Origin of the sequence: Pseudomonas siliginis, from assembly GCF_019145195.1 — a bacterium.
GTDB lineage: Bacteria > Pseudomonadota > Gammaproteobacteria > Pseudomonadales > Pseudomonadaceae > Aquipseudomonas > Aquipseudomonas siliginis.
The window spans coordinates 287,902-345,572 of the sequence record NZ_JAHSTW010000001.1; the positions used below are offsets into that span (position 1 = coordinate 287,902).

The window sequence follows — 57,671 nt, forward strand, 5'->3', positions numbered from 1 at the left end:
GGCTGCTCCCAGTGCCCGAGGGAGGAGTCCGACGTCGAGAACCCGCCGGTGGAGATCAACGACATTGCGTGGTTGATCGCTTCGAATGGGGTCATTCCTGCGAGCCAGAGCGCCAAAGTGCCGATACCCGTCAGGCCCAGATAGAGCAAAAGGATGTACTTGGCTGCGACATGAGAACGTGGTGTCACTTTCTCCGACCAGTCCGAGGACTCTGTCTGGAAAAGACGCATGCCGCCGACTCGCAAGAGCGGAAGAATCGCGACAGCCATGCCGATAAAACCGATCCCGCCTAGCCAGTGCAGCATGGAACGCCAGATCAACAAGCCGGGAGAGGCGCTATCCAGACCGGTGAGTACCGTCGAGCCAGTGGTTGTGATGCCCGACATCGTTTCAAAGAACGCATCGGTGTAGCTGATATCGCTGATGAAAACCATTGGTAACGCTGCGAAGGCGCACACAACAACCCAGCTCGCGGTAGTCAGCAGGTACATGTCCCTGGGCCGAAGATTGCCAGTCTCCGGACGCCCTCGCACGATCAACAGCAGACCACAGATGAAGGTAATCAGACTCGACCAGAGAAAGGCCGACAGATCGTCGCTGCGCTCATGGACCACCAGCGTGAACATGGGTATAGCCATGCTTACCGCCAGGGTGATCAGAAAAATACCCAAGATGAAGCCGATAAGCCGAATTGCTGCGAGGGACATCACGATAGCGTTCCAAATTAGCGCCGCGCAGTATCGAATGCCCGCAATAAAGACTGCGTAAATTCTCCGTAAAATTTTTACCTGCAATCAGTCAGACTGCGGGAGTCAAAGCGTGGCTATGAGTCAATTACAGGCCTTCGCAACAGGCCAGAATCGGCAGAAGCCGCCAGTGCCAGCCCTCTTCGCATCAAACGAGTCCCGGCCTGACGCTGCATGCTGCGCGTAAAATCTGGCTACAGCATGCAGCGCCGTGCAAACGGGTGTTGATCTGCGCTGATCGCTCATCAGGAGGAAACGAGTTTCTCGTAATCAGAGAAGGGCTTGAGCGCGCAGTACTGCACGTGCAGCAGATTCCCTTTGACGTAAGGCAGCGCCTCGATGTAATCACGCGCCTCTTCGAAGGTGGCGGATTCCAGTTCAAACGCGGCACCGGGACCATCGGCCAGCCCATGAACTGCGCGCACGATACCGCCAGCGAAGCCTTGCCAAACGTGCACTACCTCCGGTTTCGCCAGCCGCTTGAAGTCTTCTGCCGCTCCATCAGCACGGCGAGTCAGAACCACGAAGGTTTTCATGTCACCTCCTCCGTTTTCAGCTGCTTGCGCTGGATTGTTTCACCATAAGCGACGTGCGCCATTATGCCGCTCTGGCCCACGGCTACATGCGGTTTAAGCTCATTGCGGGGAGTGTAGTCCCCACCGTTTTGGGGCCGGAAGGGTATTGGCGCATCTGTGAACAAATCCTCGAGTCGGGTGCGCCAAGCCTCTTTGGCTGCGACGGCATCTGCGGCGGTCAAGTTGCCAGTGCCGTATATGGCGAACGTCGGCAGCACATCGAACCCAGGAAAGTAGAGCGAGCCGTGCGTGATCGGAAACAGCAATTGCTCGAGTGGTCCGTTGATGCCGCGCGGCGAGTAGTCTTCTGCGGGGCCGCCGACAGCCACTGACAACATGGCCCGCTTGCCTTTGAAAGCGCCGTCACCATAGCGGTAGGCGTTGCCAGCGTCCTTGTAGCCGTGGGCGAGTCCGGCTGCCCAGACGCGATCTATCCATCCCTTCATGATGGCTGGCATGCCGTACCACCAAAGCGGAAACTGGAAGATGACAACGTCTGCTGCTAGAACCTTGTCTTGCTCCGCCGCCACGTCAGAGCTTTGGCTGCGATGACGATAGGCGTGGGCGGACTCTGCTCCGAATGACAGCCGCTGAGGGTTGGCACGCTGAGGAAAGTCGTGCTCGTCAAATATCGCTTTCCAGCCCATGGCGTATAGATCGGATTGCAGGACCTCGTGTCCTTGCGCAGTCAAGCATTCAACAGACACATCCACCAGTTGCCGCGTTAGCGACGAAGGCTCGGGATGGGCATAGATGATCAGTACTTTTTTCGACATGAAGGACGGCTCCGCTGTGATTTCGAAGGAGTGTCGCGGGGCTCGGGCCATCTGTGAAATCGCAAAATTTTGCTGCTAACATAAGATCGATGGATACCAGACGCCTTGATCTAAATCTGCTTGTGACGTTGGAGGCCCTTCTCATTGAGCAGAACGTGACCCGGGCTGCCGCCCGTCTGCATTTGAGCCAGCCAGCAGTCAGCGCTCAGTTGAGCCGTCTGCGCGACGTCTTCAACGACCCTCTTCTGATCCCCGCGCAGCGTGGAATGACGCCCACCGTCAAAGCCTTGGAGCTGCTCGTGCCGCTTCGCCAGGCACTTGACCAGGTAAGGGCGACCGTCACTACTCATCTGAATTTCGAGCCCGCGACGGCGAGCCTGACGGTATCAATCGCCTGCACGGATTACGTGCAGGCGGTTTTGATCAAACATCTCGTTGTCGCCATGCGACGCGAAGCGCCGGGTGTCCGCATCGCACTGCGCATCCTGGACGTACCACAGCTGGAGCTGCAGATGACCCGCGGCGAGGTGGACCTGGCCGTGATAAACATGAATGGGGTTCCGCCCGCACTGCACTCGCAACACCTCTATGATGAGAGTTACGTGCTCATCGGGCGTCGTGGGCATCCAAGCCTGCGCGCGGACCTGACCGTGGATGAGTTCGCGCAGCTGGAACATGTCGTGGTGTCACTGCGCGGCGGAGGCTTCTCTACCTCGGTGGATCACGCCTTGGTAGCGCACGGGCTGCGGCGTAACGTCGTTCATTCAGCGTCGTCATTTCTTCCAGTACCGGAGTTGGTCGCGCAGTCGGATTGTGTGGCCCTGGTTCCAAGTCGTCTTGTAGACGGTCGCAGCGAGCAACTGCTGTGCGTAGCCCCTCCCTTGCCGGTGGAAGGTTTTGCGATTGGCTTGTTCTGGCATGAGCGGTCGGATGGGCATGCCGGCTTCAAATGGGCACGTGAGTTCATCACTCTCGTGGCCGATTCTCGTGCATCCGATTATGGCAACCCATGAACTCTGACAACCTCGAAACCCGTCCAGACAAGCTAGCGTGTCGAGTACTCGATAGGTCAAAGGCTCGCTGGTTGGCTCGCTCTCGCAAGCTCGTTGAGGCAATAAACCTACATCCATCTACGTATGGCCGATTATGGTTTTATCGGCATACCTGAATGACTGTTTTTGGCCGGAAGCTGCCTCCCACGCAGCGAACCGTGAATGGTCACTCGTCAAACAAGGTCCAGCCATGGCAAATGCCGGCAAAGTCTTTTGCCGTAAAAAATAATGTCAGTTCCTTTGGGTCAAATTCTTTGTAGAGCCAATGCCCAGGAATGGGGCCTCTCGTTATCACGTATTCCAAGCGGTATTTTTGAACAGGTCCAAAACCGAAGGAGCGTGAATTCAACTCAAACCGGTCACCTCTGTTGAGCGCCCATAGCTTTTCAACAAGGCAGTCATCAAACACCACCTCTCCCGCTACCTCAACGAGATACTTTGAATGAAGTTTCTGTTGAAGCCTAACGCTTCTGGCCATGCATCAACCTACCTCTGAACAGTCCGAGCATCGGCACAATAATACTTGAACATGATGATGACCGCTGTGGGTTGGAAAAAAGTGCGTTGGGCATCCGCTTTTGGTCGATAGCTGCCATCCGCCACCGGCAGCTATCAGCCGAGATGCCCGTACATCTGGCCCAAGCAAGCCACTCACCAAACCTGGCCCCAGGTTTGTCGTGTCTAAACTCCCAAACCCGCACAAAAAAACCACCGATGCGTTGTCAGTTGATCCTTTTCAGCCTATCTTCAATAAAACCTATACAGCCAACCTGTATGCGTACAACCTTTTCGCCCGACAGTATCCCTAACCCGCACCGCCACGAGTAACCCGAATGAGCCCACTACTAGCCAGCCATTACCGTGAAATCCTCGTTGGCGTCGGTGAGAACCCGGAACGCGAGGGTTTGCTGGACACGCCCCAGCGCGCCGCCAAGGCGATGCAATACCTGTGCAACGGTTACGCGATGAGCCTGGAAGACGTCACCAACGGTGCGCTGTTCGAGTCGCAGAGCGATGAGATGGTGATCGTCAGCGACATCGAGCTCTATTCGCTGTGTGAGCACCATATGCTGCCGTTTATCGGCAAGGCGCATGTGGCGTACATCCCCACTGGCCGGGTGCTGGGGCTGTCCAAGGTGGCACGGGTGGTCGACATGTTCGCGCGGCGTCTGCAGATCCAGGAAAACCTTACTCGGCAAATTGCTCAGGCGATCCAGCAGATCACCGATGCCGCCGGTGTCGCGGTGGTCATTGAAGCCAGGCACATGTGCATGATGATGCGCGGCGTCGAGAAGCAGAATTCGATCATGACCTCCTCGGTCATGCTCGGTGCCTTTCGCGATAGCTCGACGACGCGGCAGGAATTTCTCCAGCTCATCGGACGGCGCTAGGCCTATACACAATCTGTTACCTGTACAAGCTCAAGGAGTAGGCACATGACCCGATTTCTGCTGCTGTTAGGACTGGCGCTCAGCATCGCAAGCTGCGGCAGTGTCGATGTTGCTCGTTATGCGGATCAGCAACCGGCATTGAGTTTGGAGCAGTTCTTCAGCCAGCCCGTCAAAGCCTGGGGGATGTTTCAGAAACGCAACGGCGAAGTGGTCAAGCGTTTCGAGGTCGATATCGCCAGCCGTCGTGAAGGTGAAAACCTGATCCTCGACGAGCGCTTCCGTTACAGCGACGGCACCCGTGAGCGTCGGGTCTGGACACTCACTCCTGGCGGCAATGGTCAGTGGAGCGGTCGCGCGCATGATGTGGTCGGTGTCGCACAGGGCCAGATTGCTGGTAACACCTTCCACTGGCGTTATCGCCTGAACCTGCCAGTTGATGATTCGACCTATGAGATGAGCATGGACGACTGGATGTACCTGGTCGACGAAGACACGTTGATCAACCGCACCCGTATGTCCAAGTGGGGTTTCGAAGTCGGTCAGGTGACGGTGTTCTTCCGTCGTCAGAGCGCTGGAGCGAACCCATGAGCAGTGGGTTGACCCTGGCCTCGTTCGGCGACGGTTATCGCGCCTTGGTGATCGGTGCCAGTGGCGCCCTCGGCACGGCGTTCTGCCAACATTTGAACCAGGATCCACGCTGCGCCAGCGTCCGTGCGCTGGGACGCAAAACTGTGCCGAAGCTCGACCTCGAGCAGCCCGAAACGATCGCCAGCGCGGCCGCCGAACTGGCAGGCGAAGCGCCCTATCACCTGATCATTCACGCGGCCGGCCTCCTCCATCGCGACCAAGTCAAGCCGGAAAAAAGCTACAGCGCAATCGAAGCCGAGTCGCTGCAGGCCGTGTTTCAAGTCAACACGCTGGGGCCTGCATTGCTGCTGCGCGACTTTCTGCCATTGCTTGCGCCTCAAGGCGCGATGGCGATGCTGTCGGCGAAAGTCGGCAGCATCGGCGACAACCGTTTGGGCGGCTGGTACGCCTATCGCGCCTCCAAGGCTGCGCTGAACATGCTGATCAAGACCGCCGCCATCGAGCTTTCGCGCACTCGACCGCAGAGTCGTTTGCTCAGTCTGCACCCAGGCACGGTGGTCTCGCCGTTGTCGCAACCTTTTCGCGGAGCCTCGAGCGCCCGCCCGGCAGACATTGCCGCCGGGCAATTACTGAGTCTGATTGACACGCTGACGCCGGCCGACAGCGGCCATTTCTTCGCCTACGATGGAGAACGCCTGCCCTGGTAGGCAAGGAGTGAAGCATGAATCTGCAAACCCTCACCGAACGTGCGGCCAACAGTGAAGTTCGCGAACTCGAGCTGCTGTCACTCGAAGGTGGTTTTTATCTGGCGAGGATTCGCGTGGATCAGGGCCAGTTCACCTTGCTCGATGACGCGGCCAAGCCAATGCACCTGCGTTCGATCACCCACCTGCGCGACTTGCTGCAGACCGTGCCAGCGTTTCCCTGCGTGCTGGTGCAGCAATGCGTGCACGACGAAATGTGCGGTCGGGATTCAGGGCCGGTTGAAGAGCTGCGCATTCCATTTTCGCTGACCACGCCTTTATGAGGCTCAAGCGCGGCGAGCACTGAATGGCAGGCTGATAAGGCGCGCGTCGCCCGCGGGCGACGCATTTATCGAACCCCTGCCCCGTCCACGGGTCTGCTTCACATCGATTCCCTGGAAGTAAACCCCATGTCCACTCAACACACGCTTGTCCTGCTTGCCCGAGGCGGATACGCCGCGCGCGGCGTTCTGTATCTGATTATCGGCATCTTCGCGCTGCTGGCGGCGCACGACTCCACCAAACCGAAAGACAGTCACAAAAGCCTTGAAGCATTGCTCAGCCAGTCGTTCGGCTACGTGCTGATCGGTGTTGTGGTCGCCGGCCTGCTGGCCTTCGCCGCCTGGCGTGCGCTGCAAGCGATCCGCGATGTCGACCACCACGGCAGCGAGTTCAAAGGCCTGGTCATTCGCGCAGGTCTGCTCGCCGGCGGTCTGGTCAACGCGGCGCTGGCCTTCTTTGCCTTGGGTCTGTTGGTGAGTGGTCTCAGGAGTTCGGGCGGCTCCGGCGATGGCAAGACCAAGGATCTGCTCGCGCAGCTGTTGTCATTCGAGCATTCGAACCTGTTGATCTACCTGATTGCGCTGATTCCGCTGGGTGTCGGTATCGCCCACATCATCAAAGGCTGGAAGGCCACGTTCGAGAAATACTTCGAAGCGGATGACGAAGTGATGCGCTACGTGCGCCCGGTGTCGCGCTTTGGCTTGATCGCCCGCGGCGTGGTGTTTATCGAGATTGCAGTGTTGATGGCGGTCAGCGGCTCGGTTTACCAGGCAACCAATCCACCCGGCATGAAGGAAGCGCTGGACGCTTTGCAGAATCTGCCGGCAGGCGGCGTGCTGTTGATGCTGATGGCCTTGGGGCTGATCGCATTTTCGGTGTACAGCTTTTCCGAAGCCGCCTGGCGCAGAATCGAAATGGATGTGCCGTTGTAAGCGGCGAATCGAGGGGGCGTGTGCCCCCTCGACTTTTCGTCATCAAGTAAACAGATCAACGCCCAACTGGAACGCTACCCATAGCGCCAGACCTGTAGCAAACATCAGCGCGATGTTTTCAAACAGGTTGTTGCGGTATTGCTTGTCCAGCAGCGATTTCTGGTTGGACATGATCAGCAGGCCCAGGGAAATCACCGGTAAACCAATGATGTTCAATGCGCTGACACCAATGGTCAGAGTCACGAAATCCGGCATGCCCGGCATCGACCAGATCAGCGGCGTGACCAGGATGAACAGCATGAACCACTTGTGCATCGGGTCATGATGGAACTCTTTGCCGTACTTCTCGCGACGCTCAGGACGAACATGCTGGAAGGCATCGGTGATCAGCATCGGAAACGCTGTGGTCTTGCCTGAAATACTGGCGAACAGTGTCGCGAACACGCCGATGAAGAACACGTACCAGCCGATCGGGCCGAAGAAGATTTCCAGCGCTTTGCCCAGATCGCCCAAGGTTTTCACCTCGATGCCGTTGGGGCGGAGGATTTCCGCACCGACGATCCAGATCGCCAGGTTGATGATGATCCCGACGAACACCGCAAACAGCAGGTCGTTACGCTGAATGCGCTTGTGCTGCGGCCCGGTCCAGCCTTTCTGGCGCATGACATACGGGTGCACGAAGTTGGCAATCGAGCCGGCGACCGCGCCGATTACCGAGACCGCCACCAGCAACGCGCCATGCACGCCTTCGTCCGGTGGAATGCTGAAGCCGATGGTGCCTTTGATGATGCCTGTGACATCCGGGCCGGACATCACCGCCAGGGCGATGAACGCCAGGGTCATGATCGCCAGCAGCAGCTTCATCACGCCTTCGATCATCGTGTAGATGTTGCGCCCGACCAGCATCCAGACCGCCAGCACCACCGCCACCGAGCACAGCAATGGCTGATCGATCTTGAACAGCATCGCCAGCGACTCCCCTGCCCCCTTGATCATGTAGGCGTTCATCAAGTGCCCCATCAACAAGGCATAAACCAGCATGAACCAGGCAAACACCGGGTTGAGCTGGGCGTAGCCCTGCAGAATGGTCATGCCCTGGTTATTGCACAGCTGGAACCGGGCAATGATGTTGACGATCAAGTATCTCAACAGCAAAGAGACCGCCAGCACCCACATCATCGCGTAGCCGTAGTTCGCACCGGCCACTGAAGACGTGATGAGATCGCCCGCACCGAGCCACGACAGCACGGCGATAATGCCGGGGCCGAGCAGTTTCAGCGTACGCAGGAAAAGGTTTTGCGGTTTCGCAGCGGCCTGATGATCGAGTGGAGCCATGCTCGTCATAGGGGTATCTCCGTTATTGTTTTTGTGAGAGTTGTTGCACTGCGCACATTAGGTAGGATGTCGTACAACAACGCTAACAGGAGAGTATGTAAAAATGTTTCACAGCTCGCTGATTACCGTCCTGCTCGATCATTTCTGCTGATCAACATCCTCTAGTACGCGCCTATAAACTGGGCTAGGTGACGTTCCAGCTCCATGAAATAGACATTGAAGCCTTGGCCAATCACTCATAGGATGACTGATCACAACAACAATAAGGCCGGAAATGATGAAAAGAACCATCGCAATCGCTGCGCTCGCTTCAACCCTGAGCGTGACGGCCAATGCCGCCACCTATGCTTACATCTCAAGCCCCGGCGACGGTCTGATCTCGCAGTATCGCCTTGATCAGAGCAACGGCGCGCTTACCCTGGTCGAACAGATCCGGGCCGGTGATCAGGTCAATCCCATGGCGCTCACCCCGGATGGCGCTGTTTGCAGCCTTGCGCGTCAAACCCTTTCAGGTGCTGGGTTACCGGATCGATCGCCAAGGCGGTCACCTGACAAAGTTCACCCAAGCGCCTCTGGCAGAGAGCATGGCCTACCTGTCGACCGATCGACAAGGTCGCTACCTGCTCGCCGCGTCCTACGGCGCCGACACCCTTAGCGTTCAGAAGATCGGCAAGGATCAGCAACCTTCCGCCGATATCGTTCGCTACAAGACCGGCCTGCATGCCCATTCAATTCGCACCGAGCCGAGCAATCGCTTTGCCTACGCTGGCAACCTGGGCACCGACAAGGTGCTGCAATATCGCCTGGATGCCGAGACTGGCGAGCTCAGCCCGATCGGCAACGGCTCGGTCAGCGTCCCGGACAACACCGGCCCCCGGCACCTGGCGTTCTCGCCCAACGGCAAATTCCTTTACGTGGTCGGTGAAATGAGCGGCACCGTGACGGCGTTTTCAATCGACGACGCCAGCGGCGCGTTAACGCAAATCGCTGTGGCCAACGGCATTCCCGAACGCTTGCAACTGGCCCAAGGCGAAGTCCGTGATGCGCGCAACAACGACCTCAAAGACGACCCGACCCCGCGCATCTGGGCTGCCGACCTGCGCATGTCGCCGGATGGAAACCTGCTGCTGATGAGTGAGCGCACCAGCAGCAGCGTTTCGGCATTTGCCGTGGATCCGGCATCAGGAGCACTCAAGTTCCTCGATAACTACCCGGTGCAAGAACAGCAACCGCGAAATATCGCCTTCTCCCCCGATGGCCACTGGCTGCTGGTGACGGGCGAGAAAAGCGCCAAGGTCGGTACGTACGCGGTCAGCAAGGATGGCGCGCTGAAGCGTGTCGGTGAAGCGGCCTCCGGCAAAGGCGCGTTATGGATCGAAGTACTGCAAACGCCTGACGCATGAATATCTGCGGAGCAGCAAATGCTCCGCCGTCCTGCAACTAATCCCCCGCCGCTTCGGTCATTAAGTTTGCCGAGGTTGATACATTTACGCAGACCTCACTTTCAAGAGACTGCCCAACGTGATCAGCCATCTCGATCGCCGCAACAACCGCTCGCTGGACAGTCTGAATTTCTTTCTCGCCGATGTCCGCGACGGCCTCGGGCCGTACCTCGCCATCTACTTGCTCGCCGTGCACCACTGGGACCCGGCCAGCATCGGTGTAGTCATGACCCTCGCCGGTATCGCCGCGCTGGTCACGCAGACACCGGCCGGTGCGCTGGTTGACAACAGTCGGGCGAAACGGGCGCTGGTCATCATCGCCGCGCTGTTGGTCACGGTGAGTTGTCTGCTGCTGCCGTTCATTTCGTCATTCAGTCTGGTGGCGTTGACTCAAGCCTTGAGCGCGGCGGCAGCATCTATTTTTGCCCCGGCCATTTCCGCGATCACCCTGGGGATCACCGGCCCACGAGCATTCACCCGGCGTACAGGTCGCAACGAGACGTTCAACCATGCCGGCAACGCGTGCGCAGCGTTATTGGCCGGTTTGTTTGCCTATCTGTTTGGTCCGGTGGCGGTGTTTTATTTGATGGCGGTCATGGCGCTGGCCAGCGTGATTGCCGTGCTGTTCGTCTCGGCCGAGGCGATTGATCATGACGTCGCACGCGGGTTGCAGCCTGGCGATCAAAGCCATCAGCCGTCCGGGTTCAAGGTACTGCTGAGCAATCGCCCGTTGCTGATGTTTGCCCTGTGCTGCGCGCTGTTCCACTTGGCCAACGCGGCGATGCTGCCGCTGGTGAGCCAGAAACTCGCCCAAGCCAACTTGCACATGGCCACGCCGCTGACGTCGGCGTGTATCGTCGCTGCGCAACTGGTGATGGTGCCGATGGCGCTGCTGGCCGGCGCGAAAGCCGATGTCTGGGGGCGCAAACCGTTATTGCTGGCGGGTTTTCTGATCCTGCCGCTGCGCGGGTTGCTCTACACCTTCTCGGATGATCCGTACTGGCTGGTCGCGGTGCAGTTGCTCGACGGCGTCGGCGCTGGTTTGTTCGGCGCGCTGTTCCCGGTGATGGTCAAGGATCTGACCCTCGGCTCCGGGCATTTCAATGTCAGCCTCGGCGCGCTGACCACAGCGTTTGGCCTGGGCGCGGCGCTGAGCAATGGGCTGGCCGGTTTTGTCGTTGAGGCCGCCGGTTACAGCGCGGCATTCCTGACCCTTGCCGGGGTTGCAGCGGCAGCGTTCCTGCTGCTGTTAATCGCTGTTCCGGAAACGCTGCAGCGGACTGAGAAAATTGAGTCCGCTGCGGTTATGGGCCAAACCTGAGCTAATCGCCACCGCAGCCATTGCCGAGCACGTTGTAAGTGGCGACATGCCGCTGACCGTGGCTGTCTTCATAGACGACCTCCACCGGAACAATTCCGCAGGCGGCGCTGGTGTCGGTGATGCTGATGGTTTTGGCGATATCCAGTGGCACGCCGGTTTGTGCAGGTTCGGTGGCGGCGAACACGTTGCCGGCGAGGATGGTCAGGGTCAAAGCAATAAACGTTTTCATCGTGTGATCTCTCTATAAAGGATGAGGAATTCAGGCCTGACGTTCAGTCAGCAATTGGCGCGCGGAATCGGCCATGATCGGCAGCGCTCCGGCGAGCATCAGGACGTCTTTGAGCACCAGTCGTCCGGCACCGGACAGATAGGGAAAGCCGTGCTGACCATCACCCAGCGCAGCGACCCAGGCTTCAGGTGTGGTGATCAGAAAGCTCAGGGTCACCAGCGGCGTGGCGAACGCCAAGGCACCGCCGAGCAAGCCGGTACGGCGGGAAAGCGGGTTGGACAGGACCAGCAGACCGATGAGGATTTCCACCACGCCAAGCCCGGTGGAAAAGCCGTAGGTGTTGTTCGCGGTCTGCCAGGCGCGCTTGTCGGCGTTCAGCTCGCCCTCATGGGTCAGGTGCGCCTTGTAGTCCTGCGGGTGTTCGTAGAAGAACGACATCACCGGGCTGTTGGCGACGAAGGGCGTGATGCTGTCGGCTTCGTACGGGACGAATTTCAGCGCGCCGATCCACAGGAAGACGATGGCGATGGCCACGCGCATCAGCGGGATGCCGAGGCGATCGAGTTTGCCAAGCTGTTGTAGTCCGGCATTGATTGAGGTGAACATGCGACTTCTCCAGATCAATGAAAGTGAGTGGAGTCAGTCTGCGGTGCTACCGAATCGCGCTTTTGTCGGTCATGCTCAACGTCTTGCTCGATCGTCTCAACTTTGCGGATTCCTTCGTGATGGGTGCCAATGAACTCGCTCGATAAGCTCATCAGCCTGGCCAACGTGCGCGGCAGCCTCGATCTGCGTTGCCAGTTCCAAGGTGATTGGGCACGTGATCACCCACAGGAAGCCTTGGGCAAGGCGCCCTATCACATCGTGCTCAAAGGTGAATGCCGGGTAGAACTGGCCAGCGGGCAACGCCTGGCGATGCGCGCTGGCGATATTCTTTTGTTGCCACGGGGCAAGCCGCATGTGCTGCACAGCGGCGGTAAAGATGTAGCGCCAATGCTGCCAACGCTGATTCCAGGCGGGGTGTTGCCGATCTATCGGCTGGGTGGCGCGAGCGCCGATCTGGACATGCTCTGCGGTGGCTTTCATTACAACCGCGCGTCGATGCTGTTCGCCGCCCTCCCCGATTACCTGTTGATTGCCAACGATGGCTTGCCGATTGATGCGCCACTGACCGCCCTGATTGCGCTGTTGCGCAGCGAAGCCGACAGCGAACAGCCGGGCGCGCGGTTCCTCCTCGATTCACTGTCCCAAGCCTTGTTCACCTTGATTCTGCGTGCGCACCTGGCCCGTGCGGAGCAGGACAAGAGCACCCTGGCGCTGCTCGGCGACCAGCGCCTCGGCCGCACCTGTCAGGCGATACTGGCCGACCCGGCGCACGAGTGGACCATCGAAGCCATGGCCGACACCGCGAACATGTCTCGTGCAACGTTCATGCGCACCTTCGCCCGGGTCGCTGGCGTGTCGCCGTGGGTGCTGCTGACCCACCTGCGCATGGAGCTGGCGTTCAGCCTGCTCAGCCATTCGCATCTGGGCCTGAATGACATTGCCGTGCAGGTCGGCTACCAGTCGCAAGCTGCATTCAGCAAGAAATTCAAGGAAATCTACGGCGAGGCCCCGGGCAAGATCCGCCGCGCGATCTGAGCGGATGGGTCGCTTTGTATCAGCGTGTAGCATTTGCCGACACAGATACATACGCATGCGAAGTTCGGCCGTGCGCACACACAACTGACACATTTAGCGCGCTAAATACCACTGTCGCTTCAATTCCTACCTTAACCAATCGACAGGACATCACCATGAACAAAGTCTTCGCTACCCTCGCCCTTACCGCCGCCATGTTTGGTGCCACCGCCGCCTTCGCCGCCCCCGTTAAACCGACCGTGGTACTGGTGCACGGCGCCTTTGCCGATTCGAGCAGCTGGAACGGCGTCGTCAAGATTCTCGAGAAGGATGGCTACCCGGTGATCGCCGCTGCCAACCCGCTGCGCTCGGTCAAGGGTGATGCGCAATCGGTGGCGGATGTGCTGGCCAGTGTGAAAACTCCGGTGGTGCTGGTCGGGCACTCTTACGGTGGCCCGGTGATCAGCGAAGCCGCTTACGGCAATGCCAATGTCAAAGCGCTGGTGTACGTCGCCGCGTTCGCCCCGGAAAAGGGTGAAACCGCAGCCGAATTGTCCGGCCGCTTCCCTGGCAGCACCCTTGGCCCGACCCTGTCGGCCCCGGTTGAGCTGGCCGATGGTGGCAAGGATTTGTACATCCAGCAGGACAAATTCCATGAGCAGTTCGCAGCCGATGTTTCCCGGGCAGATGCGAAGTTGATGGCCGCGACTCAGCGCCCGGTGACCGTCGCCGCGCTCAACGAAGCCGCCACCGAGCCTGCATGGAAAACCGTGCCGTCGTACTTCGTCTACGGTGACCAGGACAAGAACATCCCGGCGCAAGCCCTGGCGTTCATGGCCGAGCGCGCGCACTCCAAGCAGACCGTCGTGGTCAAAGGCGCGTCGCACGTGGTGATGGTGTCCAACCCGAAAGCCGTTGCCAGCCTGATCGAAACCGCTGCGGCCGCGAAGTGATTCATCGCTGAATTGAAACTTGAAGCCTTAGACGTGAACCCTGTTCACGGCTTTCAGCGCTGGATGATGTTGTAGACGTTCGCTGAGGAAATCGACAAACGTGCGCACCTTCGCCGGTACGCGCGGATGTTTCAGATAGACCAGTTGCACCGGTAACGCCGGCGGCTCAAAGGCCTGCAACACCAATTCCAGTTCACCGGCCGCAACCTGGCTGGCGACTTGATAAGACAGCACCCGGGTAATGCCCCAACCGGAACTGGCGATGTTGATTGCCGCCTGATTCGCGGTGACCACCAGGCGCGGTTCGAAGCGAAAGCTCAACGGGCCGTCGGCATGGGCGAATTGCCAATCGCTGAGCAAATGACTGGCGGACGACATGACGATATTGGCGCGGCTCAGCTCGTTCGGATGTTGCGGTCGGCCATAGCGGGCGAAGTAATCGGGGGTGCCGCAGATCACCTGACGGACCTCGCCGACCTTGATTGCATGCTGATTGTTCTCGTGCAAATGGCCGATGCGCACGGCGACATCGATACCCTCTTCCGCCATGTTCACCACGCGATCAACCAGCAAAGCCTTCAGATGCACCGAAGGAAACGCATCGACGTATTGCGCCAGCAACGGCGCGATGAACAACTCGCCAAACAACACCGACGCGGTCACGCTCAAGTGCCCGCACGGCACCCGATAACTGCCGGCAGCGGCCTCTTCGGCTTCGTCGACGTCGCACAGAATTCTTCGGCAATCGTCCAGATAACGATGCCCGGCTTCGGTCAGGTGCAGGCTGCGCGTGGTGCGCGACAACAGACGCGTGCCGATGCGTTGTTCCAGCGCAGCAATGGCGCGGGTGACGCTGGGTGGCGAGGTGTTCAAACGCCGGGCCGCCGCCGCAAAGCCACCCTCCTCGGCCACGGCCAGGAACATGCGCATTTCCTGAAAACGATCCATAGACGGGAACCTGTAAAAAACTTCGAAAACACAGTGAAATCATGTGGGAGCGAGCCTGCTCGCGAAGGCATTCTGTCAGTCAACATCACCGTTGCATGACACACCGCTTTCGCGAGCAGGCTCGCTCCCACAGGATATGTGCATCGTTGTGAATCAAGCGCTTTGCAGGCCCACCGCTGTGCGCTGCATGCCGACGAATTTCGGCAGCGCCTCGACCCGCGCTAGCCACGACCGCACATTCGGATATTCATCCAGCGAGACATTGCCTTCCGGCGCGTGGGCGACGTAAGTGTAGGCGGCCACATCGGCAACGGTTGCCTTGTCGCCGGCAAGGAATGCGCTGTTGGCCAACTCGTCTTCCATCACCTGCAACAACGCATGGGAACGCTTGATCGCGTCAGCTGCGTCGTAACCGGCGCCGAACACTGTGATCAAACGCGCTGTGGCCGGGCCGGAGCTGATCTGCCCGGCGGCCACCGATAACCAGCGTTGCACCTTGGCTTGCTCGACCGGATCGCTCGGCAGCCACTGGCCGTTGCCGTATTTGCTCGCCAGATAAACAAGAATGCCGTTGGAATCAGCGAGCACCGTACCGTTGTCGTCAATCACCGGCACTTGGCCGAAACGGTTGAGGGCGAGGAATTCAGGCGTTTTGTGTGCGCCCTTCATCAGGTCGACGAACACCAGTTCGGTCGGAACGTCCAGCAGGGACAGCATCAACTCGACACGATGCGAGTGGCCGGACAACGGATGGCGATACAGTTTGACGGCTGACTGGGACATGACGTGCTCCTGGATTATTTGAGGTCGACCCGCTGATCGTGTCGATGGGGCTCATCCTGCTCCCCTGCCGCAAATCGCGGAATCCTCAGCCAATACAATCGAGCATTTCAGCCAGTGAAATAATCACCCGCCTCCTTAGGCGCGCGCAGGGATCATTTCACCGAGTGAAACAGTGGATTGCAGTTTCTGGCCATTCCCTCGCAACCGGCCGAGGGCGAACATGAGCCCACTTGAGCTTCAGCCCCTGGCGGCTCACCGGCCCGTTTGCACCCGAGGAGAATCGAAATGGACACAGCGTCGAAACCGCAGCCCTCGCCCTGGCATGAAGGTGAGCTGACCCTGCAACGTGCCGTCGGCGCGGTGGAGATGATGGTCGGTGTCGGCCAGCGGCAACTGGCCCGCGACTGGATGCCGGACCAGCACCGCGAGTTCTATGCGCAACTGCCCTTCGTCGTGCTCGGCGCCGTCGACAGCCAGGGCGATCCGTGGGCGACGCTGCGCACCGGTCAACCGGGGTTCATGGATTCGCCGTCACCAGACGTTCTGAAGATCAAACTCGACGCGCAGCCCAACGACCCGGCCAATCAAGGCCTGCAACCCGGCGATGCGATCGGCATGCTCGGCATCGAGCTGCACACCCGTCGGCGCAATCGCATGAACGGCAATATCAGCCGCCGCGAGGACGACAGCCTCGAGATCAGCGTGACCCAGGCTTACGGCAACTGCCCGCGCTACATCAATCTGCGCCACTACGCGTTCGTCGATGAGACCACCGACAACGCGCTCGACTTGCCGGTCAGCGAACCCTTGGTACGCGACATGATCACTGCCGCCGACTCGTTCTACGTGGCCACTTACGTGGTGCGCGACGGCGAGCGCCAAGTCGATGTGTCCCATCGCGGTGGCAAATCCGGCTTCGTGCACATGGACGAGGACGAGGACGGCACCCTGACCATCCCGGATTTCTCCGGCAATCTGTTCTTCAACACCTTGGGCAACATCCTGCTCAACCCGCGCGCCGGGCTGACTTTCATCGATTTCGAAAGCGGCGATCTGTTGCAGATGACCGGCAGCGCAGAAGTGCTGCTCGACGATCCGCAAATCGCCGCGTTCCAGGGCGCCGAGCGCCTGTGGCGCTTCAAGCCGCAGCGCATCGTTTACCGTCAGGCCGCATTGCCACTGCGCTGGGCCGAGCAGCCGGAAGGCGATTCGCCCAATTCGCAAATGACCGGCAGCTGGGAGCAGACCCGCGAGCGTCTGCAGGCCGAGGCGCTGCGCAACCAATGGCGCGCGCTGCACGTCACGCGGGTGGTCGATGAGAGTCCGCAGATCCGTTCGTTTTATCTGCAAGCCAACGATGGCTTCGGCCTGCCGCGCTTCGAACCGGGCCAGCACTTGCCGATCAAGGTCTTGCTCGACGGCCAAGATGCCGCGTCGATCCGCACCTACAGCGTGTCCAGCGCGCCGTCGGACGAGTTTCTGCGTATCAGCGTCAAACGCGACGGCTCGGTGTCTTCGCATCTGCATGATCGGGTCCAGGCATTGGACTTGATCGAAGCCCGCGCGCCGCAAGGCGACTTCACCGTCGACGCCACCGAACGCCGGCCACTGGTGCTGTTGGCCGCCGGGGTTGGGGTGACGCCGCTGCTGTCGATGCTGCGCGAAGTGGTCTATCAGGGCAAACGCATCAGTCGCATGCGCCCGACCTGGGTGGTGCAAAGCAGTCGCACCGTCGAGGATCTGGCCTTTCGCGATGAAATCGACGCCTTGGCTGCGCGTGCAGGTGACAAGGTCAAGGTGCTGCGCGTGGTCAGCCAGCCGCCGCTGGAAGCAACAGCGCAGGGTTACGATCATGCCGGGCGCATCGACATCGCCTTGCTGAAAAGCCTGCTGCCGCTGGATGACTACGATTTCTACCTGTGCGGCCCGGGCAGTTTTACCCAGGCGCTGTACGACGGCTTGCGCAAAATGCGCATTCCCGATGATCGCATCCACGCCGAAACCTTCGGCCCGTCGACGCTGATCCGCGATGTCGAAATCAGCACCCCGGCGCCGCCGCAAGTGCCGGTCGCTGAAGAACCGGTCAAGGTGTTGTTCGCCACTTCCGGCAAGGAAGCACGCTGGGAACCGGGCAGCGGCACCTTGCTGGAACTGGCCGAGGCACGTGGCTTGAACCCGGAGTTCAGCTGTCGCGGCGGCTCGTGCGGCACCTGCAAAACCCGCCTTACCAGCGGCCAGGTGCATTACCTCACCCCGCCGGCCATGCGCCTGGCGGACGACGAAGTGCTGATCTGCTGCGCCGCCCCGGCGCAGGGCAGCGAAACCCTGGTGCTGGACGTTTGAATTGAGGAGGTGCGCCATGAAGCCGTATGCAGAAACCAACGTCGTTTGGCCGCAAGAGAAAACCGGACTGTCCGCCAGTGAATGCGAACGCAGCTTTTTGCTGCCGCAACTGATGGGCTCGCTCGCCGGTGAAACCTGCGCGTTGACGGGCTCATTCAATCAACGTGAGCATCTGCCTTCGAGCCCGAACGGCTGGTTTTCCCGCGGGCTCAAGGCGTTGTTTGCTTAGGCTTTGCTCACCGCAACCACCCTGCCCTCCGGCCCATGCTGGCGGCTGGTGACCAGGCCAATGAACGAGATCAGCAGCGCCAGGCCAATGGTCGAAGTCACTTCCAGGCGATGTTCAGGGGTGATCATCATCACTGCCAACGCCGCGCAGATAAAGGCGATGACCAGCCAGGTGAGCCAGGGAAACAGCCACATGCGCAGGGTCATTTCGACCTTTTCCCGTTCCAGTCGGCGGCGCATGCGCAACTGCGAAATGGCGATCACCAGATACACCAGCAAGGCGATTGCGCCGGAGCTGGCGAGCAGGAACTGGAACAGCCCGGCCGGCATGAAATAGCTGAGCAAGGTCACGCCTGCGCCAATCACCGTGCTGGCAATGACCGCCGCACGTGGCACGCCGGCCGCCGAAGTCACCTTCAATGCCGGCGGCGCATCGCCGCGTCGGCCCAGCGAATAGAGCATGCGCGAGGAAATGTAGATCGACGAGTTCATGCAACTGGCCACCGCGATCAATACGACCACGTCGACGAGGAATTTGGCGTTGGGGATGTTCATCAGTTCCAGTGCGCGCTGGTAGGAACCGACCGAGGCGAGTTGCGGGTCATTCCACGGCACCACGGAAATCACCACGAAGATCGACAGCAGATAGAAAATGCCGATGCGCCAGATCACCGAACGCGTGGCCTTGGCGATGTTCTGCGCCGGATTGTTCGACTCCGCAGCGGCGATGGTCACCGCTTCGGTGCCGATGAAACTGAACATGATGGTGATGAACGCGCCGACCACCGCCGACATGCCGTTGGGCGCAAAGCCGCCGTGCTCGGCCATCAGCGTGCTCAAGCCACTGGCTTCACGCTCGGGAATCCAGCCCATCAGCACCGCAAAGCCCAAGCCGATGAAACCGATGATTGCGATGACCTTGGCCATGGCGAACCAGAATTCGAACTCGCCGTATTTCGACACGCTGAACAGGTTGGTGATCACCAGCAGCACGATCGACAGCAAGGCGAACAACCACGCATCGACCTGGGGAAACCACTGATTGAGCACGTGCCCGGCGGCCAGTGCTTCGATGGGAATCACCAGCACCCAGAACCACCAGTAGAGCCAGCCGATGGTGAAGCCGGCCCAGCGGCCAATGGCTTGATCGGCGTAGGTGGAAAACGAGCCGGTGTCGGGGTGCGCCACGGCCATTTCGCCGAGCATGCGCATGACCAGCACGACCAAGAGACCGGAGAACAGATAAGCGAGCAGCACCGCAGGTCCTGCGGCGGCGATGGCGTGGCCTGAGCCGACGAAAAGTCCTGCGCCGATGATGCCGGCAATGGAAAGCATGGTGACGTGACGCGGTTTGAAACCTTGCGCCAACTGACCGTTGGAGTCCTTGGGGTTCAGGCTAGTCATGGGTTCTTATTGTTCTCATGATCGACGTTTGGGCCACTGACTGAGCGTCAGGCGATCATCATTTCCGGTGTCGGCATCAGGCGAAAGCTGCGACGCAGACGCTTTGCCGACGAAATGATGCTTCACCTTACGTGGCCCGGCCGCCGCGCAACTAGCCTGAGTGCGGCATGCCGATGTCTGATTTCGACATGCCACTCTCAGGCCAGCATGGGGCTGCGGCAACCGCTGCGGCGATTTACAGCGTGTAGGAAATCCCCACCTGCACGGTTCGCGGCGCGCCCGGGTAGGCGTAAACGTTGCCGAAGGCGCCTTCTTCGTAGTCGCGATCGAAGATGTTTTTCACATCGAGATTGAGCCGCACCTTGTCGTTGATCTTGTAGAAGCTCAGCAGGTCGACCACGGTGTAACTGCCCATGGAAAACGCGGTGTTGGACGTCTGCCCGGCGCGCTCGTCGACGTATTTCAGGCCAGTGCCAAGGCCAAGGCCTTTGAGCGTGCCGTCCTGGAATTCGTACATATTGAGCAGGCTGAAGCTGTTCTTCGGGATGTTCAGCAGGCGCGTGCCGGAGCGCAGCGTGTTGTCCTTGGTCACCTCGGCGTCGACGTAAGCGTAACCGCCGACCACTCGCCACTCCGGGGTGAGGTTGCCGGTGACGTTGACGTCGAAACCACGGCTGCGTACTTCACCAGCGGCGACGCTGAAGGTCGAATCCTCCGGGTCGGTGGTCAGCACGTTGCGTTTTTCGATCTGGTAGATCGCCGCGTCGACGCTCAACTGCTGATCCAGCGCTTCCCACTTGACGCCCATCTCGTACGACTTGCCTTTCTCTGGAGCGAAGCCGCCGCCTTCGCGACTGGCGCCGGTGTTGGGCTTGAACGAGCGCGCGGTGTTGGCGTAGATCGCCAGGGTATCGGTCAAATCGTAGGTCACGCCGATACGCGGGGTGACGGCGTTGTCGCTGGCCTGCCAGCTCTTGCCGCCGGGCACGTAGGTTTCGTAATCGTGCTCGAAGCGCTCGAAACGTGCGCCGGCCAGCACTTTCAGCTTGTCGGTGAGGGCTACCTGATCCTGCACGAATGCCGCGTAGGTCTTGAGGTTCTCTTTGTCGTGGGTCGGCGTGCGGGTCAGGGCCGGGCGTGGCTGGCCGTAAACCGGATTGAAGATGTCGATCGGGTAGGCACTGACCGCGCCGCTGGAGCGCTGGATGATCGACTTGTAATCGTAATCTTCGTACTCGATGCCGGTGAGCAAGGTGTGCTGCAGACCGCCAGTATCAAAATGCCCGGTGAGGTTAAGCTGGGTGTCCTTGTCGGTCCATTCCAGCTTGCGGTAGTTGAAGTTGCGCCCCAGCGTGCGGCCGTCAGCGGCAATGCCGTTGGCCTCGATCGCATTACCCTTGAGCGAGCCGTCGAGCCACTGGAAACCGCCGCCTAGGGTCCAGTCGTCGTTGAGCATGTGCTCGAAACGCAGTTGCGCCATGTTGTTGTCGTTGTGCAGTTTGCCGACGTCTTTCTCGCCGAAGAAGGTATCGCGCGAGGCGGTGCCGATCTGCGCCGGGTAGCGCGTCACGCCACGATCGAGCGGCGCGTTGTTGCGCATGAAATCGCCTTCGAAAATCAGCTTGGTCGCGTCGGTGGCCTGCCAGGTCAGCACCGGCGTGATGCCGTAGCGCTCGGTCTCGACATGATCGCGGAAGGTGTCACCGCCCTCGCCCACCACATTCAAGCGATAGGCCAGACGCCCTTCTTCATCCAGCGGCCCGGATGCGTCGAGGGTGCCGCGCTTCATGCCTTGGTCGTTCAATTGGCTGCCTAACGTAACGGTGCGCTCGGGCAACGGCTGTTTCGACACCACGTTGAAGGTACCGCCGGGATCGCCACGGCCATAGAGCATGGTCGCCGGACCGCGCAGCACTTCCAGACGCTCGATGGTATTGGCGTCGGGCATGTTCGGGTAGCCACGGTTGATCGGGAAACCGTTGCGGTAGAACTCACCGGTGGTGAAGCCGCGCACGGTGAAGGTGGTCAGGCCCTGCCCGCCGAAATTGTTCGCGCGACCGACGCCGCCAGCGTAATCCAGCGCATCCTGCAAACGCGTGGCGCCGAGGTCTTCGACGGCGTCCTTGGTCACCACGCTAATTGACTGCGGGGTTTCATGAATCGAAGTGTCGGTGCGCGTGGCGCTGGCGGAACGCGTCGCGCGGTAGCCTTGAACCGGGCCGTCTGCCCGTTCGTAATCCGCTGTGCCGACCACATCGGTGGCTTCCAGCTCAAGCGTTGAAGAAGTCGGTTCGGCTGACTCAGCCCACGAGGAAGAAGACAACGCCTGCAGCACACAAATGGAAAGCAGAGTTCGACGCATGAGGTGAAAACCTTTACGAATAGGCCAGAACGAAGGGCAAAACCGCCAGTGAAAACGTCGCGCATGGTATACGGTCGCATTAGTAATTGAAACGTATTCCTATTTGTCATGTTGATCAGGATTGGTGAGCGAGATTCATCACTCCATCCTGAAACCGCGCATTATCAGTGGCGCGTCGATGGCCTAGGCTCGTAGAGATCCGACGTCAATCGATGGCTGCGCCGCGCTACGTGGGCGTCGCTAGCCTGTCTGAAAGGAATTTGCAGATGAAATTCGACACCCCGGCCTCCTCCAATCCGATCGACCAGCTGAACGTCATCGGCCAACCTGCCGACCGCATCGACGGCAAGCTGAAAACCACCGGCACCGCTCCCTACGCCTACGAGCAAAACGCAGCGGTGCCGGACGCCGCCTATGGCTATATCGTCGGCACCGGGATCGGCAAGGGGCGCATTGCCTCGATCGATTCGACGCAAGCGCGTGAAGCGTCCGGGGTGATTGCCATCGTCACTTACGAAAACGCCGGGCCATTGGCCAAAGGCGAGTTTTATGTAGCCAGGGCGTTGGCCGGGCCGCAGGTCGATCACTATCACCAGGCCGTGGCGATTGTCGTCGCGGACACCTTCGAACAGGCCCGCGCGGCCGCCGGCTTGCTCGACATCCGCTACGTGGCCGAACCAGGTTCCTTCGATCTGGAGGCGGCGAAAGACTCCGCAACCCCACCGCCACCGGCCGGTTTCGGCCCGCCGCCGCAGACCAGCGCCGGTGACTTTGAAGGCGCCTTCAACGCTGCGCCCGTGCAAATCGATCAGCACTACAGCACGCCTGACCAGGCCCACGCGATGATGGAACCGCACGCAACCATTGCCCGCTGGAGCGGCACGCAGTTGACCTTGTGGACATCGATCCAACAGATCAACTGGGGCGTGCGCGATCTGGCGAAAACCCTCGGCATCGCCAAGGAAGATGTGCGCCTGATCTCGCCGTATATCGGCGGTGGTTTCGGCGGTAAGGGCACGATTCTTTGCGACGCAGTGTTGGCATCCCTGGCCGCTCGACATGCCGGGCGACCGGTGAAAGTCGCGCTGCCGCGGCCGCTGATGTTCAACAACCTGACCCATCGTCCGGCGACGCTTCAGCGCCTGCGCATCGGTGCCAACCGTGACGGCGTGATCACGGCGATCGGCCACGAGAGCTGGTCGGGCAATCTGCGCGGCGGACGCGCCGAAGCGGCTACCGCGTCAACCCGATTGCTTTACGCCGGTGCCAATCGCATGACCCGTTTGAATCTCGCCGTGCTTGATCTCGCCGAGGGTTCGGCGATGCGCGCGCCGGGCGAGGCACCGGGGATGATGGCGCTGGAAATCGCCATGGATGAACTGGCCGAAAAGCTGCAGATGGATCCGCTGCAGCTGCGCATCCTCAACGACTCGCAGGTCGATCCGGAGCAACCGGCGCGGCCGTTCTCCAAACGGCAGTTGGTGGAATGCCTGAACACTGGCGCCGAACGCTTTGGCTGGCGTCAGCGCAACCCTCAACCCGCTCAGCGCCGTGAGGGCGGTTGGCTGATCGGCATCGGGCTGGCCTCGGCGATTCGCGGCGCACCGACGACCGCTTCGGCGGCGCGGGTGCGACTCGATCGTCAAGGCGTCATCACCGTGGAAACCGACATGACCGACATCGGCACCGGCAGTTACACCATCATCGCCCAGACCGCTGCCGAAATGATGGGCGTGCCGCTGGACCGTGTCGTGGTGCACTTGGGCGATTCGCGGTTTCCGGAATCGTCGGGCTCCGGCGGCCAGTGGGGCGCAGCCTCCTCCACTGCCGGCGTGTATGCCGCGTGCATGAAACTGCGTGAAGCCGCTGCTCGCGCCGTCGGGTTTGGCCCGCAGCAAGCCGAGTTTGTCGACGGGCAAATTCGCGCAGGCTCGCAGCAGGTTGCCTTGGCTCAGGCCGCAGCCAATGGCGAGCTGACGGGCGAGGACCGCATGGAATACGGCGATCTGGCCGAGCGTTTTGCCCAGCAGACTTTCGGCGCGCATTTCGCCGAGGTCGCGGTCAATGCGGCGACCGGCGAAATTCGCCTGCGTCGGCAACTGGCCGTGTGCGCCGCCGGGCGCATCCTCAACCCGAAAACCGCGCGCAGCCAGATCATCGGCGGCATGACCATGGGCGCCGGCGCGGCATTGATGGAAGAGCTGGCGGTGGATCATCGAATCGGCTTTTTCGTCAATCACGATCTGGCCGGATACGAGGTGCCGGTGCACGCCGACATTCCCCATCAGGAAGTAATCTTTCTCGATGAAGTCGACCCGTATGCCACCCCGTTGAAAGCCAAAGGCGTTGGCGAGTTGGGTATCAGCGGCGCGGCGGCGGCGATCGCCAATGCGATCTATAACGCTTGCGGCGTGCGGGTGCGCGATTATCCGATTACGCTGGATAAACTCATCGGCGAGTTGTCCTACCCGGTCTGAGACTGGATCACGCGGGATATCGCCCATGTACCCCACCACCCCCGATGGCCGCTATTTTGTGGTCAAGCAACAGCTATGGCGTTGCAGCAATCCAGCGCTGCCAGCCGCCGAGCGTGAGGCGTTTGTAGCCGAACTCATGTCAGCGCGGCGTGCGGTCAGAGAGGCGAAGCGTGGCGACGATGCACAGGCGTTGAAGTCAGCGAGAGCTCGCGTCAACGACGCCAAAGTCGCGCTGGGTGAGCGCGGGCCGGTGTGGTGGGATGACGGCAGCCCGGATTACAACCGATTCAAAGTGAGCAATACGCCGTACGCGCAGTGGTTTGCCCAACTGCCTGAAGAGGACAGCAGTTCTGCCTGAGTTTTGAATGGCCTGCTGATCTCCAATTCCACCAATCAACACAGATCTCCTGTGGGAGCGAGCCTGCTCGCGAATGCATTGGGTCAGTTAAAGAAGATGTTGGATGTGCCGCCGTCTTCGCGAGCAGGCTCACTCCCGCAGGATTGGGGATTGAATGAAGATCGATGGTTCAGCACGAAACAGTGTAGGAGTGAGCCTGCTCGCGATTGCGTTGGATCAGGCAATGAAGATGTTGAATGTGCCGCCGTCTTCGCGAGCAGGCTCGCTCCCACAGGATTGGGGATTGAATAAAGATCGATGGTTCGGCCCATAACAGTGTGGGAGCGAGCCTGCTCGCGAATGCATTGGGTCAGTTAAAGAAGATGTTGGATGTGCCGCCGTCTTCGCGAGCAGGCTCACTCCTACAAGGGATCTGCGGCGAGGCTCAGACTCGCAGCAACTGCCGGGTCATCGCCATCGAAGTTTCCAGCGACTGTCCGGTGCGCTGCAATTTGTTCAGCAGGCTGGCACCGAGCCAGAGCTGATACAGCGTCTCCGCCAACTTGCGCGCATCGCCCTCCGGCAGGCTTTTGTCGGTCTGGCCTTGTTCGATGCATTCGGTGATGCGCGCGACGATGCGTTCGGCACCGTCGCGCAAGGTCAGGCGCATTGATTCGGACAGGTCGGCGACTTCGGCGCTGAGTTTCACCACCAGGCATTCATCGCCGTGGCCTTCGAGGGTGCAGCGGTTCTGCCAGCCCTGCCAGTAATCCATCAAACGCTCGAAGGCAGTCAGCCCAGGCGATGTCAGGCGGCGCTCCATATCGGCAAGGTAGTCGACAAAGTAATCCTCGAGCAGCGCCTGGCCGTACAACTCCTTGGATTTGAAGTAGTGATAGAACGAGCCCTTCGGCACGCCGGCGGTCTGCAGGATCTCGTTGAGGCCGACGCTGGTGAAGCCCTTCTCGGCCATCATCCGGTGGCCGGTGTCGAGCAAGTGTTGGCGGGTGTCGTCAAAGGTCGGCTTCATGGTGCGCAAAATTCCAGACAATAGACCAGTCGTATAGTTTTCAGGACCGGGAGTTTGCCATAACCGACGGGCAAAAACATTTTCTGAAAAAATTACTAGACGACTGGTCTAATTGGAAACTATGCTGCGCCCCGACACACAAATTCATGCGGCACCGACATCAAGCGAATCCCTCGCCTCTTGCCGATGCCAGACCAACCCAAGGGTGCTCTATGAAAATCTTGATGGTTCTGACTTCCCACGATCAGCTCGGCAACACTGGCAAGAAAACCGGTTTCTGGCTGGAAGAGTTCGCCGCGCCCTACTACGCCTTCAAGGACGCCGGCGCCGACGTCACCCTGGTATCGCCTGCCGGCGGCCAGCCGCCGCTCGATCCGAAAAGCGATGAGCCAAGCGCGCAGACTGCCGAAACCGATCGCTTCCGCGCTGATCCGGCCGCACAACAGGCACTCGCCACCACCGGCCGTTTGGCTGACGTGAAGGCTGAGGATTTCGACGCAGTGTTCTACCCAGGTGGCCACGGCCCGCTGTGGGATCTGGCCGAAGACAAGGCCTCGATCGCGCTGATCGAAGCCTTCGACCGCGCCAACAAACCTCACGGTTTTGTCTGCCACGCACCCGGCGTATTGCGTCATGTGGTGCGCGCTGACGGCCAGCCGATCGTCAAAGATCGCGACGTCACCGGTTTCACCAACGCCGAAGAAGCTGCTGTTGGTCTGACTGACGTGGTGCCGTTCCTCATCGAAGACGAGTTCCAGCGTCTGGGCGGGCGTTACTCGAAAGTCGCCGACTGGCAGGTGCATGTGGTCGCTGACGGTCAACTGGTCACCGGCCAGAACCCGGCCAGCTCCTCCGCCGTTGCCGAAAAGCTGTTGAAAATGCTCGGCTGAATCCATTGCTCCAACCCGATCAACGCCGCGTGCGTACAGCCCGGCGTTGTTTTTTTGCCCAGTCACTAGTCGACTGGTCTAATCAGATTCAAGGCTTACTCCATGAATAATGCTTTCTTCACGCCTGCCAAATTGGGCGCCCACACCCTGAAAAACCGCATCGTCCTGCCGCCCCTCACCCGCCAGCGCAGTACGCAACCGGGCAATGTCGCCAACGAATTGATGGCCGAGTATTACCAGCAGCGCGCCGGTGCCGGTTTGCTCGTCACCGAAGGCACGCAGATCGAACCGCGCGGCCAAGGTTATGCGTGGACGCCGGGCATTCACACGCCGGAACAGATCGCCGGTTGGCGCAAAGTCACCGAGGCGGTGCACGCGGTGGATGGGGTGATCTTCGCCCAGCTCTGGCATGTCGGTCGGGTCTCGCACACGGCGTTGCAGCCCAACGGCGATGCGCCGGTGTCGGCCTCTGCGGTCGCCACGGACCGCGTCAGCGTGTTCATCGAAACCGCGCCAGGTGTCGGTGAACTGGTGCCGCCGTCCGCTCCGCGCGCGTTGAGCACCGATGAAGTGCAGGAACTGATTCAGCTGTACATCCAGGCCGCGCGCAACGCGATGGATGCGGGTTTCGATGGCATCGAACTGCACTGCGCCAACGGTTATCTGGTCAACCAGTTCATCTCCGCCCACAGCAACCTGCGCACCGACCAATACGGCGGCTCACTGGATAATCGCTTGCGCTTTTTGCGCGAAGTGGTGGCCGGCGTCGCCGAATGCATCGGCAAGGACAAGGTCGGTGTGCGTTTCGCGCCGTTGTTCACTACCACCGATGAAGCGCGGACGTATCTGGGCCTGGTCGAGGAAGATCCGCACACAACTTACATTGCCGCGATCAAGATTCTTGAAGACGTCGGCATCGCCTACCTGTCGATCGCCGAAGCCGACTGGGACAACGCGCCAGCGATGCCGCAGACCTTTCGCCAGGCCGTGCGCGACACGTTCAGCGGCGCGATCATTTATGCCGGGCGCTACACCGCCAAAACCGGCGCGCAATTGCTTGAGTCGGGGCTGGCCGATCTCGTTGCGTTTGGCCGACCGTTTATGGCCAACCCGGACCTGCCGGCGCGGATTGCCAATGACTGGCCGTTGAATCAGTTGAATCCGGCGACGGTGTATGGCGGCGGTGCCGAGGGTTATATCGACTATCCGACCTACCCCGCCTAAGAACCCCAAACAAGTTCCTGTGGGAGCGAGCCTGCTTGCGAAGGCGGTGGGTCAGTCAGCACTTGTATTGACTGACAGGACGCTTTCGCGAGCAGGCTCGCTCCCACAATAGGATGTCAGTGGCCGCTAAAACCTATACATATCAAACAATCTGTATAACTATTGGAGTTCGAATCGTTCACCGGACTTCGCTCCATGCCCCCTGCCCACCGTTTGCTCCTGATCCTCGGCGACCAGCTGTCTTTCGACCTGGCCTCCCTGCAGCCACTCGATCCCCAGCAAGACCTGCTGCTGATGGTCGAGGTCATGGAGGAAGCGACCCACGTCGCCCATCATCCGCAAAAGATCGCCCTGATCTTCAGCTCCATGCGCCACTTTGCCGAGGCGTTGCGCGATAAAGGCTACCGCGTCCAATACGTCCGCCTCGACGACCCGGATAACAGCGGCTCCATCCCCGGCGAATTGCAGCGCTGGCAAACCCTCACCGGCGCAGAAGAGATTCATATCACCGAATGCGGCGACTGGCGCCTTGAGCAGTCAATCAAAGATTCGGGCTTGCCCGTGCACTGGCATTCAGACAGCCGCTTCCTCTGCTCCCGCGAAGAGTTCTCCAATTGGGCCAGCGGCAAGAAACAGCTGCGCATGGAGTTCTTCTACCGCGAGATGCGGCGCAAGAGTCGGCTGCTGCTTAATGGTGACGGCACGCCGGTCGGCGGTGCGTGGAATTTCGATGCGGAGAATCGCAAGGCGCTGCCCAAACACGCCAAACCGCCCTACCCGGCGCGTTTCGCCAATGACGCAATCACCCAAGAGGTGCTGGCGTTGGTCGGCGAGCGCTTCGCCAGCCATTACGGCACGCTGGATGACTTCAATTACCCGGTGACCCACGCCGATGCTCAGGCCCTGTGGCAATACTTTCTCGACTACGCGCTGGCCGGCTTCGGTGATTACCAGGACGCCATGGCCAGCGACGAACCGTTCCTGTTTCACGCGCGGATCAGCGCGGCGCTGAACATCGGCCTGCTCGATTTGCGCCAGCTGTGCAGCGATGTCGAGGCGGCGTACTGGTCGGGGAGCATTGGCCTCAACGCTGCCGAAGGCTTCATTCGGCAACTGATCGGCTGGCGTGAATACGTGCGCGGCGTGTACTGGCTGAAGATGCCGGACTACGCCGAGGGCAACGTGTTTGGCAACTCGCGTCCGCTGCCGGAGTTCTACTGGACCGGGCAGACACAGATGAACTGCATGCGCCAGGCCATCGGCCAAAGCCTGCAACATGCCTACGCCCACCACATTCAGCGCCTGATGGTCACCGGTAACTTTGCCTTGCTCGCCGGGATTGCGCCGAAGGAAATCTGTGAGTGGTATCTGGCGATCTACATGGACGCTTTCGACTGGGTCGAACTGCCCAACACCCTCGGCATGGTCATGCACGCCGACGGCGGTTATCTCGGCTCCAAGCCTTACTGCGCCAGCGGCCAGTACATCAATCGAATGTCGGATTACTGCGGCGACTGCGCCTACAAGGTCAAGGAAAGCAGCGCGGACGATGCCTGCCCGTTCAATGCGCTGTACTGGCATTTCCTCATGCGCCACGGCGACATCCTGCGCGGCAATCAGCGCATGGGCATGATGTACAAGAACCTCGACCGCATGCCGCTGGCCAAGCAGGATGCGCTGTGGCAACGCGGGCAGACGCTGTTGGCCAAACTGGATAAGGGCGAAGCTTTCTAGCGCGCCTCAGGCCTGCCCGGCTATCCCGTTGCGCCCCGCCGCTTTGGCGCGGTACAGCGCCTGATCGGCGGTATGGATCAACGCCGGCAGCGAATCCAGTTGAGCGCCCGTTCCCACCGCCATGCCAATACTCACCGTAATCCGAGCAAACGGACTGCCCGGGTGGGCGATGTTCGCCTGCTGCAAACGTTCGAGCATCAACTGCGCCACCACCGTCGCACCGGCGCTGTCGGTGGCCGGCATGATCACCGCCATTTCCTCGCCACCGTAGCGCGCGACCAGATCCGAGGGGCGTCGCACGCAGCCTTCAAGAATCTTGCTGACCGCTTGCAGGCAGGCATCGCCGGCGACGTGGCCCAAGGCATCGTTGAACAATTTGAAGTGGTCGATATCGATCATCAGCAAGGCCAGCGAAGTCCCGTCACGCTGCGCGCGCCGCGCTTCCACCGTCAGGGTTTCATCGAAACAGCGGCGGTTGGCCAGGCCGGTCAGCGCATCCTTCAGCGCCAGTAATTCCAGCTGCCGATTGGACGCGAGCAATTGCTGTTGGGCATCGCGCAACGCCTCTTCAGCCTCAGTGCGGCGGCGGATATCGAGAATCAGGAACCAGCCGATCAATCCGGTCAGCCCCAGCAGCCCGATCACTACCACCCCCGACAACGCCGCTTCGATGCGCCACGCCGCTAGCGCTTCATCCTTGCCCAGGGCCACGGTGGTGATCAGCGGCAGCGTTTCGCTTTTGCGGAACGCGTACAGCCGCTCGACACCGTCGAGGCTGGAGGTGTAGGAGGCAGTGCCGACCGAGCGGTCAACGAGGTATTTGGCGTAGATCGGCGATTTGGAGAAGTTGCGGCCCATGTCCTGCTCGCGGAACGGGTAGCGCACCAGCAGCGTGCCATCGGTGTACGACAGACCGATCGCGCCGTCCTGGCCAACGTCGAGCTTGCCGAACACGCGCAGAAAGTTTTCCACCCCCAGCGTCACTGCTACAACGCCAGCGAACTGGCCACCGGCGTCATTGAAGCGCCGACTGATGGTCACCACCCATTCGTGATTGGCACGGCTCTGGATCGGCGGGCCAATGAACGGCTCGCGGCTCCGGTTTTCACGGTGGTGAATGAAATAGGCGCGGTCGCTGCTGTTGGCGCCCTCCGGAATCGGTCGGTTGGAGGACATCAGCCAATGCCCGTTCCGGTCATAGATGATGATGCCGCTGAGCTGTGGCATCAGCGGCTGCTGGCGGTCGATCAGGCTCTGGATGCGCTGAATCTGCGCCGGGCCGTTGCCCTCGGTTTCCAGACGTTCGACCAGCCCGAGCAAGAGCAGCGAGCTTTGCCGGACGATGCCTTCGGTGTAGGTGTTGAGCGCCTGGGTCAGGTTCAAGCCATGCACATCGACTTCCGCCAGCGCACGCTCGCGCGAAGACCAGACTTTCCAGATCGTCAGCGAAGTCAGGGAACAGCCGATCACCAGCAGCAGGAGCATTACAAGGCGAGTATCACGCTTCACGTCAGTACCTTAAGGAAGTCCGGTATCCATTCCAGCCATCATTCGAACGTCGGCACTCACGGCGGCCACGTGTTCCGGGGCGCAAGCATACAAGCAGTGTGCAGCGGCTGCAGCAACAGAGTGTGCAGCACTAAGCGGCGGGTTTGAGGATTTCCACGAGAAAATCGATGAACACGTTGATCCGGCTCGATCCACGGTGGTTGGGCAGGTACAGCGCGTTGATGCAACTGCTGGCGCTGCCGGGATTGACCTCGTAGTGCTCAAGCAAGCGCGTCAGGCGTCCGGCGGCGACGTCGTCGCGCACCAGCCAGTCGGCCAGCAGCGCCACCCCGCCACCGCCAATCGCCGCTTCGCGCAGGATGTCGGCATTATTGCTTTGCAGGCGGCCCTGGACGTTGAGCTGAATCGGCTCTTCGTCGCCCTGAAAGGTCCAGTGATGATGGCTGCCGCCGTAGTCGAAGCGCAGGCATTGGTGCTCAAGCAGATCCCGCGGATGTTCGAGCACGCCGCTGCGCGCCAGATAATCCGGGCTGGCGACAATCCAACGTTGAAAGTGGCCGACGCGTTTGCTGACGATGTCCTCGCTGACCACCGTCGAGCCGAGCCGCACTGAAACGTCGATCTGCTCGCTGAGCAAATCGCTGACCTGATCGCTCAGCGACAGGCTGATCTCCAGCCCGGGATGGCGTTCAAGCAAGCGGCTCAGGTGCGGCGCGATCAGCCGGCGGCCAAACTCCACCGGCACGCTGATGCGCAAGCGACCCTGGGCATCACTGCCACGATCGGCGACCACCGCATCGGCTTCGTCGATGGCATCGAGAATCGCCACGGCTTTCTCGAAATAGGTTTGACCGGCGACGGTCACGCTGGTATTGCGCGTGGTGCGATTGAGCAGGCTGGCGCCCAACTCGTTCTCCAGCCCCGCCACTTGCCGTGTCACCGAAGACGTCGAAATCCCAAGCTTGCGCGCCGCCGAGGAATAGCCCCCGCAGCGCACGGTTTCAACAAACATCTTCAAGGCCAGCAACTTGTCCATAAGCGGGATCCGGTGGTGAGGGAACGCCGCTGATTGTGCATCAGCGCTCGCCACACGTCTTGTATCGTCGTGCTTGCCGGGCCTCATCGCGACCTCAGACATCAGCCTTGCGACTCAGGAACAATGCCAGCGCTAACGCCGGCAACACCGCCACGGCGACGGCCGAGAGGTTCCAGCCGAAGTGTTCGTACAGCGGGCTGGCGACCAGTGAGCCGAGGGCGCCGCCAACGAAAATGCTGGTCATGTACACCGCATTCAGGCGGGCGCGGCTGTGCGGGTCGAGGGCGTAGACCTCACGCTGGCCGAGGACCATGTTCAGCTGCACGGCAAAGTCCAGCAGCACCGCACACACCACCAGCCACACGTAACCACTGCCCGGCAGCGCGGCGATCAACAGTGACAGCGGCGCCAGCAGTAACGCCACCAAGGTACCGCGACGACCGTGCCCGGCATCGGCCAGACGCCCGGCAATCGGCGCGGCAATTGCACCCACCGCACCGACCAGGGCGAAAATCGCGACTTGCGCCTGGCTGAAGCCGTGATGACGCATCAGCTCAATTGGCGCCAGGGTCCAGAACAGGCTGAAACTGGCGAACAGCAAACCCTGATACAGCGAACGCTGGCGCAACACAGGAAAGCGCCGGGCCAAGGCAAACACCGAACCGATCAACGCGACATAGGTGGCTTTGTGCGTCGGCACCCGGCGCGGCAATGCCACAGCGGTGATCAACGCGATCACCGCCATCAGTGCCGCCGCGCTGTAAAACACCCCGCGCCAGCCGAACACTTCGACCAACAGGCTCGACAGCGGCCGCGACAGCAGAATCCCCAGGAGCAGGCCGCTCATGATATTGCCGACGACGCGCCCCCGGCTGGCTTCCGGCGCCAAATGCGCAGCCAACGGCACGAGAATCTGCACCGCTACCGAGGTCAGGCCGATCAGCAAAGAGAGCAGCAGAAACAGCGACGGCGAATGGGTCAGGCCAGCGCACAGCAACGTCACGCTGGCGGCGAGGGTGAAACCGACTACCAGACGGCGGTTTTCCATGAGGTCAGCCAGCGGCACCAGCAGCAACAAACCCAGCGCGTAACCGAACTGCGTCAGCGACACGATCAGGCTGGCATTGGCGCTGGACAGGCCGATCTGCGGCGCGATCAGTTCGACGATGGGTTGTGCGTAATACAGGTTGGCGACGACCGCGCCGCAGCAGAAGGCCAGAAACGCGACCATCAGGCCGGAGAGTGAAGCAGGCTGTTCGGCCGGGGCCGCAACGGCAGGGTTGCCCGTAAGCATGGTGACACCTCGTTGAGTTCGGGAAAGTTGTGCCAAGGCTACGGTCAGCCGGCGGGGGCGAGAATCCGTGCCACTGGCAACGCACTGATGCGTGGCGCGCAACGTTGCTTGTGGCGCAACGCGCTGTTGCGCGGGCCGGTGATTCTCCGCTGCAAGGGTCTTCTCTACGCTTTGGCCCTGGCGCTGACGTCCGCATCGGCGCCCTTCCCGGCTGCTACAAGGAGCGTTTCCATGACCCGCACTGCACTCGTCCTGCCACTGTCCGCCGCGTTTTTCTGCCGACCATGAACAGCCATTTGCTCAAATCCAGAACCCTGTGGATCAGCGTCGGCGTGCTCGCGGTGCTCGGCCTGATCGCCGCCGTCGCGCTGATGTGGCGCCCGGCGATCGCGCCAATCAAACGCCCCATGTCATTCGATACTGCGCAATTGCAACGCGGTGCACGGGTGGTCGAGGCCGGCGACTGCGCGGTGTGTCACACCCGCCCCGGCGGCGAATACCTGGCTGGCGGGCTGCCGCTGGTGACGCCGTTCGGCACGCTATACAGCACCAACATCACCCCGGATGCGCAGACCGGCATCGGCGAGTGGTCATTGCCGGCCTTCGAGCGGGCGATGCGCGAAGGCATTGCCCGCGACGGCCACTTTCTCTACCCGGCCTTTCCTTACGTGCACTACCGGCGCATGAGCTCCGAAGACATCGCCGACGCCTATGCCTACTTGATGAGCGGCCCCGCCGTACACGCCCCGGCGCGGCAGAACCAGATGAATTTCCCGATGAACATCCGCCCGCTGGTGTCGTTCTGGAACCTGCTGTTTCTGCATGGCGAGCCACTGACGCCGCTGGCCGAACACAGCGCGGCATGGAATCGCGGACGCTATCTGGTCGACGGCCCGGGCCACTGCGCCGGCTGCCATTCGCCGCTGAACCTGATTGGCGCGGAGAAATCCTCGCAATACCTTCAGGGCGGCAGCGTCGATGGCTGGGAAGCGCCGGCACTGGTCGGCCTCGGTCAACGCGCCAATCCATGGAATCGCGAGCAATTGGTCGGCTACCTGCGCGCTGACGTGGTCGATGGTCACGGCACACCCGCCGGCCCGATGCGCCCGGTCAGCCTGAGTCTGGCGCGCTTGCCGGCCAGTGAAGCCGAAGCGATTGCCGACTACCTGCTGAGCCTGAAAAGCCCGCACGCGGTGACCGAAATCACCGCGCAAAAGCCGCCAAGCAGTCCAGCGGATCACAGCAGCGGCGCCCTGCTCTTCAGCAGCGCCTGCGCCGGATGTCACGCACCCGCCGCGCCGATGCGCGAAATCGACGGCCGCCCAGGCCTGCAAAGCACTTCGGCGCTGCAAGCGGCCAGCCCGCGCAACTTTCTCAAGACCGTACTCGAAGGCGTGCCCGCCATTCCCGGCGCGCCCGGCCCGGTGATGCCGCCGTTCGCCGCCAGCCTCGACAACGCCCAGCTCGGCGCACTTGCGGCGTACTTGCGCGAGCAAGCCAGACCCGATCAGCAATGGACCGACCTTTCTTCCACTATTGAAGCGTTACGTCAGGAGACGAAATGAGCCAGATCACTCTCAACGTCAATGGAGCCGCCCAACCGTTGGAGCTGGAGCCGGACATGCCGCTGCTGTACGCGCTGCGCAATCACTTGAACCTCAACGGCGCCAAGTACGGCTGCGGCCTGGGCCAGTGCGGCGCGTGCACGGTGATCGTCGACGACCAGCCGGTGTTCGCCTGCCTGACGCCTTGCGCCGGCCTTGAAGGGAAAAAAATCCGCACCGTGGAAAGCCTCGGCAGCGCAGAGAAACCCGGCCCGTTGCAGGCGGCATTTATCGACAAGCAGGCCGCGCAATGCGGTTACTGCATCGCCGGCATGCTGATGCGCGCGCAAACGTTACTCGAACGTGACCCGCACCCGGACGAACAAACCATCCGCGAACACATGGCCGGCAATCTGTGCCGTTGCGGCACCCATTTGCGCATCATCGAGGCGATCAAGCAGGTGGCCGGGCACAACGGGAGCCGGACATGAGCGAAGCAAACGGCTTGAACCCCAGCCGCCGGGCCTTCCTGCGTGGCGGCGCGCTGCTGATGGCCTTCACCCTGATGCCGGTAGCGCGGCGTGTCTTGGCCGACACCGAAGTCGACACCCTCGGCACCGTGGTCCTGGCCCCCGATCTGCCCGGCAGCCTGCGCACCAACCCTTACCTCGACGCGTGGATCCGCATCGGCGCCGACGGCATCACCGTGTACACCGGCAAAGTCGAACTGGGCACTGGAGTGAAAACCGCGTTGGTGCAAATCGCCGCCGAGCGTTTGCAGGTGCCGGCCAGCGCCGTCAATTTGCTCACCGCCGACACCGCGCTGACGCCCAACGAAGGCTACACCGCCGGCAGCCACAGCATTTTCGACAGCGGCACCGCGCTGTACAACGCTGCCGCCCAGGTGCGGGAAATGCTCGTCGATGCCGCCGCGCGCAGCTGGCAAATCGACGCTGCGCAACTGAGCACTCGCGACGGCATCATCGAAGGGCCGACCGGCCAGCGCATGGCTTATGCCGACGCGGTCAAGCATGTCGATGTGCACCAATACGCCAAGGCGCAATCACCGACGATGGCGGCGGCCGATTTCAAACTGATCGGCCACAACCTGCCGCGCCTGGACATTCCGGCCAAGGTCAGCGGCGGCGCGGCGTTCGTCCAGGACATGCGCCTGCCGGGCATGCTGCATGCGCGGGTGATTCGCCCGCCGCGTCCCGGCTGCACGCTTCAGGCGTTCGATGCCGCATCCATCGAGGCGTTGAACGGCGTGGTCAAAGTGATTCGCGACGGCAACTATCTGGCCGTGGTCGCCGGTGATGAGTGGCAAGCGATCAAGGCCATGCGCGCCGGCATGGAAAGTGCCAAGTGGAGCGGCGGCGAGGCGATTCCCGAAGCCGCCGGGATTCACGATTTGCTCAAGCAGCTGCCGTCTAAGCGCTATCCGATCAGTAATAACGGCAATGCCGGCGGCGCGACCGAGACTCGATTCAAAGCGCGGGTGACCAAGCAGTATCTGATGCATGGTTCGATCGGCCCGTCCTGTGCGGTGGCCTGGTTTAACGATGGCGTGCTCACGGTGTGGACCCACACCCAGGGTGTCTATCCATTGCGCGCTGGTATCGCCGAGATGCTGGGTCTGCCGCCGGAACGTGTGCGCTGCATTCATACCGAAGGCTCGGGTTGCTACGGCCACAACGGCGCCGATGATGCCGCCGCCGATGCTGCGCTGATCGCGATGCGCCTGCCGGGCACGCCGGTGCGCGTGCAATGGATGCGCGAGCAGGAAAATCTCTGGGAGCCGTACAGTTCGGCGATGGTCACCGAAGTCGATGCCGGCCTCAGTCAGGGCCGTTTGCAGGACTGGAACTACGAGCTGTGGACCACGCCGCACAACGAACGCATCGTCAATGCCGGGCGTTTGCTGCCGGCACGTCTATTGGCCAGACCCTTCGCCTCGGCGCCGTCGGTGCCAATCGCTCAGCCCGAAGGTGACGGTGATCGCAACGCGGTGCCGCTGTATGAACTGGGCGCGACGCGGATCAACATGAATTTCGTCACCACCATGCCGTTCCGCACTTCGGCCATGCGCTCGCTCGGTGCGCACATCAACATCTTTGCGATCGAGGCGGGTATTGATGAGTTGGCGATCAAGGGAGGGCTCGATCCGGTAGCGTTGCGCCTGGCGCATCTGCGCGATCCGCGTGCCCGCGCCGTGATCGAGCGCGTGCGTGATGAAATCGGCTGGCCACACAAGAGCAACGAGCCCGGCGCGGGGATCGGTTTCGCCTTCGCCCGCTACAAAAACATCATGGGTTACTGCGCCCTCGCGGTGAAACTGCGGGTGCATCCGCAGACCGGCGAAATTCGCGTCGATCATGTGGTCACGGCGGTCGACGTCGGCCAGATCGTCAGCCCCGATGGCCTGCGCAATCAGGTCGAGGGCGGCATTGTCCAGTCGGCCAGCTGGACGCTCTACGAACAAGTCGCCTACGACGCGGGCGGCATTCGCAGCTACGACTGGAGCGGTTATCCGATTCTGCGTTTCACCCAATTGCCAAAAAAAGTCGACGTGCATTTGCTCGATCAACCGGGCGAACCCTTCCTCGGTGCTGCCGAAATCGTCCAAGGGCCGATGGCTGCTGCCCTCGGCAACGCGGTCAGCAATGCCACCGGCCGGCGCTGGCTGAATCTGCCGCTGACTCGCTCGCCCCAACCCGCCTGAACCACGCCCGCGTTCATCAGCGATGAGCGCGGGTGCCGTTGCGTTGCGCGCAAAACTGCGTAGCGCCGGCCACGGATTATCAGCCCCGCCGCCCCCGGTTAAGTTACCTGCACGGCGCGCGGCACCTGGCTGCCGCGCTTGAACCCTACTCATCGACATCCGGAGCTACCCATGACCCGTCGCCTGTTCCAACCGATCGCCCTTGGCCCTTACACCCTTGCCCATCGCGTGGCGATGGCGCCCTTGACTCGCTCGCGCGCTGGCCAGCCGGGCGACGTGCCGACTGCAATGAACGCCGAGTACTACCGCCAACGCGCCAGTGCTGCGCTGATCATCACCGAGGCCACGCAGATCTCCCAACAGGGCCAGGGCTATGCGTGGACGCCGGGGATCTACACCGATGCGCAAGTGCAGGCCTGGCGCGAAGTCAGCACCGCGGTGCACGCGGCCAACGGTCTGATCTTCATGCAGCTGTGGCACGTCGGCCGGGTTTCCCACCCGAGTTTCCAGCCTGACGCCGGTTTGCCGGTGGCGCCGAGCGCCCTGCCTGTGCCGGGCAAGACTTTTATCATCGATGAACAAGGCAATGGCGTGTGGGGTGATGTGCCAGTGCCGCGCGCCCTCGAAACGGCGGAGATCGCCGACATCGTCGACGACTATCGCCGCGCCGCGCGCAACGCGTTGAACGCTGGAATGGACGGCGTGGAGATCCATGCTGGCAACGGTTATCTGCTCGACCAGTTTCTCAACAGCAACAGCAACCAGCGTGATGACGCCTATGGCGGCAGCGTGGAAAACCGCGCGCGTTTTTTGCTCGAAGTGGTCGCCGCCGTTGCTGATGAAGTCGGCGCCGAGCGCGTCGGCGTGCGCCTGACGCCGATGGGGCGCTTCATGGGCATGGGCGATGACACGCCTGAAGCGACCTTCGGTTATCTGGTCGAAGCGCTCAACCAGTGGAATCTGGCCTACCTGCACCTGGTCGAGCCGGCCATGGTCGGCACGGTCAAGGACGAAAACTTCGACCCGCGCTGGGACGCGATCATTGCCCAACTGCGCCAGACCTGGAACGGCGTGCTGATCCTCGCGGGCGGTTACGACGCCGAGTCCGCTGAACAGGCGTTGAAAGCCAATCGCGCCGACATCATTGCCTTTGGCCGGCCATTCCTGGCCAACCCGGATCTGCCGCGTCGGCTGCACGATGGGCTTGAGCTGAACACGCCGGATCCGAGCAGTTTCTTCGGCGGCGATCAGCGTGGTTACGTCGATTATCCGTTTCACGCCTGAGGCTTGGGCTTCATAACTTTTAAGGTTTGTTTAAGGACTTTAAATAAAGCCTGCGGCCAGACTTTGCCCATCGATCAGGAGAGCCGCCATGAACCCGCAATCGGTGAAGTCAGACCCTTCCTGCCACTTGGCTCGCCCACTGGGCGCACTGTCCGGCTGGCAGGAACGCCGCGCCAAGGCCTACATGCTGCACGATCTGAGCCGCAGCCTGCGCGTCAGCGAGATTGCCGAACATTGCAATCTGTCACGCAGCCACTTTTCCCGGGCGTTCAAGATCGTCACCGGCTGCTCGCCTCAGGAATGGATGCTGAAGATGAAGATCGACAAGGCCAAAGGGCTTTTGCTGACCTCGATGGCGATTACCGAGATTGTTTATGAATGCGGATTTTCCGATCACTCGCACTTCACCCGTACGTTCGGGCGCATGGTGGGCATGCCGCCGAAGGTCTGGCGCCAACTGATGTGCGGAGCGCGGGTGGCGCTGGTGGATGCGGATGTCTGGCGGCTCAGCGATGGGTTGCTGAATTCGACGATGGGCCAGCGCTTGACGGAACTGCGGCCCTGAGTCGGATTTCAAAGGGTTTTGTTCACTCCTCCCTTTTGGCCGCGATTTTTCGCGGCTTTTTTTTGCGGTAGAGCGCTGTTGGTCGGCGTTGGTACGGCGGTGAACTCCCCCCTCACCCCAGCCCTCTCCCTAGGTAGAGGGCGCCGATTTGTGGGCTTTCCAAAACCGGAGTTCGGCTAGATATCCCAGGTCGGCATAGCTCGACCAAACACCTCGGTCAGTCCCCTCTCCCTCCGGGAGAGGGTTAGGGTGAGGGGCTTTTGATCCTGGCGTCCGGCGCAAGCGGCAGCCTGAAGCAGATCCGCGCGCCCTCTTCGCTGTCTTCCACGCGCAACGTCCCGCCATGGGCGCCTATTACCGTTCGGCAAATCGCCAGGCCCATGCCCATGCCGCTGCCCTTGGTGGTGAAGAACGCATCGAAAATTTCTTCACGCTGATGCTCGGCGATCCCCGGCCCGTTGTCTTGAAAAGCCACGCAGACCTGCCCATCGGACAGCGTCGACTCAATCACCAGGCGCCCGTCAGTCACGCCCTGCCCAGCCATTGCTTCCAGCGCGTTGACGATCAGGTTGTAGATCACCTGCTGGATCTGCACCCGATCCCCCAGTACCGGGTCAGCAGCGTTGAGTTGCGTGTGCAAGCTCACCCCGCGATTGTGCACATCGCTGGCCGTCAGCTGCACGACCTCACCGATCAACGCGTCAATCGACACCGGCAATCGTTGCAACGGCGCCTGCCGGGCCAGGGCGCGCAAAGCCTGGACGATCTCGGTGGCACGGGCGCTGTCGGAGCGGATGTCTTCCAGTCCCTGAATAGCCTCGCCGAGATCAGGCGTGTCGCGCTTGAGCCAGCGCAGACTGGCCGAGGCGTTCGATGAAATGCCCAGCAGCGGCTGGCTGATTTCGTGGGCGATCGAGGCCGACAGTTCGCCCATCATTTTCAGGTGCGAGTTGCGCGCCAGTTCCGCCCGCGAGCTGCGCAAATCGGCTTCCATCTGCGCGCGCAAGCGGTTGTCTTCGACCAGCTGCGCGTAGAGCCGTGCGGTCTGCAGCGACACCGCTGCCTGCGAGGCGAGAATTTCCAGCATGGTCAGGCGTTCGGCGCTGAACAGTTTCGGTACCAGGCTGTTTTCCAGATACACCAGACCGATCAGCGCGCCTTGCTTGAGCAACGGCAGGCACATCAGCGAGCGCGTCTGCCGCTCGCGCAAGTCGGCGCTGTAGGCTTGCGGGCAGTCGGCGCGGGCATCGTCGAGCACCAGCGGCGTGCGCGTGCGCATGGTCGAATTGAGCACTGAAACCGGCGCGATCTGCTCCAGCGAGCGATCGTTGTCCTGACTGACCCGCACGTTGCCCGCCTCGATATGCGCGGCAGCGGCCAATTGCAACTCACCCTCGGCGACCAACAGCAGCGCGCCGCGGTCGGCACCGGCCTGAATCATCAAGTGATTCATCAAGGTCTCCACCAGCCGATCGAGCAACACCTCTTGCGAGACTGCGCGTGCCGCTTCAATGCCGACTTCCAGGTCAAGGCGCCCCCGCGTCACCGGCGTTCCCGCTTCCAGGGAATGCTCGTGGGCGAGAAACGGATACTGCGCTTCGAGCTGGCGCGCCTTGGCTTCAGCGCCCCACAGCACATAGCAGTCGCGCGCAACACGCAGGTGATGATGCGTGCCGGAGACCAGGCCGTTGGCCAGGCAGACCTCGGCCAGTTGTTCATGTGCCAGTGCTTGCTCATGGATAAACCCGGCAGCGGCCGCCGCGATTTGCGCTTGGTCGAAGCAGCGAATGGCGGCCAGCCCTTCGCCGCGCACGCGGGCCATCGCGCCTTCGATCAGCAGCAGTTTGTTGCTGAAGGTCGAAGGATTGAGCTCGACCCATGGCAGAAAACGCTGCCGTTGCTGCTCCAGTTTCTGCAGTTTTTCGGCAACAGAGCCCGGCGCCTCGGGACTGGCCAGTGCCAAGCTGTAGAACAGGTAGTAATGCGCCAGATCAATGTGCGCCGGCAGCGACCAGGTCAACGCCTCGGCGTCTTCGAAACGGCGCAACGCGTAACGCACTTCACCGAAATAGAACGCCGACATGCCCGAATACAACCACATCCACAACAGCGTCGGCTGTGAAACGCGGTCGCGATGCAGCGGGCCGAAGCGGTCATGTTCCAGAGCCTCCAGCATTGCGATCGAACGAGGCTCAGGCCCATTGCGCAAATCGCTGGCAAACGCCTGTTGCGCCAGCAGAATGCGCTCGATGTCGATGTAGTGAAACTGCCGCACCCAACTCAGGCCGACGTCCAGCTCGTTCAACACGTTTGGCAGCGGCTCGCCCATGAACAGCAGATCGGAGCCGATGTGGTTGCAGGCGTAACACGACATGCCCAGATCGCCGCCGGCCTGACCGCACTCAAACGCGGCGAAAGCCTTCTGCCGCGCGTAAGCCATCGGCCGGGTCCACGCGCTGACCTGATCCAGCGCCACCAGCGTGCCGGTGCGCCCCGCCTCATAGCCGTGCAGATCAGTCAGTTCCAGCGCCAGTTCGGCGAAAGCAACACCGTCCAGATATTCGCCATAACGGTCGGCGATCATCACGCCGTACCAGGCGAAACCGTAGCCGCTGCTCGGCGAGGTGCCATGGAGCAAAGTCAGTTCGACCATCTTCGCCAAGTGCAGAAAAGCAATGTCGTCCTGCACGAAGAACGAGGCGATCAGCGTGCTCAGCAGCTCCATGGCCACTTCGATTCGCGGCTCGTTGGCTTTGGGCAACGCCGTCAACTCAGCGATCAATCGCGCACCGACCAATTGCCGAACCCGCTCAAACGCCTCGCCGAGTTGCGCCCTCGATGGGTGTCGCTGCAGGTCGATGTCGAGCAACGCAAGACCGGCCAGCGCTTCGCCGATCGCGCCGTGGTAATCGGAATGCAAGGTGCGCAGGCTGGCGCGCAGGCGGTAGGTTTTCGCCCGGTCCAGCACGGTGGCAGCGTGTTCCAGACAGTCGTCGAGACGCTGTTGCGCGCCGGGCAGATCCGCCAGCAACATCGCGCAGTCGGCTGCCAGCCAGCGCGCCGCGAAGGCTTGCGGGTAGAGCTGCGTCCAGCCGTTGTCGCCGAGTAACACCTCGGCGCTGCGCAGATAATCCACGGCCTGCTCGACAGCGGCGCTATCGCGGGCGCGCTCGGCAGCTTCGAGCAATAACTGGATGAATTCAGCGCGTCGAGGCGCTTGCAGCGCATTGCCGGCGCTGCGCTGAATCTGACTGGCGATGTCGAAGACCCACGCCTGCCGCTGCTCGCCGCATTGATCGAGCATGGCGGCTGCGATGCGCGCATGCTCAGCCGAACGCCCGGCCGGCGCGGTCAGCGCAGCGGCGGCTTCCAACACTCGATCGTGGGGAAACACCAGTTGGCCAGGCTCGCGCAGGAGAAATCCGGCGCTGACCAGGTAATCCACGTCACGCAGCAATTGCGCCGGATCGTCCCCCAGCAAATCGCCCAACAGCGTTTCGTCACAGCGGCCACCGACGTAACCCGCGGTGCGCAACACTTCACGGGCACTGGCCGGCAGACGCTGCAAGCGTTGCACCATCAATTCGGCCACGTTGTCGGCGTAGCGATAGCCGTTCACTTCGGAGTGATTCCACACCCAGCGCCGCGTCGTCGCGTCGAAACGCAGCAGACGCTCGTCCACTAGAGCACGCGCGACCTGGCTGACGAACAACGGATTGCCGGCGGTTTTGAAGTGCACGACACGGGCCAGCGCCTCAAGGTTGTCGACGTCAGCATCGAGTTCGACCGCCATCAGTTGCGCAACGGCCTGCACCGACAGCGGCCCTAGTCGAAGGTCACTGACTGGCAGCGCGGGTGCTCTGCGCATCTCATCGAGCCAGCCGCCCGGATGCTCCGTCAACTCGCCCTCGCGATACGCCAGAACCAGCAGCAGATGCCGCGTCGGTCGGGGGATAAAGGCTTTGAGAAACGCCTGCGTCGAGTCGTCAGCCCACTGCAAGTCGTCGATAAACAGCAGCAGCGGATGCCCCGGTTGCGCAAAGACTTCGAGCACATCGAGCAGCGCCCGATTGACCCGGTCGAGGGCGTGGCGCGCCGGCATGTTCGGCAGTTCGGCGGTCGCGCCAATCAGCAGTTCGGCTTCCGGCGCCAGGTCCAGCAGCAAGCGGCCACGGCCCTTGAGGGTTTCGCGCAGTTGCTCGGCCAAGGCCTGCAAGGCCAGCGTGGGCTTGGTCAACACTTGGCTGATCAGAGACTGAAAAATCTGCGCCAGCGGCGCGAAGGGCCGGTCATTGTTCAGCAGTTCGATCTTGCCGCTGGCCCAATAACCGGGTGCCTGGCTACGCAGGACTTGCTGGATCAGCGTCGACTTCCCCGCTCCCGGTGCGCCGGCAACCAGCAGCACGCGAGCGATGCCGTCGCTGCGCACGCGCTGGATCTGTTCAAGCAGTTGCTGACGTTCGTTATCACGACCAAACAGCACATCGCCGCGCGTGGCCGTTGCGCGAGCATCGAATGCACCGAGGCGGAACGCTTCGATCTGGCCTTTTTTCTGCCATTGGCGCAGGCACCAGGTCAGATCGGCGGCCAGCGATTCAATGCTTTGATAGCGCGCGTCCGGCTCCTTGGCCAGGCCTTTGAGCAGCACATGGCAAATGCCTTGCGGCAGGTCGGGTTGGTATTGCCCTGGCGACACAGGCTGGACGGCGGCGTGCACATGCAACCATTGCGAGGCGTCGCGAGCGATCAGCGGCGGGCGCCCGGTCAGCGCCTCGTAGATGATTGCCGACAGCGCATAGACGTCGCTGCGCTCCTCGGAATCGACGCCGTCGTGCTGCAGCTGTTCCGGCGCCAGATAAGGCCAGTGTTCCAAGCTCGGCAGTTCAGTCGCCGGCGTTTCCTGCGCGTGGGTGTGGAAGCCCATCAGCCTGACGCTGTCGTCAGCATCGACCAGCAGATGCCAAGGCAATAAAGAACACTGTGGGAGCGAGCCTGCTCGCGAAAGCGGTGGGTCAGTCAAGGGTGATGTCGGCTGGAATGACGCTTTCGCGAGCAGGCTCGCTCCCACAGGGTTTTGCGGTGTTTCCGGATGGCGAGAGTGGACCAGCGCATTGGCAGCGGCGACGGCGATATTCAGCACCCGTCCGAGTGGTAAGCCGGCGGCGTCGATCAGTCCAGCCAGCGGCGCGCCCCATTGCGGGTAGACCAACACCGGCCCGTCCGCCGAGCGAATCAGCGCGAGCGGGTTGAGCGCCCACTGCGAAGGCAACTGCAAATGGAAATCGCGCTCCAGCCGCTGGCACAGCGCCGGACGCTGGATCGGCGCACGCACGGCGAAACAGCTCTGGCCCGAGTGGCTGTCTTGAAGGCTGAACCAGGTCAGTTCATGGTCACGGCGCAGCAGACTGAACCGACAGTTCTCCAGCCATGCTTCATCGAGCATCGGCGCATCGGCCGCGCGGGAAATTGCAGATGAAGATGGCTGGCCGGGCATACGCATTCACCGCTGGAAATGGGATTCAGGCTGGTGGCGAAGTATACCCAGCGTTTTTTTGCCAGAGGGCCAGCCGCTGCGCTGATGTCCGTCTGCAGCCTCAAGATGGCCGTCCAGAGCCTTGCGCGGCTGTTTCTTGCGCTATAGAAGCCCACGTCTTATCCCTCGGGATAATTGCTTTATGCCAGGCCGTCCCCTAGCGTACGAACCTGATAACCCGGCGCCCGCTCCCTGTCCTTCTCACCGCAACGCAGAGGCCCGCATGATCCGACTCGGCCAAGCCACGATTTCTTTGGAACGGCGCGAAGCCTTTCTCGATGGCCGGCCCTTGCGCATGGGCGGGCGGGCGTTCGAAATACTTTCGGTACTGATGCAGGCCGATGGGCGCATCGTCAGCAAGGACGAGCTGATCAATCAGGTGTGGCCGGACATCGTCGTCGAAGAGAACAATCTGCAAGTGCAGATTTCCTCGCTGCGCAAACTGCTCGGGGAAAAAGAAATCATCCAGACGGTTGCCCGTCGAGGTTACCGATTATTGAAAGACCGCGAACCCAAACTGCCCGTGTTCAACGCGCTGGCCTCGGCGCCGATGGTGGCGCAGCCGCCGTTGGTCGATATGCAATCGGTGCCGGTGTTCATCGTTGACGATGAGGCCTGCGTGCGCAGCGCATTGAGCCGCTTGTTGCGCGCCGAAGGCATCGAGCACCGGATTTTCCAGTCCGCCGAAGAACTGCTCGAGGCCGACATCGCCAATGGCCCGGCGTGCCTGTTGCTCGACGTCAGCCTGCCCGAAACCACAGGCCTGCAATTGCAGGCGGCGCTGAACGAGCGCGGCTTGCCGTGGCCGGTGATCTTCATGACCGGCCACGGCACGATTCCGATGTCGGTGCAGGCGATGAAGGCCGGCGCGGTGGAGTTTCTGACCAAGCCATTCAATGACGATGAACTGCTCGGCATTCTGCGCAGCACCCGTCAACACGCCGCGACTGCGTTCAATCAATGGCAACGGGTTCAGCACGTGCGGCAATTGGCGGCGCAGCTGACACCGCGTGAGCGCGAGGTGCTGCCGCTGATTGTCGGCGGTCTGTCGAACAAGCAGATCGCCAACCAATTGGGCACCAGTGAAGTGACCGCCAAGGTTCATCGCAAACACATCATGGCGAAGATGCAGACCCGCTCGCTGGTCAACCTCGTCGAACTCTACGGACTGATCAGCGCTGCGCCTTCGCCTGGCCCATCGAGCCTGTCGTGAGCGCCCCGGCGGGTCGTCCGACGGCGATCGAGAACCCCCGACCGACGATTGTCTGCATCGTCGATGACGACGCGTCGGTGCGCAAAAGCCTGTCGAATCTGCTGCGTTCGGTCGGTTATCGCGCGCAGGTTTATGCCAGTGGCGAAGCGTTTCTCGCCGAAGCCGACTTCGCCGAAATCGCCTGCCTGCTGCTGGATCTGCGCATGCCCGGCCTGTCCGGCATCGACGTGATGCGCCAGCTGTCGCGACAGTTTCCGGTGATCTGCATGTCCGCCCATTGGGACGAGGCGGCGCTGGCTGAGTCCGGGCATTACCAGGCGTTTGAATGCCTGTGCAAACCCTTCGAAGAAGAGGTTTTGCTGGCGGCACTCGACAAGGCCCTGCACCGCCAGCACTGATCGCTTCAGCTGTCCTGCGTGTCTTCTTCCGCAGTTTCGATCGCGGGCAGCGACTCAGTCATCGAAGCGTGACACACCGCCAGAATCTCATCGGCCAGCGCCGAATCATCCGGGCAGGCGCGCGACAGCATGATCGCCCCGACCGCCCGGGCCAGCAGGTCGATCATCCGGGTTCGGCCCTCACCTTGCGGTGCATCCGCTGCGGTCGGGTATTTCTCGCCGAGCGTCTGCAACGTGCGCTCGATACCTTCAGCGAACGCCGCTTTCACGTCCCCGGACTGCCGCGCCGCATCGCCGCACAGCGCTGCCATGGTGCAACCGGTGGAGCGGCCGTCGCGATGGTCTCGCGACACGTACACGTCGATGAAATCCTGCACGCTTATGCTTTCGGCGGCGGCCGTGGACTGCGCCAGGCTGTTGGCCGAGGCTTCGGCCATCAGGTCGGCCTTGGAGCCGAAGTGTTTGTAGAAACCGCCGTGAGTAAAACCGGCGGCCGCCATCAGGTCAGCCACGCCGACCCCGTCATAACCGCGTTCGCGGAACATCACTGATGCCGTTTCGACAATGTGCTCGCGATTGGCCTGAGCCTGAGCCTTGGATACGCGCATGTTGAATACCTCCAGCGCTGAAAATTCATCGGCCGATGATACATAGATGTTGGCCATAATCAAAACCGTTGACAGTTTAGATTTGGATCATCATCATAAAGGCCCGCAATCAGTCTTCAACTGACAAAGAGCCCACACCATGACTACTCGCCCTACTGTTCTGATTACTGGCGCCTCCACCGGCATCGGCGCGGTCTACGCCGCACGTTTCGCCCAACGCGGGCACGATCTGGTGCTGGTCGCCCGTGACCAGTCGCGCCTGGACGCCCTTGCTGCCGGTTTGCGCGCTGAACACAACGTCAATGTCGAAGTGCTGCAAGCCGATCTGACCCGACTCAGCGATCTGCAAACCGTCGAGGCGCGTCTGCGTGACGACGCGCGCATCGGTATCCTCGTCAACAATGCCGGCGCCGCGCAGTCCGGTACCTTCATCGAGCAGAGCACCGACAGCGTGGCGCAACTGGTCGCGCTGAACACCACGGCGCTGGTGCGTCTGGCCAGTGCTATCGCCCCGCGTCTGGCCAAGGCTGGCGACGGCGCGATCATCAACATTGGCTCGGTGGTGGGCCTGGCGCCGGAGTTCGGCATGTCGGTGTATGGCGCGACCAAGGCGTTCGTACTGTTCCTCTCCCAGGGCCTGAGCCTGGAACTGTCGCCACAAGGCGTGTACGTGCAAGCCGTGCTGCCTGCCGCCACCCGCACGGAAATCTGGGACCGCGCCGGTATCGACATCAACACCCTCACCGACATCATGGAAGTCGGCGACATGGTCGACGCCGCGCTGGTCGGCTTCGACCGTCGCGAAGTCGTGACCATCCCGCCGCTGCACGAAGGCGAGCGCTGGGATGCCCTGCAAGCCGCGCGGCAAGGCCTGTTGGGGCAGATCCGCCAGTCGGCGGTGGCGCAACGTTATCTGACTCAGGCCTGACCTCATCCAGACCCGCCGCCATGCCGGCGGGTTTCTACCGACAAGAGCATCCGCAATGAAGGCATTTTTCATCGAGCGCTACGGCAAGCACAACGGCCGGATTGGCAACCTGCCCGAACCGCTGGTTGGCGCTCACGACGTGCTGATCGAAGTGCGCGCGAGTAGCGTTAACCCGCTGGATCTGAAGATTCGCAGCGGCGAATTCAAGATGATCCTGCCCTATCAAATGCCTTTGATATTGGGCAACGATGTCGCCGGTGTGGTGCTCAGCACCGGTGCGGCGGTCAAGCGTTTCAAGCCGGGCGATGAGGTTTATGCGCGGGCGCCTGAAAACAGGATTGGCACGTTTGCCGAACGCATCGCTGTCGACGAACAAGCGGTCGCGTTGAAACCCGCCAATCTCGTTATGACCGAGGCGGCTTGCATGCCGCTGGTGGCGTTGACGGCGTGGCAGGCCCTGGTCGAAGTCGCCAACGTGCAAAAAGGCCAGAAGGTGCTGATTCATGCCGGCTCCGGTGGCGTTGGCACGGTCGCCATTCAACTGGCCAAACACCTCGGCGCTTTTGTTGCAACTACGACCAGCACGGCGAATGTCGCGTGGGTCAAGGCGCTGGGCGCTGATGTGGTGATCGATTACAAGCAGCAGGATTTCGCCACTGAGCTGCGCGACTACGACGTGGTGCTCAACAGCCTCGGCGGCGATGTGCTGGAGAAATCGTTGCAGGTGTTGAAACCGGGCGGGCAACTGATTTCTCTGTCAGGGCCGCCGACTGCGCAGTTCGCTCGGGAGCAGGGTTTGTCGTGGCTGCTGGGGCTGGTCATGCGTCTGCTCAGCAGTGGTATTCGGCGCAAGGCGCGCAAGCGTGGGGTGGGTTATTCGTTTCTGTTCATGCGTGCCGATGGCGTTCAGTTGCAAAAAATCACTGCGTTGATTGAGGCAGGAGTGATCAAACCGGTGGTTGATCGTACTTTTCCGTTCGATCAGATAGCTGACGCCTTGCACTACGTAGAAAAAGGTCGGGCCAAGGGCAAGGTTGCCATCACTGTTGATCAGGCTTCGCAATAAATGCCAGAGGACGATCAACAGTTGCCCCCGGAACCTGAATCCGATCCACCGCTTTTGGAAGAACCTCAGCCGCTGAAACCACCCCTGATCGAATGGCGACCGCTGCTGCTCGAACTTTGAGAAAGCCGTCTCGCCTTGCATTTTGCCCATCCTGCACCACGCTAGATTCACAGAAGTGCACGTTTTCATGGCAAAACTGCGGTTAACTGAATGGTTAGTTACCGCTATAATCCCGCGCTTCATTCAAACGGGACTTTCAATGTGAACCACAGTCAACGCGTCTCAGGCGTTTCAACGTTCATTCTGGTCGGCCTTGGCGTGATCATCGCCCTGCTCGGTCTGGCGCTCGCGGTCGGCGGTGTGAAGCTGGTCAGCCTGGGCGGCTCCTGGTACTTCCTGGTCGGCGGTCTGGCGATGATCGTTTCCGGGGTGCTGATCGCACTGAAGAAAACTGCAGGCGCCTGGCTGTTCGCCGCATTTCTCGTGGCGACTGCGATCTGGGCCGTGGCTGACGCCGGGCTGGTGTTCTGGCCGGTGTTCTCGCGGCTGTTCATGTTCAGCGCCATCGGCATGGTCGTCGCGCTGGTTTACCCGCTGCTGGCGCGCGCCAATGGCCGCGCTGCCGGTCGTGGCGCGTATGCCGTGGCCGCTGTGCTCACCGTGGGTGTAGCGGTTGCCGCCGGTAACATGTTCGTTGCCCACCCTACGGTTGCCGCCACTGGCACTGGCCCGGGCCTGACTCCGGTTGAGCCGGCCAAGGCGCAGAAAGACTGGGCGCACTACGGCAACACCGAAGGTGGCAGCCGCTTCGCCGCGCTCGACCAGATCAACCGCAACAACGTCGACAAATTGAAAGTTGCGTGGACCTACCACACCGGGGACGTCGCCGAGAGCGATGGCAACGGCGCCGAAGACCAGCTCACCCCGCTGCAGGTCGGCAACAAAGTCTTCATCTGCACCCCACACAACAACCTGATCGCCCTCGATGCCGACACCGGTAAAGAGCTGTGGAAGAACGCGATCAACGCGCAATCGAAAGTCTGGCAGCGCTGCCGTGGCATGGCCTATTTCGACGCCACCGCCACCATCGCTCAGCCGAGCAACTCTTCGATCATCGAAGCCAAACCGGCGCCGGCTGCCAACTGCCAGCGTCGTCTGCTGACCAATACCATCGATGCCCGCCTGATCGCGGTCGACGCTGACACTGGCGAGTTCTGCCAGGGTTTCGGCAACAACGGCCAGGTCGATCTGAAGGCCGGTCTGGGTGATGTTCCGGACAGCTACTATCAGTTGTCGTCCGCGCCATTGATGGCTGGCACCACCGTAGTGGTTGGCGGTCGTGTTGCCGACAACGTGCAGAGCGACATGCCCGGCGGTGTGATTCGCGGTTTTGACGTGATCACCGGCGCCATGCGCTGGGCGTTCGACCCGGGCAACCCGCAGGACCGCAACGCACCGGCCGACGGCAGCACCTATGTGCGCAGCACGCCGAACAGCTGGGCACCGATGTCCTATGACGCGGCGACCAACACGGTGTTCCTGCCGATGGGCAGCTCGTCCACCGACATCTATGGTGTCGAGCGCAGCGAACTGGATCACAAGTACGGCGCCTCGATTCTCGCGCTGGACGCCAGCACCGGTGAAGAACGCTGGGTGTTCCAGACCGTGCACAACGATCTGTGGGACTTCGACCTGCCGATGCAGCCGAGCCTGATCGACTTCGACAAGGACGGCCAAAGCGTTCCGGCGCTGGTCATCGGCACCAAGGCCGGGCAGATCTATGTGCTCGACCGCGCCACCGGCAAGCCGCTGACCGAGGTCAAGGAAGTACCGGTGAAAGCCGCGAACATCCCTAACGAGCCGTACTCGCCAACTCAGCCGAAATCCGTGGGCATGCCGCAGATCGGCGCGCAGCACCTGACCGAATCGGACATGTGGGGCGCCACGCCGTACGACCAGTTGCTCTGCCGCATCGACTTCAAGAGCATGCGCTACGACGGCCTGTACACAGCGCCGGGTACCGACAAATCGCTGAGCTTCCCGGGTTCGCTGGGTGGCATGAACTGGGGCAGCATCTCCACTGACCCGGTGCACGGTTTCATCTTCGTCAACGACATGCGCCTGGGTCTGTGGATCCAGATGATCCCGTCGCAGAACAAAGGCCAGGCCGCTGGCGGTGGCGAAGCGCTGAACACCGGCATGGGCGCTGTTCCGCTCAAAGGCACGCCGTACGCGGTGAACAAGAACCGCTTCCTGTCGGTGGCCGGCATTCCGTGCCAGGCGCCGCCGTTCGGCACTTTGACCGCGATCGACATGAAGACCCAGAAAGTCGCGTGGCAAGTTCCGGTCGGCACCGTTGAAGACACCGGTCCCCTGGGCATCCGCATGCACTTGCCGATCAAGATCGGTCTGCCAACCCTCGGCGGCACCCTGTCGACCCAGGGCGGCCTGATCTTCATTGCCGGCACCCAGGACTTCTACCTGCGCGCCTTCAACAGCGGCAACGGCGAAGAAGTCTGGAAAGCCCGTCTGCCGGTCGGCAGCCAGGGCGGCCCGATGACCTACGTTTCGCCGAAGACCGGCAAGCAGTACATCGTTGTCACCGCTGGCGGCGCACGCCAGTCGACTGATCGTGGCGATTACGTGATGGCTTACGCCCTGCCGTAACTCGCTGCCGCACAACCAACCTCCCCCAAGCGCGCGGTGCCCCAAAGCACCGCGTCGCTGTTTTATTGCGTCAAAGATTTCAGCAGGAAGGATTCACATGTCATCGGCTGTTCGCTTTTCTCGTACCAAGCTTTCCACTGGCCTGCTGCTGGGCCTGAGCTGCACCACTGCCCTCCCCGCGCTGGCCGCCAGCGATTCCGGTCTGCTGACCCGCAGCACCTTGACCGGTGACTGGGGCGGCTTGCGTCATCAACTCGATGAAGATGGCGTCAAGTTCACTGGCGATTACAGCGGCGAAACTGCTTACAACGCCGACGGCGGCCTGCACCGCTCGGCGCGCTACTCGCAGAACATCAAGCTCGGCGTGCAGTTTGATCTGAGCAAACTCTACGGCGTCGACAACGCTGGCAAAGTGCAACTGACCATCAACGACCGGCGCGGCAACAGCGCGTCGGAAGATCTGGTCGGCAACCGGCTGCCGATTCAGGAGAACTACGGCGGCCTGTACACGCGCCTGACTGAACTGAGTTATGAGCGCAGCCTGTTCACCCCGGCGCTGAACGTGAAGCTCGGCTACATGGCCATGGGCAACGACCTCGGCGGCCTCGACAGCGGCATTCTGTGCAACTTCATGAACGCCGGTTTCTGCGGTCACCCGCTGAACATGTCCGGCGGCAGCGGCTGGACCAACTACCCCAACGCGCGTCTGGGCGTGCGGGTCAAATACGACCTGTCGCCGTCCTGGCAGCTGCGTGTGGCGGCGTTCAACGTCGACCCCGAGAGCAACGGCAATTCCAGCCGCGCCTGGCATCTGGGGCCGAAGCACACCACCGGCACCGTCGTGCCGATCGAGCTGGTGTACAAGCACGCCGGCGAGCTGCCGGGTGAGTACAAGCTCGGCTATTACTACGACAGCTCCGACGTCAAACGCATCGGCAGCGACGATGAAGTGTCCGGTCGTGGCGGACATTATTTGTTGATCGATCAGGCCGTATGGCGCTCGTCGACCTCCGAGGGCCGCAGCCTGCATGCGTTCGGTCAGTATTCGGCGGCCAGCGAAGCCGCCTCGCCGTTCAGCAAGTGGTACGGCACCGGCGTGGTTTTGTACAAACCGTTCGAAGGCCGCCCGCGTGACACCGTGGCGCTGGGCTATGGCCGCGCCGTGCCGAACCCGCGCAGCCGCGATGTGCAACAGGATGCCGCGCTGGCCAATGGTGCTGCGTTTCCGAACCTCGATAGCGCCGAGCAGTTGATCGAGTTGGGCTACGGCTACCAGGCCACCCCGTGGCTGACCCTGCGCCCGAACCTGCAATACATCATCGAACCGGGCGCGTTCTCCGGGCAGGACATCGATAATGCGCCGGTGGTGGGTTTGCAGGTGAAGGCAGCTCTCTAAGCCCCTGCGAAACACAAAACCACTGTGGGAGCGAGCCTGCTCGCGAAAGCGCCGGGCCAGGCGACTGCGATGTTGAATGTATAGCCGCCTTCGCGAGCAGGCTCGCTCCCACAGGGGATTTGTGTTGGATCAGGGAATTGTGATTCGCCGCGCAATATTGTAGGAGTGAGCCTGCTCTCGATGGCATGCGCTCAGGCAACAACTATCTTGAATGCTCCAACCAAGCCCTTCAGAGCACCGACCACCCGCCCCACCTGTCGAAATTAATTCCAGCCCATCGGTGAATTATTTCGTGTCCGCATGTATCTGAGCCAGAAGAGCCGGCGCCATCATGGAGATGGCATCGCAGCGGTAATCTGGATCAGCGAGCGGGAACAGCGCAATGAAATCACGCAAGAACACCGTCAAACCGATCGGTTTGAAAGACATCACCATTGTCGACGACGCCAAGATGCGCAAGGCGATCACCGCCGCCGCACTGGGCAACGCCATGGAGTGGTTCGACTTTGGCGTCTACGGCTTTGTCGCCTATGTGCTCGGCAAGGTCTTCTTCCCCGGCGCCGATCCCGGCGTGCAAATGATCGCCGCGCTGGCGACCTTCTCCGTACCCTTCCTCATCCGTCCGCTTGGCGGTTTGTTCTTCGGTGCGCTTGGCGACAAATACGGACGACAGAAAGTCCTCGCCGCGACCATCGTCATCATGTCCCTGAGCACTTTTGCCATCGGCCTGATTCCGTCCTATGCCTCGATCGGCATCTGGGCGCCGATCCTGCTGTTGCTGGCGAAAATGGCCCAAGGCTTCTCGGTCGGTGGCGAATACACCGGCGCCTCGATCTTCGTCGCTGAATACGCGCCGGACCGCAAACGCGGCTTCCTCGGCAGCTGGCTGGATTTCGGCTCGATCGCCGGTTTCGTTTTCGGCGCCGGCGTGGTGGTGCTGATTTCAACCATCCTCGGTGAACAGCGCTTCGAAGAATGGGGCTGGCGGATTCCGTTCTTCCTCGCCCTGCCGCTGGGCATGATCGGCCTGTATCTGCGCCACGCCCTGGAAGAAACCCCGGCGTTCCAGCAGCACGTGGAAAAACTCGAACAAGGCGATCGCGAAGGCCTAGCCGGCGGCCCGAAGGTGTCGTTCAAAGAAGTCGCAACCAAACACTGGCGCAGCCTGATGACCTGCATCGGCGTGGTAGCGGCGACCAACGTCACCTATTACATGCTGCTCACCTACATGCCGAGTTACCTGACGCACAACCTGCACTACAGCGAAAACCACGGTGTGCTGATCATCATCGCGATCATGGTCGGCATGCTCTTCGTGCAGCCGCTGATCGGTTTCATCAGCGACAAGATCGGCCGCAAGCCCTTCATCGTCGTCGGCAGCATTGGCCTGTTCATCTTCGCCATTCCGGCGTTCATGCTGATCAACAGCGGCAGCATCGCCCTGATCTTCTCCGGCCTGCTGATCCTTGCGGTGCTGCTCAATTTCTTTATCGGTGTGATGGCCTCGACCCTGCCGGCGATGTTCCCCACGCACATCCGCTACAGCGCGCTGGCCAGTGCCTTCAACGTTTCGGTGCTGATCGCCGGTCTGACCCCGACTGCCGTGGCCTGGCTGGTGGAAAGCACCAACGATCTGTACATGCCCGCCTATTACCTGATGGTCATCGCCGTGGTCGGTCTGGTCACTGGCGTGACCATGAAGGAAACCGCCAACAAGCCCCTGCGCGGCGCGGCCCCGGCGGCTTCCGACCTCGAAGAGGCCAAGGAGTTGTTGCAGGAACACCACGACAACATCGAGCAGAAAATCGAAGACATCGATGCCGAAATCGCCGAGTTGGAGGCCAAGCGCAAAGTGCTGGTCCAGCAGCATCCGCGCATCAATGAATGATCCGCTAGACGCAGAAAAAATCGGCGGGGCCATCACCCCGCCGATTACTCGAAGCGCAGCTTGGTGTTAAATAGGCGCCAGTCCCGACCTTGTCGCTTCAAGCCGTGCAACGAGAACCGCTATGAAAACCTCTGCCCAGAACATCCACGCTCAACAGGTGACCCGATGATGGAAGTCACCGAAGTCTCCATTGCCCAACTGCGCGCCGCCCTTGAATCCGGCCAGACCACTGCTGTGGAGCTGGTGCAGGCCTATCTGGCGCGCATTGATGCCTACGATGGCGCCGACACCCCGACGGCACTCAACGCCGTCGTCGTGCGCAACCCCGAAGCGCTGAGCGAAGCCCGCGCCTCCGACGCCCGCCGCGCCAACGGTGAAACCCTCGGCCCGCTCGATGGCATCCCCTACACCGCCAAAGACAGTTATCTGGTCAAGGGCCTGACCGCCGCTTCCGGCAGCCCTGCGTTTGCCGATCTGGTTGCCCATCGCGACGCCTTCACCATCGAGCGCCTGCGCGCTGCCGGGGCGATCTGCCTGGGCAAGACCAACATGCCGCCGATGGCCAATGGCGGCATGCAACGCGGCGTCTATGGCCGCGCTGAAAGCCCGTACAACGCTGACTACCTGACCGCACCGTTCGCCTCCGGCTCGTCCAACGGCGCCGGCACCGCGACCGCTGCGAGTTTCGCTGCGTTCGGCCTGGCTGAGGAAACCTGGTCGAGCGGCCGTGGCCCTGCGTCGAACAATGGCCTGTGCGCCTACACCCCGTCGCGCGGGGTGATTTCGGTGCGCGGCAACTGGCCGTTGACCCCGACCATGGACGTCGTCGTGCCGTTCGCGCGAACCATGGCCGACCTGCTCGAAGTGCTCGACGTGGTCGTCGCCGAAGACCCGGACACCCGTGGCGACCTCTGGCGCTTGCAACCTTGGGTGCCGATCCCGCGTGTCAGCGAAGTGCGTCCGGCTGCGTACAGCGAACTGGCCGCAGATGCCAAAGCCCTGGCCGGCAAACGCTTTGCCATCCCGCGCATGTACATCAATGCCGACCCGGACGCTGGCACCAGCGAAGCCCCCGGCATTGGTGGCCCGACCGGCCAGCGCATCAACACCCGCACGTCCGTGATCGACTTGTGGCAGCAGGCACGTCAGGCCCTTGAGGCCGCTGGCGCCGAAGTCATCGAAACCGACTTCCCGCTGGTCTCCAACTGCGAAGGCGACCGCCCTGGCGCGCCAACCGTGTTCACCCGTGGGCTGGTGTCGAAAGAATTCCTCCACCATGAACTGTGGGATCTGACTGCTTGGGCGTTCGACGACTTCCTGCAGGCCAACGGTGACCCGAAGCTTAATCGTCTGGTAGATGTCGACGGGCCGAAGATCTTCCCGCACGACCCGGGCACCCTGCCCAACCGCGAAGGTGATCTGGCCGCCGGCATGGACGAATACGTGCGCATGGCCGAACGCGGCATCACGCCGTGGAATGAAATCCCTACCGTGCCCGATGGCTTGCGCGGTCTGGAGCAGACCCGACGCATCGACCTCGAAGACTGGATGGACCGCCTCGGTCTCGACGCCGTGCTGTTCCCGACCGTCGCCGACGTCGGCCCGGCGGACGCCGATGTCAATCCTGCTTCGGCCGACATCGCCTGGAGCAACGGCGTCTGGGTGGCCAACGGCAACCTCGCGATCCGCCACCTCGGCGTGCCAACCGTCACCGTGCCCATGGGCGTGATGGCCGACATCGGCATGCCCGTCGGCCTGACCTTCGCCGGCCGCGCCTACGACGACTCGAACCTGCTGCGCTTCGCCGCCGCCTTCGAATCCACCGGCAGCAAACGCCAGATCCCAACGCGTACACCGCCGCTGGCTTAATGCACTGTGTCAGCTCCCACAAACCCTGTGGGAGCTGGCTTGCCAGCGATGGCGGCCTGACAGCCGCCACATTCTAATTGACTACCCCGACTCAAATTGTAGGAGCGAGCCTGCTCGCGAAAGCGCTGTGTCAGTCAGCATTTTTGTTAACTGACACTCCGCATTCGCGAGCAGGCTCGCTCCCACAGGTTTTGTGGTGAAAGCTGCCAACTCAGCACATCAACCCAATCCTCTTTGTTCCCAATCTTCGATCATCAGCGCCATCCTGATTACCACCGGCCCTGACCATGATCAACCGCGCGCCCTCCCGCCTCACCCTGCTTGCCATGCTCTGCGGTCTGACCGGCACCGCCCATGCCAGCGGCTTTTTCGACGACGCCAAAAGCGATGTTCTGCTGCGCAACTT

The 57,671-nt window shown here is 61.5% G+C and carries 47 protein-coding genes and 1 pseudogene (2 of these 48 only partly in view); 31 read left to right on the top strand and 17 right to left on the bottom strand.

Features of this window, described 5'->3' with window-relative positions:
- The 3 genes from KVG87_RS01260 to KVG87_RS01270 all read right to left on the bottom strand — a co-directional run.
- Window positions 1–707: the 5' end (the start) of a TrkH family potassium uptake protein gene (locus tag KVG87_RS01260; RefSeq protein WP_217848768.1), read on the bottom strand. 748 nt of this gene lie to the left of the window's left edge; the window shows 707 of its 1,455 coding nt (coding positions 1–707); the start codon lies at window positions 705–707; the stop codon falls past the left edge of the window.
- A gap of 284 nt (window positions 708–991) precedes the next feature.
- Window positions 992–1,282 (bottom strand): hypothetical protein, encoded by a 291-nt coding sequence (locus KVG87_RS01265; RefSeq protein WP_076562881.1) that lies wholly within the window; start codon window positions 1,280–1,282, stop codon window positions 992–994.
- The gene (locus KVG87_RS01270; protein WP_076567604.1) at window positions 1,279–2,097 is read right to left on the bottom strand and encodes an NAD(P)H-dependent oxidoreductase; all 819 of its coding nucleotides are present in this window, start codon (window positions 2,095–2,097) and stop codon (window positions 1,279–1,281) included. The genes KVG87_RS01265 and KVG87_RS01270 overlap by 4 nt, the downstream gene beginning before the upstream one ends.
- Window positions 2,098–2,186: 89 nt before the next feature.
- On the opposite strand from KVG87_RS01270, the gene KVG87_RS01275 reads away from it, so the two are divergent.
- Complete coding sequence (locus KVG87_RS01275; RefSeq protein WP_217848770.1) at window positions 2,187–3,110, top strand: LysR family transcriptional regulator; 924 nt, start codon at window positions 2,187–2,189, stop codon at window positions 3,108–3,110.
- A 205-nt stretch (window positions 3,111–3,315) separates the two neighbouring features.
- On the opposite strand, the gene KVG87_RS01280 is transcribed toward KVG87_RS01275, so the two are convergent.
- Window positions 3,316–3,627, bottom strand: a complete 312-nt coding sequence (locus tag KVG87_RS01280) for a hypothetical protein (protein WP_130901248.1) — start codon at window positions 3,625–3,627, stop codon at window positions 3,316–3,318.
- A 355-nt stretch (window positions 3,628–3,982) separates the two neighbouring features.
- On the opposite strand from KVG87_RS01280, the gene folE reads away from it, so the two are divergent.
- The 5 genes from folE to KVG87_RS01305 all read left to right on the top strand — a co-directional run bounded on the left by folE (window position 3,983) and on the right by KVG87_RS01305 (window position 7,085).
- Complete coding sequence (gene folE, locus KVG87_RS01285) at window positions 3,983–4,540, top strand: GTP cyclohydrolase I FolE (protein WP_016774771.1); 558 nt, start codon at window positions 3,983–3,985, stop codon at window positions 4,538–4,540.
- Between the two features lie 45 nt (window positions 4,541–4,585).
- Window positions 4,586–5,128 (top strand): DUF3833 domain-containing protein, encoded by a 543-nt coding sequence (locus KVG87_RS01290; RefSeq protein WP_217848772.1) that lies wholly within the window; start codon window positions 4,586–4,588, stop codon window positions 5,126–5,128.
- On the top strand, window positions 5,125–5,835 hold the full coding sequence (locus KVG87_RS01295) for an SDR family oxidoreductase (RefSeq protein WP_217848773.1): 711 nt from the start codon (window positions 5,125–5,127) through the stop codon (window positions 5,833–5,835). The genes KVG87_RS01290 and KVG87_RS01295 overlap by 4 nt, the downstream gene beginning before the upstream one ends.
- 14 nt (window positions 5,836–5,849) lie before the next feature.
- Entirely contained in the window at window positions 5,850–6,155 is a 306-nt protein-coding gene (locus KVG87_RS01300) for a DUF6482 family protein (protein ID WP_016774774.1), read from the top strand.
- 126 nt (window positions 6,156–6,281) lie between these two features.
- Entirely contained in the window at window positions 6,282–7,085 is an 804-nt protein-coding gene (locus KVG87_RS01305) for a DUF1206 domain-containing protein (RefSeq protein ID WP_217848775.1), read from the top strand.
- A 42-nt stretch (window positions 7,086–7,127) separates the two neighbouring features.
- Here KVG87_RS01305 and KVG87_RS01310 read toward each other — a convergent pair whose 3' ends face one another.
- The gene (locus tag KVG87_RS01310; RefSeq protein WP_437180887.1) at window positions 7,128–8,420 is read right to left on the bottom strand and encodes an Nramp family divalent metal transporter; all 1,293 of its coding nucleotides are present in this window, start codon (window positions 8,418–8,420) and stop codon (window positions 7,128–7,130) included.
- Window positions 8,421–8,694: 274 nt separating this feature from the next.
- Here KVG87_RS01310 and KVG87_RS01315 point away from each other — a divergent pair.
- Together KVG87_RS01315 and KVG87_RS01320 are read left to right on the top strand one after the other, a co-directional pair.
- Window positions 8,695–9,823, top strand: a pseudogene (locus KVG87_RS01315) (lactonase family protein).
- Between the two features lie 118 nt (window positions 9,824–9,941).
- Complete coding sequence (locus KVG87_RS01320) at window positions 9,942–11,183, top strand: MFS transporter (protein ID WP_217848779.1); 1,242 nt, start codon at window positions 9,942–9,944, stop codon at window positions 11,181–11,183.
- A gap of 1 nt (window position 11,184) precedes the next feature.
- On the opposite strand, the gene KVG87_RS01325 is transcribed toward KVG87_RS01320, so the two are convergent.
- Window positions 11,185–11,412, bottom strand: coding sequence for a DUF2790 domain-containing protein (locus KVG87_RS01325; protein WP_217848781.1), 228 nt, complete (start codon window positions 11,410–11,412; stop codon window positions 11,185–11,187).
- Window positions 11,413–11,442: 30 nt separating this feature from the next.
- A complete protein-coding gene (gene rclC / locus KVG87_RS01330; protein ID WP_217848784.1) occupies window positions 11,443–12,018 on the bottom strand; it encodes a reactive chlorine resistance membrane protein RclC in 576 nt (191 codons plus the stop codon).
- Between the two features lie 129 nt (window positions 12,019–12,147).
- Between rclC and KVG87_RS01335 the strand changes: the two genes are divergently transcribed.
- Both KVG87_RS01335 and KVG87_RS01340 read left to right on the top strand, forming a co-directional pair.
- Window positions 12,148–13,053 (top strand): AraC family transcriptional regulator, encoded by a 906-nt coding sequence (locus KVG87_RS01335; RefSeq protein ID WP_217848786.1) that lies wholly within the window; start codon window positions 12,148–12,150, stop codon window positions 13,051–13,053.
- A 155-nt stretch (window positions 13,054–13,208) separates the two neighbouring features.
- Window positions 13,209–13,985 carry an alpha/beta fold hydrolase gene (locus KVG87_RS01340; RefSeq protein ID WP_217848788.1) on the top strand — a complete coding sequence of 259 codons (777 nt, stop codon included), beginning with the start codon at window positions 13,209–13,211 and terminating at the stop codon, window positions 13,983–13,985.
- Between the two features lie 27 nt (window positions 13,986–14,012).
- Here KVG87_RS01340 and KVG87_RS01345 read toward each other — a convergent pair whose 3' ends face one another.
- Window positions 14,013–14,933 (bottom strand): LysR family transcriptional regulator, encoded by a 921-nt coding sequence (locus KVG87_RS01345; RefSeq protein ID WP_217848789.1) that lies wholly within the window; start codon window positions 14,931–14,933, stop codon window positions 14,013–14,015.
- Between the two features lie 153 nt (window positions 14,934–15,086).
- Window positions 15,087–15,716, bottom strand: a complete 630-nt coding sequence (locus KVG87_RS01350) for a glutathione S-transferase family protein (protein ID WP_217848790.1) — start codon at window positions 15,714–15,716, stop codon at window positions 15,087–15,089.
- A gap of 285 nt (window positions 15,717–16,001) precedes the next feature.
- Between KVG87_RS01350 and KVG87_RS01355 the strand changes: the two genes are divergently transcribed.
- Both KVG87_RS01355 and KVG87_RS01360 read left to right on the top strand, forming a co-directional pair.
- A complete protein-coding gene (locus tag KVG87_RS01355; RefSeq protein ID WP_217848791.1) occupies window positions 16,002–18,059 on the top strand; it encodes a 2Fe-2S iron-sulfur cluster-binding protein in 2,058 nt (685 codons plus the stop codon).
- 16 nt (window positions 18,060–18,075) lie between these two features.
- The gene (locus tag KVG87_RS01360; RefSeq protein ID WP_130902660.1) at window positions 18,076–18,288 is read left to right on the top strand and encodes a hypothetical protein; all 213 of its coding nucleotides are present in this window, start codon (window positions 18,076–18,078) and stop codon (window positions 18,286–18,288) included.
- Here the strand turns inward: KVG87_RS01360 and gabP are convergent.
- Together gabP and KVG87_RS01370 are read right to left on the bottom strand one after the other, a co-directional pair.
- The gene (gene gabP, locus KVG87_RS01365; RefSeq protein WP_217848792.1) at window positions 18,285–19,691 is read right to left on the bottom strand and encodes a GABA permease; all 1,407 of its coding nucleotides are present in this window, start codon (window positions 19,689–19,691) and stop codon (window positions 18,285–18,287) included. The two genes, KVG87_RS01360 and gabP, sit on opposite strands and share 4 nt — an antisense overlap.
- A 235-nt stretch (window positions 19,692–19,926) precedes the next feature.
- Entirely contained in the window at window positions 19,927–22,053 is a 2,127-nt protein-coding gene (locus tag KVG87_RS01370; RefSeq protein WP_217848793.1) for a TonB-dependent siderophore receptor, read from the bottom strand.
- 266 nt (window positions 22,054–22,319) lie between these two features.
- On the opposite strand from KVG87_RS01370, the gene paoC reads away from it, so the two are divergent.
- Window positions 22,320–24,530: an aldehyde oxidoreductase molybdenum-binding subunit PaoC gene (paoC, locus tag KVG87_RS01375; RefSeq protein WP_217848795.1), complete on the top strand. Its 2,211-nt coding sequence runs from the start codon at window positions 22,320–22,322 to the stop codon at window positions 24,528–24,530.
- A gap of 25 nt (window positions 24,531–24,555) precedes the next feature.
- On the top strand, window positions 24,556–24,888 hold the full coding sequence (locus tag KVG87_RS01380) for a hypothetical protein (protein ID WP_217848797.1): 333 nt from the start codon (window positions 24,556–24,558) through the stop codon (window positions 24,886–24,888).
- Window positions 24,889–25,312: 424 nt separating this feature from the next.
- Here KVG87_RS01380 and curR read toward each other — a convergent pair whose 3' ends face one another.
- A complete protein-coding gene (gene curR / locus KVG87_RS01385) occupies window positions 25,313–25,897 on the bottom strand; it encodes a TetR family transcriptional repressor CurR (RefSeq protein WP_217848799.1) in 585 nt (194 codons plus the stop codon).
- Window positions 25,898–26,109: 212 nt separating this feature from the next.
- On the opposite strand from curR, the gene KVG87_RS01390 reads away from it, so the two are divergent.
- From KVG87_RS01390 to KVG87_RS01400, 3 genes are all read left to right on the top strand, one after another.
- The gene (locus KVG87_RS01390) at window positions 26,110–26,787 is read left to right on the top strand and encodes a type 1 glutamine amidotransferase domain-containing protein (protein ID WP_217848801.1); all 678 of its coding nucleotides are present in this window, start codon (window positions 26,110–26,112) and stop codon (window positions 26,785–26,787) included.
- A 102-nt stretch (window positions 26,788–26,889) separates the two neighbouring features.
- Entirely contained in the window at window positions 26,890–28,011 is a 1,122-nt protein-coding gene (locus KVG87_RS01395; protein WP_125927083.1) for an alkene reductase, read from the top strand.
- Window positions 28,012–28,206: 195 nt separating this feature from the next.
- Complete coding sequence (locus KVG87_RS01400) at window positions 28,207–29,745, top strand: cryptochrome/photolyase family protein (RefSeq protein WP_217848803.1); 1,539 nt, start codon at window positions 28,207–28,209, stop codon at window positions 29,743–29,745.
- 6 nt (window positions 29,746–29,751) lie between these two features.
- Here KVG87_RS01400 and KVG87_RS01405 read toward each other — a convergent pair whose 3' ends face one another.
- The 3 genes from KVG87_RS01405 to KVG87_RS01415 all read right to left on the bottom strand — a co-directional run bounded on the left by KVG87_RS01405 (window position 29,752) and on the right by KVG87_RS01415 (window position 33,584).
- Window positions 29,752–31,254, bottom strand: coding sequence for a sensor domain-containing diguanylate cyclase (locus tag KVG87_RS01405; protein WP_217848805.1), 1,503 nt, complete (start codon window positions 31,252–31,254; stop codon window positions 29,752–29,754).
- Window positions 31,255–31,384: 130 nt separating this feature from the next.
- On the bottom strand, window positions 31,385–32,290 hold the full coding sequence (locus KVG87_RS01410) for a LysR family transcriptional regulator (protein ID WP_016774792.1): 906 nt from the start codon (window positions 32,288–32,290) through the stop codon (window positions 31,385–31,387).
- 94 nt (window positions 32,291–32,384) lie between these two features.
- Window positions 32,385–33,584: an MFS transporter gene (locus KVG87_RS01415; protein WP_122505585.1), complete on the bottom strand. Its 1,200-nt coding sequence runs from the start codon at window positions 33,582–33,584 to the stop codon at window positions 32,385–32,387.
- 296 nt (window positions 33,585–33,880) lie between these two features.
- On the opposite strand from KVG87_RS01415, the gene KVG87_RS01420 reads away from it, so the two are divergent.
- From KVG87_RS01420 to KVG87_RS01440, 5 genes are all read left to right on the top strand, one after another.
- Complete coding sequence (locus KVG87_RS01420; protein ID WP_367616631.1) at window positions 33,881–35,149, top strand: c-type cytochrome; 1,269 nt, start codon at window positions 33,881–33,883, stop codon at window positions 35,147–35,149.
- Complete coding sequence (locus KVG87_RS01425) at window positions 35,146–35,619, top strand: (2Fe-2S)-binding protein (protein WP_217848809.1); 474 nt, start codon at window positions 35,146–35,148, stop codon at window positions 35,617–35,619. The genes KVG87_RS01420 and KVG87_RS01425 overlap by 4 nt, the downstream gene beginning before the upstream one ends.
- Window positions 35,616–37,850: a xanthine dehydrogenase family protein molybdopterin-binding subunit gene (locus tag KVG87_RS01430; protein WP_217848811.1), complete on the top strand. Its 2,235-nt coding sequence runs from the start codon at window positions 35,616–35,618 to the stop codon at window positions 37,848–37,850. The genes KVG87_RS01425 and KVG87_RS01430 overlap by 4 nt, the downstream gene beginning before the upstream one ends.
- Window positions 37,851–38,021: 171 nt before the next feature.
- A complete protein-coding gene (locus KVG87_RS01435; RefSeq protein WP_217848813.1) occupies window positions 38,022–39,134 on the top strand; it encodes an alkene reductase in 1,113 nt (370 codons plus the stop codon).
- 88 nt (window positions 39,135–39,222) lie between these two features.
- Window positions 39,223–39,699 (top strand): helix-turn-helix domain-containing protein, encoded by a 477-nt coding sequence (locus KVG87_RS01440; protein ID WP_016774798.1) that lies wholly within the window; start codon window positions 39,223–39,225, stop codon window positions 39,697–39,699.
- A gap of 244 nt (window positions 39,700–39,943) precedes the next feature.
- Here the strand turns inward: KVG87_RS01440 and KVG87_RS01445 are convergent, their stop codons facing one another.
- Window positions 39,944–45,142: a trifunctional serine/threonine-protein kinase/ATP-binding protein/sensor histidine kinase gene (locus KVG87_RS01445; protein WP_437180888.1), complete on the bottom strand. Its 5,199-nt coding sequence runs from the start codon at window positions 45,140–45,142 to the stop codon at window positions 39,944–39,946.
- A gap of 313 nt (window positions 45,143–45,455) precedes the next feature.
- Here KVG87_RS01445 and KVG87_RS01450 point away from each other — a divergent pair, with 313 nt between their 5' ends.
- Both KVG87_RS01450 and KVG87_RS01455 read left to right on the top strand, forming a co-directional pair.
- Complete coding sequence (locus KVG87_RS01450) at window positions 45,456–46,445, top strand: response regulator (RefSeq protein ID WP_217848815.1); 990 nt, start codon at window positions 45,456–45,458, stop codon at window positions 46,443–46,445.
- The gene (locus KVG87_RS01455; protein ID WP_348971218.1) at window positions 46,442–46,843 is read left to right on the top strand and encodes a response regulator transcription factor; all 402 of its coding nucleotides are present in this window, start codon (window positions 46,442–46,444) and stop codon (window positions 46,841–46,843) included. Before KVG87_RS01450 ends, KVG87_RS01455 begins: the two co-directional genes overlap by 4 nt.
- 5 nt (window positions 46,844–46,848) lie before the next feature.
- Here KVG87_RS01455 and KVG87_RS01460 read toward each other — a convergent pair whose 3' ends face one another.
- Window positions 46,849–47,451, bottom strand: coding sequence for a TetR/AcrR family transcriptional regulator (locus KVG87_RS01460; protein WP_217848817.1), 603 nt, complete (start codon window positions 47,449–47,451; stop codon window positions 46,849–46,851).
- Window positions 47,452–47,590: 139 nt separating this feature from the next.
- Here KVG87_RS01460 and KVG87_RS01465 point away from each other — a divergent pair, with 139 nt between their 5' ends.
- The 7 genes from KVG87_RS01465 to KVG87_RS01495 all read left to right on the top strand — a co-directional run.
- Complete coding sequence (locus KVG87_RS01465) at window positions 47,591–48,379, top strand: SDR family NAD(P)-dependent oxidoreductase (RefSeq protein WP_217848819.1); 789 nt, start codon at window positions 47,591–47,593, stop codon at window positions 48,377–48,379.
- Between the two features lie 55 nt (window positions 48,380–48,434).
- A complete protein-coding gene (locus KVG87_RS01470; protein WP_217848821.1) occupies window positions 48,435–49,445 on the top strand; it encodes an NADP-dependent oxidoreductase in 1,011 nt (336 codons plus the stop codon).
- Window positions 49,446–49,706: 261 nt separating this feature from the next.
- Window positions 49,707–52,112, top strand: a complete 2,406-nt coding sequence (locus KVG87_RS01475) for a glucose/quinate/shikimate family membrane-bound PQQ-dependent dehydrogenase (protein WP_217848823.1) — start codon at window positions 49,707–49,709, stop codon at window positions 52,110–52,112.
- Window positions 52,113–52,209: 97 nt separating this feature from the next.
- Entirely contained in the window at window positions 52,210–53,508 is a 1,299-nt protein-coding gene (locus tag KVG87_RS01480) for a carbohydrate porin (RefSeq protein ID WP_217848825.1), read from the top strand.
- A gap of 382 nt (window positions 53,509–53,890) precedes the next feature.
- A complete protein-coding gene (gene proP, locus KVG87_RS01485; protein WP_041480305.1) occupies window positions 53,891–55,396 on the top strand; it encodes a glycine betaine/L-proline transporter ProP in 1,506 nt (501 codons plus the stop codon).
- A gap of 165 nt (window positions 55,397–55,561) precedes the next feature.
- A complete protein-coding gene (locus tag KVG87_RS01490) occupies window positions 55,562–57,265 on the top strand; it encodes an amidase (RefSeq protein WP_217848827.1) in 1,704 nt (567 codons plus the stop codon).
- A gap of 287 nt (window positions 57,266–57,552) precedes the next feature.
- A protein-coding gene (locus KVG87_RS01495; RefSeq protein ID WP_217848830.1) for an OprD family porin crosses the window boundary here: on the top strand, window positions 57,553–57,671 show its beginning. 1,177 nt of this gene lie beyond the right edge of the window; only the first 119 of its 1,296 coding nucleotides appear in the window; the start codon lies at window positions 57,553–57,555; its stop codon lies beyond the right edge, outside the window.

Excerpts from the sequence above, each read along its gene's own strand:
- KVG87_RS01445 (WP_437180888.1), bottom strand. The coding sequence starts at position 45,142 with ATGCTCGATGAAGCATGGCTGGAGAACTGTCGGTTCAGTCTGCTGCGC.
- KVG87_RS01280 (WP_130901248.1), bottom strand. The coding sequence starts at position 3,627 with ATGGCCAGAAGCGTTAGGCTTCAACAGAAACTTCATTCAAAGTATCTC.
- KVG87_RS01295 (WP_217848773.1), top strand. The coding sequence starts at position 5,125 with ATGAGCAGTGGGTTGACCCTGGCCTCGTTCGGCGACGGTTATCGCGCC.
- gabP (WP_217848792.1), bottom strand. The coding sequence starts at position 19,691 with ATGACTAGCCTGAACCCCAAGGACTCCAACGGTCAGTTGGCGCAAGGT.
- KVG87_RS01465 (WP_217848819.1), top strand. The coding sequence starts at position 47,591 with ATGACTACTCGCCCTACTGTTCTGATTACTGGCGCCTCCACCGGCATC.
- KVG87_RS01430 (WP_217848811.1), top strand. The coding sequence starts at position 35,616 with ATGAGCGAAGCAAACGGCTTGAACCCCAGCCGCCGGGCCTTCCTGCGT.
- KVG87_RS01435 (WP_217848813.1), top strand. The coding sequence starts at position 38,022 with ATGACCCGTCGCCTGTTCCAACCGATCGCCCTTGGCCCTTACACCCTT.
- KVG87_RS01305 (WP_217848775.1), top strand. The coding sequence starts at position 6,282 with ATGTCCACTCAACACACGCTTGTCCTGCTTGCCCGAGGCGGATACGCC.
- KVG87_RS01265 (WP_076562881.1), bottom strand. The coding sequence starts at position 1,282 with ATGAAAACCTTCGTGGTTCTGACTCGCCGTGCTGATGGAGCGGCAGAA.
- folE (WP_016774771.1), top strand. The coding sequence starts at position 3,983 with ATGAGCCCACTACTAGCCAGCCATTACCGTGAAATCCTCGTTGGCGTC.
- KVG87_RS01425 (WP_217848809.1), top strand. The coding sequence starts at position 35,146 with ATGAGCCAGATCACTCTCAACGTCAATGGAGCCGCCCAACCGTTGGAG.
- rclC (WP_217848784.1), bottom strand. The coding sequence starts at position 12,018 with ATGTTCACCTCAATCAATGCCGGACTACAACAGCTTGGCAAACTCGAT.
- KVG87_RS01310 (WP_437180887.1), bottom strand. The coding sequence starts at position 8,420 with ATGGCTCCACTCGATCATCAGGCCGCTGCGAAACCGCAAAACCTTTTC.
- KVG87_RS01410 (WP_016774792.1), bottom strand. The coding sequence starts at position 32,290 with ATGGACAAGTTGCTGGCCTTGAAGATGTTTGTTGAAACCGTGCGCTGC.
- KVG87_RS01350 (WP_217848790.1), bottom strand. The coding sequence starts at position 15,716 with ATGTCCCAGTCAGCCGTCAAACTGTATCGCCATCCGTTGTCCGGCCAC.
- KVG87_RS01460 (WP_217848817.1), bottom strand. The coding sequence starts at position 47,451 with ATGCGCGTATCCAAGGCTCAGGCTCAGGCCAATCGCGAGCACATTGTC.
- KVG87_RS01335 (WP_217848786.1), top strand. The coding sequence starts at position 12,148 with ATGAACTCGCTCGATAAGCTCATCAGCCTGGCCAACGTGCGCGGCAGC.
- KVG87_RS01380 (WP_217848797.1), top strand. The coding sequence starts at position 24,556 with ATGTACCCCACCACCCCCGATGGCCGCTATTTTGTGGTCAAGCAACAG.
- KVG87_RS01360 (WP_130902660.1), top strand. The coding sequence starts at position 18,076 with ATGAAGCCGTATGCAGAAACCAACGTCGTTTGGCCGCAAGAGAAAACC.
- KVG87_RS01325 (WP_217848781.1), bottom strand. The coding sequence starts at position 11,412 with ATGAAAACGTTTATTGCTTTGACCCTGACCATCCTCGCCGGCAACGTG.
- KVG87_RS01440 (WP_016774798.1), top strand. The coding sequence starts at position 39,223 with ATGAACCCGCAATCGGTGAAGTCAGACCCTTCCTGCCACTTGGCTCGC.
- KVG87_RS01300 (WP_016774774.1), top strand. The coding sequence starts at position 5,850 with ATGAATCTGCAAACCCTCACCGAACGTGCGGCCAACAGTGAAGTTCGC.
- KVG87_RS01395 (WP_125927083.1), top strand. The coding sequence starts at position 26,890 with ATGAATAATGCTTTCTTCACGCCTGCCAAATTGGGCGCCCACACCCTG.
- KVG87_RS01400 (WP_217848803.1), top strand. The coding sequence starts at position 28,207 with ATGCCCCCTGCCCACCGTTTGCTCCTGATCCTCGGCGACCAGCTGTCT.
- KVG87_RS01415 (WP_122505585.1), bottom strand. The coding sequence starts at position 33,584 with ATGCTTACGGGCAACCCTGCCGTTGCGGCCCCGGCCGAACAGCCTGCT.
- KVG87_RS01340 (WP_217848788.1), top strand. The coding sequence starts at position 13,209 with ATGAACAAAGTCTTCGCTACCCTCGCCCTTACCGCCGCCATGTTTGGT.
- KVG87_RS01390 (WP_217848801.1), top strand. The coding sequence starts at position 26,110 with ATGAAAATCTTGATGGTTCTGACTTCCCACGATCAGCTCGGCAACACT.
- curR (WP_217848799.1), bottom strand. The coding sequence starts at position 25,897 with ATGAAGCCGACCTTTGACGACACCCGCCAACACTTGCTCGACACCGGC.
- KVG87_RS01490 (WP_217848827.1), top strand. The coding sequence starts at position 55,562 with ATGATGGAAGTCACCGAAGTCTCCATTGCCCAACTGCGCGCCGCCCTT.
- KVG87_RS01470 (WP_217848821.1), top strand. The coding sequence starts at position 48,435 with ATGAAGGCATTTTTCATCGAGCGCTACGGCAAGCACAACGGCCGGATT.
- KVG87_RS01370 (WP_217848793.1), bottom strand. The coding sequence starts at position 22,053 with ATGCGTCGAACTCTGCTTTCCATTTGTGTGCTGCAGGCGTTGTCTTCT.
- proP (WP_041480305.1), top strand. The coding sequence starts at position 53,891 with ATGAAATCACGCAAGAACACCGTCAAACCGATCGGTTTGAAAGACATC.
- KVG87_RS01450 (WP_217848815.1), top strand. The coding sequence starts at position 45,456 with ATGATCCGACTCGGCCAAGCCACGATTTCTTTGGAACGGCGCGAAGCC.
- KVG87_RS01290 (WP_217848772.1), top strand. The coding sequence starts at position 4,586 with ATGACCCGATTTCTGCTGCTGTTAGGACTGGCGCTCAGCATCGCAAGC.
- KVG87_RS01345 (WP_217848789.1), bottom strand. The coding sequence starts at position 14,933 with ATGGATCGTTTTCAGGAAATGCGCATGTTCCTGGCCGTGGCCGAGGAG.
- KVG87_RS01275 (WP_217848770.1), top strand. The coding sequence starts at position 2,187 with ATGGATACCAGACGCCTTGATCTAAATCTGCTTGTGACGTTGGAGGCC.
- KVG87_RS01270 (WP_076567604.1), bottom strand. The coding sequence starts at position 2,097 with ATGTCGAAAAAAGTACTGATCATCTATGCCCATCCCGAGCCTTCGTCG.
- KVG87_RS01355 (WP_217848791.1), top strand. The coding sequence starts at position 16,002 with ATGGACACAGCGTCGAAACCGCAGCCCTCGCCCTGGCATGAAGGTGAG.
- paoC (WP_217848795.1), top strand. The coding sequence starts at position 22,320 with ATGAAATTCGACACCCCGGCCTCCTCCAATCCGATCGACCAGCTGAAC.
- KVG87_RS01480 (WP_217848825.1), top strand. The coding sequence starts at position 52,210 with ATGTCATCGGCTGTTCGCTTTTCTCGTACCAAGCTTTCCACTGGCCTG.